At 61.6% G+C, this 57,347-nt stretch carries 53 protein-coding genes (2 of these 53 cut by a window edge); 23 read left to right on the forward strand and 30 right to left on the reverse strand.

The window, feature by feature from the left end:
- Positions 1-345, reverse strand: partial view of an MFS transporter gene (locus FHT79_RS17725; protein ID WP_183903819.1) — the 5' portion only. 972 nt of this gene lie to the left of the window's left edge; 345 of the gene's 1,317 nt are visible here — the first part of the coding sequence; the start codon lies at positions 343-345; its stop codon lies off the left edge, out of view.
- 241 nt (positions 346-586) lie between these two features.
- Between FHT79_RS17725 and FHT79_RS17730 the strand changes: the two genes are divergently transcribed.
- From FHT79_RS17730 to FHT79_RS17745, 4 genes are all read left to right on the forward strand, one after another.
- Positions 587-1,585 carry a LacI family DNA-binding transcriptional regulator gene (locus FHT79_RS17730; RefSeq protein WP_183903820.1) on the forward strand — a complete coding sequence of 333 codons (999 nt, stop codon included), beginning with the start codon at positions 587-589 and terminating at the stop codon, positions 1,583-1,585.
- A gap of 16 nt (positions 1,586-1,601) precedes the next feature.
- Complete coding sequence (locus FHT79_RS17735) at positions 1,602-2,276, forward strand: aldolase (protein ID WP_063473490.1); 675 nt, start codon at positions 1,602-1,604, stop codon at positions 2,274-2,276.
- A gap of 173 nt (positions 2,277-2,449) precedes the next feature.
- Positions 2,450-3,118 (forward strand): haloacid dehalogenase type II, encoded by a 669-nt coding sequence (locus tag FHT79_RS17740; RefSeq protein WP_183903821.1) that lies wholly within the window; start codon positions 2,450-2,452, stop codon positions 3,116-3,118.
- Between the two features lie 13 nt (positions 3,119-3,131).
- The gene (locus tag FHT79_RS17745; protein ID WP_183903822.1) at positions 3,132-4,406 is read left to right on the forward strand and encodes an FAD-binding oxidoreductase; all 1,275 of its coding nucleotides are present in this window, start codon (positions 3,132-3,134) and stop codon (positions 4,404-4,406) included.
- 88 nt (positions 4,407-4,494) lie between these two features.
- Here FHT79_RS17745 and FHT79_RS17750 read toward each other — a convergent pair whose 3' ends face one another.
- The 13 genes from FHT79_RS17750 to argE all read right to left on the reverse strand — a co-directional run bounded on the left by FHT79_RS17750 (position 4,495) and on the right by argE (position 19,263).
- Positions 4,495-4,800 carry a DUF982 domain-containing protein gene (locus FHT79_RS17750; protein ID WP_063473502.1) on the reverse strand — a complete coding sequence of 102 codons (306 nt, stop codon included), beginning with the start codon at positions 4,798-4,800 and terminating at the stop codon, positions 4,495-4,497.
- 83 nt (positions 4,801-4,883) lie between these two features.
- Positions 4,884-5,081, reverse strand: coding sequence for a hypothetical protein (locus FHT79_RS17755; RefSeq protein ID WP_063473493.1), 198 nt, complete (start codon positions 5,079-5,081; stop codon positions 4,884-4,886).
- Positions 5,078-6,037, reverse strand: coding sequence for a ThiF family adenylyltransferase (locus tag FHT79_RS17760; RefSeq protein WP_183903823.1), 960 nt, complete (start codon positions 6,035-6,037; stop codon positions 5,078-5,080). Before FHT79_RS17760 ends, FHT79_RS17755 begins: the two co-directional genes overlap by 4 nt.
- Positions 6,037-7,611 (reverse strand): HEXXH motif-containing putative peptide modification protein, encoded by a 1,575-nt coding sequence (locus FHT79_RS17765; RefSeq protein ID WP_183903824.1) that lies wholly within the window; start codon positions 7,609-7,611, stop codon positions 6,037-6,039. The genes FHT79_RS17760 and FHT79_RS17765 overlap by 1 nt, the downstream gene beginning before the upstream one ends.
- 104 nt (positions 7,612-7,715) lie before the next feature.
- A complete protein-coding gene (locus FHT79_RS17770; protein WP_028755629.1) occupies positions 7,716-9,410 on the reverse strand; it encodes a S8 family serine peptidase in 1,695 nt (564 codons plus the stop codon).
- A gap of 33 nt (positions 9,411-9,443) precedes the next feature.
- Positions 9,444-10,475, reverse strand: a complete 1,032-nt coding sequence (locus tag FHT79_RS17775; RefSeq protein ID WP_028755630.1) for a phosphatase PAP2 family protein — start codon at positions 10,473-10,475, stop codon at positions 9,444-9,446.
- Between the two features lie 41 nt (positions 10,476-10,516).
- Complete coding sequence (locus FHT79_RS17780; RefSeq protein WP_028755631.1) at positions 10,517-12,472, reverse strand: SARP family transcriptional regulator; 1,956 nt, start codon at positions 12,470-12,472, stop codon at positions 10,517-10,519.
- A 224-nt stretch (positions 12,473-12,696) separates the two neighbouring features.
- On the reverse strand, positions 12,697-14,154 hold the full coding sequence (locus FHT79_RS17785; RefSeq protein ID WP_183903825.1) for an NAD-dependent succinate-semialdehyde dehydrogenase: 1,458 nt from the start codon (positions 14,152-14,154) through the stop codon (positions 12,697-12,699).
- 15 nt (positions 14,155-14,169) lie between these two features.
- Positions 14,170-15,210 carry a tartrate dehydrogenase gene (locus FHT79_RS17790; protein ID WP_183903826.1) on the reverse strand — a complete coding sequence of 347 codons (1,041 nt, stop codon included), beginning with the start codon at positions 15,208-15,210 and terminating at the stop codon, positions 14,170-14,172.
- A gap of 9 nt (positions 15,211-15,219) precedes the next feature.
- Positions 15,220-16,683, reverse strand: coding sequence for an aldehyde dehydrogenase family protein (locus FHT79_RS17795; RefSeq protein WP_047619647.1), 1,464 nt, complete (start codon positions 16,681-16,683; stop codon positions 15,220-15,222).
- 130 nt (positions 16,684-16,813) lie between these two features.
- Positions 16,814-17,167, reverse strand: coding sequence for a cupin domain-containing protein (locus tag FHT79_RS17800; RefSeq protein WP_183903827.1), 354 nt, complete (start codon positions 17,165-17,167; stop codon positions 16,814-16,816).
- 25 nt (positions 17,168-17,192) lie between these two features.
- On the reverse strand, positions 17,193-18,116 hold the full coding sequence (locus FHT79_RS17805) for a glyoxylate/hydroxypyruvate reductase A (protein ID WP_183903828.1): 924 nt from the start codon (positions 18,114-18,116) through the stop codon (positions 17,193-17,195).
- Between the two features lie 25 nt (positions 18,117-18,141).
- Positions 18,142-19,263 carry an acetylornithine deacetylase gene (gene argE / locus FHT79_RS17810; RefSeq protein WP_047619650.1) on the reverse strand — a complete coding sequence of 374 codons (1,122 nt, stop codon included), beginning with the start codon at positions 19,261-19,263 and terminating at the stop codon, positions 18,142-18,144.
- 266 nt (positions 19,264-19,529) lie between these two features.
- On the opposite strand from argE, the gene FHT79_RS17815 reads away from it, so the two are divergent.
- Positions 19,530-20,450, forward strand: coding sequence for a GNAT family N-acetyltransferase (locus FHT79_RS17815; RefSeq protein WP_183903972.1), 921 nt, complete (start codon positions 19,530-19,532; stop codon positions 20,448-20,450).
- A 354-nt stretch (positions 20,451-20,804) separates the two neighbouring features.
- Here FHT79_RS17815 and FHT79_RS17820 read toward each other — a convergent pair whose 3' ends face one another.
- Both FHT79_RS17820 and FHT79_RS17825 read right to left on the reverse strand, forming a co-directional pair.
- Positions 20,805-21,005, reverse strand: a complete 201-nt coding sequence (locus FHT79_RS17820) for a hypothetical protein (RefSeq protein WP_183903829.1) — start codon at positions 21,003-21,005, stop codon at positions 20,805-20,807.
- Positions 21,006-21,377: 372 nt separating this feature from the next.
- Complete coding sequence (locus FHT79_RS17825) at positions 21,378-21,689, reverse strand: hypothetical protein (protein ID WP_028755640.1); 312 nt, start codon at positions 21,687-21,689, stop codon at positions 21,378-21,380.
- A 259-nt stretch (positions 21,690-21,948) separates the two neighbouring features.
- Here FHT79_RS17825 and FHT79_RS17830 point away from each other — a divergent pair, with 259 nt between their 5' ends.
- Complete coding sequence (locus FHT79_RS17830) at positions 21,949-22,854, forward strand: LysR substrate-binding domain-containing protein (protein ID WP_028757401.1); 906 nt, start codon at positions 21,949-21,951, stop codon at positions 22,852-22,854.
- 57 nt (positions 22,855-22,911) lie between these two features.
- Complete coding sequence (locus FHT79_RS17835) at positions 22,912-24,039, forward strand: HPP family protein (RefSeq protein WP_183903830.1); 1,128 nt, start codon at positions 22,912-22,914, stop codon at positions 24,037-24,039.
- A gap of 27 nt (positions 24,040-24,066) precedes the next feature.
- Here the strand turns inward: FHT79_RS17835 and FHT79_RS17840 are convergent, their stop codons facing one another.
- From FHT79_RS17840 to FHT79_RS17855, 4 genes are all read right to left on the reverse strand, one after another.
- Positions 24,067-25,347, reverse strand: a complete 1,281-nt coding sequence (locus FHT79_RS17840; protein WP_047619657.1) for a diguanylate cyclase — start codon at positions 25,345-25,347, stop codon at positions 24,067-24,069.
- Positions 25,348-25,505: 158 nt separating this feature from the next.
- Positions 25,506-26,180 carry a GntR family transcriptional regulator gene (locus tag FHT79_RS17845; RefSeq protein WP_348649677.1) on the reverse strand — a complete coding sequence of 225 codons (675 nt, stop codon included), beginning with the start codon at positions 26,178-26,180 and terminating at the stop codon, positions 25,506-25,508.
- Positions 26,181-26,232: 52 nt separating this feature from the next.
- A complete protein-coding gene (locus tag FHT79_RS17850; RefSeq protein WP_183903832.1) occupies positions 26,233-26,898 on the reverse strand; it encodes a GntR family transcriptional regulator in 666 nt (221 codons plus the stop codon).
- Between the two features lie 124 nt (positions 26,899-27,022).
- On the reverse strand, positions 27,023-28,912 hold the full coding sequence (locus tag FHT79_RS17855) for a sugar phosphate isomerase/epimerase and 4-hydroxyphenylpyruvate domain-containing protein (protein ID WP_183903833.1): 1,890 nt from the start codon (positions 28,910-28,912) through the stop codon (positions 27,023-27,025).
- Positions 28,913-29,127: 215 nt separating this feature from the next.
- On the opposite strand from FHT79_RS17855, the gene FHT79_RS17860 reads away from it, so the two are divergent.
- From FHT79_RS17860 to aroQ, 8 genes are all read left to right on the forward strand, one after another.
- Positions 29,128-29,958, forward strand: coding sequence for a transporter substrate-binding domain-containing protein (locus FHT79_RS17860; protein ID WP_028755647.1), 831 nt, complete (start codon positions 29,128-29,130; stop codon positions 29,956-29,958).
- Between the two features lie 107 nt (positions 29,959-30,065).
- Positions 30,066-30,509 (forward strand): type II 3-dehydroquinate dehydratase, encoded by a 444-nt coding sequence (locus FHT79_RS17865; protein ID WP_028755648.1) that lies wholly within the window; start codon positions 30,066-30,068, stop codon positions 30,507-30,509.
- 16 nt (positions 30,510-30,525) lie between these two features.
- Positions 30,526-31,194 carry an amino acid ABC transporter permease gene (locus FHT79_RS17870; protein WP_028757714.1) on the forward strand — a complete coding sequence of 223 codons (669 nt, stop codon included), beginning with the start codon at positions 30,526-30,528 and terminating at the stop codon, positions 31,192-31,194.
- Between the two features lie 9 nt (positions 31,195-31,203).
- Entirely contained in the window at positions 31,204-31,845 is a 642-nt protein-coding gene (locus FHT79_RS17875; protein WP_028755650.1) for an amino acid ABC transporter permease, read from the forward strand.
- Positions 31,846-31,937: 92 nt separating this feature from the next.
- Positions 31,938-32,669: an amino acid ABC transporter ATP-binding protein gene (locus FHT79_RS17880; RefSeq protein WP_049810853.1), complete on the forward strand. Its 732-nt coding sequence runs from the start codon at positions 31,938-31,940 to the stop codon at positions 32,667-32,669.
- Between the two features lie 159 nt (positions 32,670-32,828).
- Positions 32,829-33,656: a shikimate dehydrogenase gene (locus tag FHT79_RS17885; protein WP_097545034.1), complete on the forward strand. Its 828-nt coding sequence runs from the start codon at positions 32,829-32,831 to the stop codon at positions 33,654-33,656.
- A 32-nt stretch (positions 33,657-33,688) separates the two neighbouring features.
- Complete coding sequence (locus FHT79_RS17890) at positions 33,689-34,735, forward strand: Gfo/Idh/MocA family oxidoreductase (protein ID WP_210304789.1); 1,047 nt, start codon at positions 33,689-33,691, stop codon at positions 34,733-34,735.
- 55 nt (positions 34,736-34,790) lie between these two features.
- Positions 34,791-35,246, forward strand: a complete 456-nt coding sequence (gene aroQ / locus FHT79_RS17895; RefSeq protein WP_183903834.1) for a type II 3-dehydroquinate dehydratase — start codon at positions 34,791-34,793, stop codon at positions 35,244-35,246.
- Between the two features lie 154 nt (positions 35,247-35,400).
- On the opposite strand, the gene FHT79_RS17900 is transcribed toward aroQ, so the two are convergent.
- The 8 genes from FHT79_RS17900 to FHT79_RS17935 form a co-directional block, all read right to left on the reverse strand.
- Positions 35,401-36,330, reverse strand: a complete 930-nt coding sequence (locus tag FHT79_RS17900; RefSeq protein ID WP_028756414.1) for an electron transfer flavoprotein subunit alpha/FixB family protein — start codon at positions 36,328-36,330, stop codon at positions 35,401-35,403.
- A gap of 27 nt (positions 36,331-36,357) precedes the next feature.
- Positions 36,358-37,107, reverse strand: coding sequence for an electron transfer flavoprotein subunit beta/FixA family protein (locus FHT79_RS17905; RefSeq protein WP_183903835.1), 750 nt, complete (start codon positions 37,105-37,107; stop codon positions 36,358-36,360).
- Positions 37,108-37,116: 9 nt separating this feature from the next.
- A complete protein-coding gene (locus FHT79_RS17910; protein ID WP_183903836.1) occupies positions 37,117-38,547 on the reverse strand; it encodes an aldehyde dehydrogenase family protein in 1,431 nt (476 codons plus the stop codon).
- Between the two features lie 14 nt (positions 38,548-38,561).
- Positions 38,562-39,296: an ABC transporter ATP-binding protein gene (locus FHT79_RS17915; protein ID WP_183903837.1), complete on the reverse strand. Its 735-nt coding sequence runs from the start codon at positions 39,294-39,296 to the stop codon at positions 38,562-38,564.
- A complete protein-coding gene (locus FHT79_RS17920) occupies positions 39,293-40,111 on the reverse strand; it encodes an ABC transporter ATP-binding protein (RefSeq protein WP_183903838.1) in 819 nt (272 codons plus the stop codon). Before FHT79_RS17920 ends, FHT79_RS17915 begins: the two co-directional genes overlap by 4 nt.
- On the reverse strand, positions 40,108-41,418 hold the full coding sequence (gene livM, locus FHT79_RS17925) for a high-affinity branched-chain amino acid ABC transporter permease LivM (protein WP_127431054.1): 1,311 nt from the start codon (positions 41,416-41,418) through the stop codon (positions 40,108-40,110). The genes FHT79_RS17920 and livM overlap by 4 nt, the downstream gene beginning before the upstream one ends.
- A gap of 17 nt (positions 41,419-41,435) precedes the next feature.
- Complete coding sequence (locus FHT79_RS17930) at positions 41,436-42,353, reverse strand: branched-chain amino acid ABC transporter permease LivH (protein WP_127431055.1); 918 nt, start codon at positions 42,351-42,353, stop codon at positions 41,436-41,438.
- A gap of 77 nt (positions 42,354-42,430) precedes the next feature.
- A complete protein-coding gene (locus FHT79_RS17935; RefSeq protein ID WP_127431056.1) occupies positions 42,431-43,546 on the reverse strand; it encodes an ABC transporter substrate-binding protein in 1,116 nt (371 codons plus the stop codon).
- A gap of 307 nt (positions 43,547-43,853) precedes the next feature.
- On the opposite strand from FHT79_RS17935, the gene FHT79_RS17940 reads away from it, so the two are divergent.
- The 6 genes from FHT79_RS17940 to FHT79_RS17965 are packed head-to-tail and all read left to right on the forward strand — an operon-like array spanning position 43,854 to position 52,557.
- The gene (locus tag FHT79_RS17940; RefSeq protein WP_183903839.1) at positions 43,854-45,935 is read left to right on the forward strand and encodes a hydantoinase/oxoprolinase family protein; all 2,082 of its coding nucleotides are present in this window, start codon (positions 43,854-43,856) and stop codon (positions 45,933-45,935) included.
- Between the two features lie 10 nt (positions 45,936-45,945).
- A complete protein-coding gene (locus tag FHT79_RS17945; protein WP_183903840.1) occupies positions 45,946-47,613 on the forward strand; it encodes a hydantoinase B/oxoprolinase family protein in 1,668 nt (555 codons plus the stop codon).
- Positions 47,610-48,821 carry a pyridoxal phosphate-dependent aminotransferase gene (locus FHT79_RS17950; protein WP_183903841.1) on the forward strand — a complete coding sequence of 404 codons (1,212 nt, stop codon included), beginning with the start codon at positions 47,610-47,612 and terminating at the stop codon, positions 48,819-48,821. The genes FHT79_RS17945 and FHT79_RS17950 overlap by 4 nt, the downstream gene beginning before the upstream one ends.
- 12 nt (positions 48,822-48,833) lie before the next feature.
- The gene (locus tag FHT79_RS17955) at positions 48,834-49,646 is read left to right on the forward strand and encodes an NAD(P)-dependent oxidoreductase (RefSeq protein WP_047618800.1); all 813 of its coding nucleotides are present in this window, start codon (positions 48,834-48,836) and stop codon (positions 49,644-49,646) included.
- A 9-nt stretch (positions 49,647-49,655) separates the two neighbouring features.
- Positions 49,656-50,849 carry an FAD-binding oxidoreductase gene (locus FHT79_RS17960; protein WP_127431059.1) on the forward strand — a complete coding sequence of 398 codons (1,194 nt, stop codon included), beginning with the start codon at positions 49,656-49,658 and terminating at the stop codon, positions 50,847-50,849.
- Positions 50,850-50,871: 22 nt separating this feature from the next.
- Positions 50,872-52,557, forward strand: a complete 1,686-nt coding sequence (locus tag FHT79_RS17965) for a thiamine pyrophosphate-binding protein (protein WP_183903842.1) — start codon at positions 50,872-50,874, stop codon at positions 52,555-52,557.
- 68 nt (positions 52,558-52,625) lie between these two features.
- On the opposite strand, the gene FHT79_RS17970 is transcribed toward FHT79_RS17965, so the two are convergent.
- The gene (locus tag FHT79_RS17970; protein ID WP_029868376.1) at positions 52,626-53,357 is read right to left on the reverse strand and encodes a FadR/GntR family transcriptional regulator; all 732 of its coding nucleotides are present in this window, start codon (positions 53,355-53,357) and stop codon (positions 52,626-52,628) included.
- Between the two features lie 45 nt (positions 53,358-53,402).
- The gene (locus FHT79_RS17975) at positions 53,403-56,459 is read right to left on the reverse strand and encodes an FAD-binding and (Fe-S)-binding domain-containing protein (RefSeq protein ID WP_183903843.1); all 3,057 of its coding nucleotides are present in this window, start codon (positions 56,457-56,459) and stop codon (positions 53,403-53,405) included.
- Positions 56,460-56,557: 98 nt separating this feature from the next.
- Between FHT79_RS17975 and FHT79_RS17980 the strand changes: the two genes are divergently transcribed.
- Together FHT79_RS17980 and FHT79_RS17985 are read left to right on the forward strand one after the other, a co-directional pair.
- On the forward strand, positions 56,558-57,307 hold the full coding sequence (locus tag FHT79_RS17980) for an SDR family oxidoreductase (protein WP_029868427.1): 750 nt from the start codon (positions 56,558-56,560) through the stop codon (positions 57,305-57,307).
- Positions 57,300-57,347 carry the beginning of an SDR family oxidoreductase gene (locus tag FHT79_RS17985; RefSeq protein WP_029868428.1) on the forward strand. The gene runs 702 nt beyond the window's last position, so the window shows 48 of its 750 coding nt (coding positions 1-48); its start codon is at positions 57,300-57,302; the stop codon falls past the right edge of the window. Before FHT79_RS17980 ends, FHT79_RS17985 begins: the two co-directional genes overlap by 8 nt.

The raw sequence follows: 57,347 nt of genomic DNA on the forward strand, positions 1-57,347 counted from the left end.
CGAGGTGAACATGAAGGCGGCTGATATGATGCCCCAGGTGACCATGATGCGGGCGATCCACACCCGCGCGCCGACCTTGTTCATGATGATGTTGCTCGGCACTTCAAACAGAAAATAGCCGATGAAGAAAATGCCTGCACCGATGCCGTAGGCGGCTTCCGAAAGGCCGAGTTCACTCGACATTTGCAGCTTGGCGAAGCCGACATTGACGCGGTCGAGATAGGCGACCACGTAGCACAGCATCAAAAAGGGTACGATGCGCCAGAAGACCTTGCCATAGGCACGGTCTTCCGCGGCTTCAGCGGTATATTCGCCAGCGATTGGCGCCTGCGTCTGCAGCGTCATGATTTTCTCCTCCGATTGTTGCCGCGGTCCCTGTCGATCCTCCCGCGGCACGCCGAGCCATTTTTGGCAGCGCTGCCATTTTCATTAATCCATTTTGGCAGCGCTGCCAACAGCAAATTGGTAGCGCTGCCAAAAAAACCTTGCTTCTTGGCGGGAGCAGTGAAAAATGGGGACAACGCGGTGGTCGCGCCGGACGGTCAGGCCCGGGCAACCATCCTAAAAGCCGGGTTCAAACGTAACGATGGAATTCAAACATCAGGCGACGGTCACGCTTGCCGAAGTCGCGGAGGCGGCCGGTGTCGGCGAGAGCACGGTGTCGCGCGTGCTGCGCAACCATGGTTCGTTTTCCGGCAAGACGCGGGAGCGGGTGATGGCCGCCGTCGAGCGGCTGGGTTATGTGCCGAACCGGATCGCCGGAACGCTCGCCTCCACCGGGTCGCGTCTTGTCGCCTTCGTCATTCCGTCGCTCTCCAACATCGTCTTTCCCGATGTGCTGCGCGGCGCCAGCGCCGTTCTGGAGGAGAACCGGTACCAGGCGGTTTTCTCCGTGACCGATTATGATCCGGGCAAGGAGGAGGCGCTCGCCGCCGCGATGCTTGCCTGGCGGCCGGCGGCGGTCATGCTGGCGGGATACGAGCACACCGAGGGCACGGTGAAGATGCTGCGCGCCAGCGGCTGCCGGATCGTGGAACTGCTCGATCTGGATGGCGATGCTCTCGATATCGCCGTCGGCTTCTCGAACCGCGCGGCCGGGCGGGAGAGTGCGGCCTTCCTGCTGAAGCGGGGTTACCGCCGGATCGGCTATGTCGGTCACGACCTCAACCGCGATACCCGTGCCGGCAAGCGGTTTTCCAGCTTTTGCGAGACGCTCGATGCGCATGACGCACCGCTCGTCGCCCGTGAAATTCTTGCCGGCGCCTCGTCCGTGGAAAACGGCAGGCTGGGATTGGAGCGGCTGCTTGCCCGGACGACCGATCTCGATGCGGTTTATTTCTCCAACGACGACATGGCGCTGGGTGGTTATTTTCACTGTCTGGCTCAAGGGATCGAGATCCCCTCGACGCTCGCCATTTTCGGCTATAACGGCCTCGATATCGGCCGGGTAACACCGCAACCACTGTCGACCATCCGAACGCCGCGCGTGGCGACGGGACAGATAGCCGCCCAGATGGTCGTCGCCAACGCGCCGCCGCAGGCCGTCGATCTCGGCTTTGAACTGATCGAAGGGGCAACTGCGTAATATTGGAGGAACTGTCATGTCCGACGCGCGCCTGCGTGAGGAAATCTGCCGATACGGCCGCTCGCTGTTCGAGCGCGGGCTGACGCCCGGTTCGTCGGGCAACATATCGTTGCGGCTGGAGGACGGCGGCTGGCTGGTCACGCCGACCAATGCCTCGCTCGGCTTTCTCGACCCGGCACGGATCTCCAGGCTCGATGCCGAAGGCCGGCTCCTGTCCGGCGACAAGCCGACCAAGGAAATCCCGCTGCACACGGCCCTCTACGACACGCGCGGCAGCGCCCGCGCCATCGTCCATCTTCACTCCACCCATGCGGTGGCGCTGACCATGCTGCCGGAGATCGATCCGCGCGCCGCCCTGCCGCCGATGACGCCATATTATCTGATGCGCGCCGGCGAAACCGCGCTGGTGCCCTATTATCGTCCGGGCGATCCTGATGTGGCCGATGCCATCCGCGGGCTGGCGGGCAAGTATTCGTCGGTGCTTCTGGCCAATCACGGACCTGTTGTCGCCGGCGACAGCCTGGAAGCGGCGGTCTTCGCCACTGAGGAACTGGAGGAAACCGCAAAGCTCTATCTGCTGTTGCGCAACCTCAATCCCCGTTTCCTCAGCCCGGCTCAGGTGGCCGATCTCGTCAAAACCTTCGGCCTCGACCTTCCGTCGCATCACGATCATGATCACGACGGTGATTGAAAGCGTCACTTCGCCGGCCGTTGCCTGCGGGCGAATGCGCGCAACCTTCTGCCAAACCCCGCTTTCGATACGATAGATTCTGCTTCCGATGCTGCCAATTCAGGCGAGCTGCGGGGGAAGCGGTGCTTATGATTGTGACACGTCCCCAGTTCCGATCATTCAAGGATACGCAGATGACGACGTTTCGTCCGAAATACATCACCTTCGACTGCTACGGCACGCTGACCAACTTTCAGATGGCGGAAGCGGCCCGTGATCTCTACGGCGAAGAGCTCGACGAGCGGCGCATGGCGGAGTTCATCAAGAATTTCGCCGCCTATCGGCTCGACGAGATCCTGGGCGACTGGAAACCCTATGCCGAGGTGGTGCACAATTCACTCGAGCGGACATGCAAGCGCAATGGCGTGACCTTTCGCGATGAAGCGGCAAAGATGATCTATGAGCGGGTTCCGACCTGGAGGCCGCATCCGGACGTGCCGGCCGGGCTCGCCAAGGTCGCCAAGGAAATCCCTTTGGTGATCCTCTCCAACGCGATGAATTCGCAGATCATGTCGAACGTTGAAAAACTCGGCGCGCCCTTCCATGCGGTCTATACCGCCGAGCAGGCGCAGTCCTATAAGCCGCGCTTCAAGGGCTTTGAATATATGCTTGATATGCTCGGCTGCGGGCCGGAAGACGTGCTGCACTGCTCGTCCTCCTTCCGCTACGACCTGATGTCGGCCCACGATCTCGGCATCAAGAACAAGGTCTGGGTCAATCGCGGCCACGAGCCGGCCAATCCCTATTACGGCTATGTCGAAATTCCTGACATCTCGGGCCTGCCTGGCGTCGTCGGGCTCTGACGGAGGCACGCGGATGCAGTTCGAATCCTACTGGCACGACACGGCACCAGCCTTTGCCGGCGGCGCACAAGGCCCCGTCGAAGGACATTACGATGTCGCCGTCATCGGCGCCGGCTTTACCGGGCTTGCCGCGGCGCGCCAGCTTGCAAGGGCCGGCGTCAAGGTCGTGGTGCTGGAGGCCGCACGGGTCGGCTGGGGGGCATCGGGACGCAATGGTGGACACCTCAACAATGGGCTCGCCCACAGTTTCCTCTCCGCCAAGTCAGCACTCGGCGCGGAGCGAGCTGTCGCGCTTTACAGGGCACTCGACGATTCCATCGACACGATCGAGGCTGTTATCGCCGAGGAGGGGATCGACTGCAATTTCCGCCGCGCCGGCAAGCTGAAGCTTGCTTCCAAGCCGCAGCATTTCGATGCCATTGCCCGCAATTTCGAGGCTGTCCACAAAGAGGTCGATCAGGATACCGCACTTCTGACCGCCAATGAGCTGAAAAGCGAGGTCGGCTCGCCCTTCCATGGCGCCATGCTCTCGAAGAAGAGCGCGATGATGCATATGGGCCGCTATGTCGCCGGGCTCGCCACCGCCGCTGCCCGCCACGGCGCCACCATTTTCGAAAAGGCGGCGGTGACGGCACATCGGCAGGGCAACGGCCGCCACAGCCTTACGACTGCACGCGGCACCGTCACCGCCGACCACGTGCTGGTCGCGACAGGCGCCTATACGCCGTCGCTCTTCAGTTATTTCCGCCGCCGGATCGTTTCCGTCGGCAGCTTCCTGATTGCCACCCGTCCGCTGACCGACGCCGAAATTGCCGCGACGATGCCGGGCAACCGCACCTGCGTGACGTCGATGAACATCGGCAATTATTTCCGGTTGTCGCCGGACAATCGGCTGATCTTCGGCGGTCGCGCCCGCTTTTCCGCCACGTCGGATCAGCGATCGGACGCAAGGAGCGGCGATATTCTGCGCGCCAGCCTGGCTGAGATCTTTCCGCAGCTTGCCGGCGTCGAGATCGACTATTGCTGGGGCGGGCTCGTCGACATGACCAAGGACCGCTATCCGCGCGCCGGCTATGTCGACGGTGTCTGGTATGCCATGGGCTATTCCGGCCACGGCGCCCAACTCTCCACCCATCTCGGCATGATCATGGCCGACGCCATCCTCGGCAAGGCCGACCGTAACCCAATCAAGGGTCTCGACTGGCCTGCCGTTCCCGGTCACTTCGGCAAACCGTGGTTCCTGCCGCTGGTCGGGCTTTACTACAAGACGCTCGACCGCTTCCAGTAACGGGCCGGATCAGTCCGATTGCAGCCGCTGTTCCAACCGAAGCGGCGCGATGGGGCAGGATTGAGATAAGCACCTGCGCGGCGGTCAATTATCTGGCTTCGCTGACTGGATAGATCCTGAGAATCCCAAGGCGGTTATCAGTGGTGATCGCTGCAATACCGGCTTCATATGCGGCGCGGACGATTGCCTCATGCAATTTCTCGGGTTCGCTCTCTCCGGTAAGGACCTCCAAACAGATTCTCACCGCCGTGAGGAATTCCTCACCATCGTCGGTGGGCCATTCCTTCAGCAACAGTTGGGCAGCCTCGCGAGCGGTACGGATCACCCGGCGATCTTTCCCTTCGGCAAAAACAAGAATTATTGTTGGGAAGCTTCTCAACATATCGAATCTCATTGCGCCTGAACTCCGCGGGGCGGCCAGTGCCAATGCCGGGCCATGGTTTCGGACCGAGATCGACCACACATTCTCGTCAACCATCAGCTAGCCAGATTGGCTTTCAGCTCACGGGCTGCCGCCTCAAGGAGTCGCTTGAATTCTTCGGAGGTCACGCCATCGGCGCGCATCACCATGGCGATCAGTGGATCGCAAAGAGCTTCGGATATCGTCAGCTCATCGTTCTTTCCTGCGGTTGCGCCAACGGAGCAGCAATATCCCGACAAAGATAGTGTGTTCATGGACATACCTTGCATTCGGGGTGTTCGCAGCGAGAACGTAGCTCGGCCTGATTGCTTTTGAGGTCCAATATCCATCGGCGTCCCCGTGCGGCCGAGTGTCTCGAAAGGCATTCTTGGGCAACCCGCGACACGGCAAGGCCGGCGATAAATGCGTTCTCGGCAGCGGCCGGTGGAGCGAGAAAGCCGTCGTCGGTTGCGACCTGGGCGGCGCAATGGCAGACGGGACAGGCGTCCTCATGCACTGCGACCGAGGGACCTGCGATGCCATAGGCTTCGGAGCGGCCGACATGCAGATGGGGCGGCAGGCCGGCTTTCGATGCGTGGCAGGCCGTCAGGAACTCTTGGGCCGGATGAGAATCGTCGCCGGCAAGAACAACGAACGGATTGTGGGCGTAATCTGCGATCAATCGGAGCGCTGCGGCCCCTGCCGCAAATTCCGGCAAAGCGAAGACCTTGGCCGAGAAACACGCGGCCAGACAGGTCGCCAGCTTGTCCGTCTTCAACCGGCCGAGATCAGCTTCGCTCGCCCATGGGACATGGTTCAAGTTGTTCTCGTCGATACGATCCGCATCCACGAGAAAGAAATGGCGCGCGCCGTGGGCCGCAAGCTGGATGGCAATCTGCGAGCCCAAGCCGCCGCATCCGATAATCACGAAGTCGATTTCGCGAAAACCTGAGAAGTCGCGTTGACGATGGCGAAGAGGCGTGAGGAAGGCGTCGTCGTGATCCATTGCGGTGGAGACATATTCGTCCTCATCCGGCATATTGGAACCGTCCAAAGAGACGCCGAACGCAGGTCTTGTAACATTGGGGCTCCGTTCCTCGACAGGATCAGCACTATTGCCGATGAACAGAGCCCCTCTGCCGCCCCACCCCAGCCTATGGGTGAAGAAGTTCGGGAAATCGACGGGCGCGCTAGCGGCCGCCGGTAGTCGTTGAGACCGATAGTTGACCATCAGATCGCCTCCATCTCTCTGGGCGCGATCCCGCGGATCGTCGCGGCGTAGTGTCCGTAATCCTCGCCCATCGCGTGGTCGGGGGTCTTCGCAATCACGTGGAATTTGCCGTCATACCAGAGGCTGACATTGTCGCCGCTGTCATCGATCTCGCGCCGGCCCATCCGAGGATCGATCGGCTCCTTGCCGCGCAGCAGCATCTGTCCAATATCCCAGGCTTGCCGATCGAGAATGCGCTGGCGCTCGGCAAGATGCGCCTGGCGGTGCGCAATGGGCTCTTCGGCAAGCAACTGGCTCACGAGGAACAAGATCCGACTGCTCCAGAAAGGAATGGCGGCGATGTCTGGGAGGTCGAGGAGGACATCGCCGCCGAGACGTTCGATACCTTTCCGAGCGATATCGATGAGCGGGACTTGCCGTGCGGCATAGGCAATTATGAATGCCGTCTTCCCGGCGCAGCGCTCAGGATCCGTCTCGGTGGATAGGCATGCCATGCGCAAGGCGCATTCCCAGGGAATGGTGTAGGCCGTATGCAGGATGCTTTCGAACGTCTGTAGGTCCTTCTTGTATGGGGAAACATATTGGAACTCGCCAGGCAGGGATGCCGCCGCCGAGGTCGTATAAAACCCGAGCAGGATATTCCCCGCCTCATGAAGCAGTTGGGCCGCTGTCGCGGCATGATCGCCGGCGCGCAATCTCTCCCTGGAAAGGACGATGAGCGCGCTGCCCGGCAATTCGTTCGAACTCGAAAAGGAGCAGTGCGGTTCGCGCCGCACGCCAACGTAAAGCGTGTGCAGCCCGGCGATCAGACGTTGATGGCCGTACTCGTCCAAGTCCGCGATTAATGCGAAGGCCTTCTCCAGATGGTCGGCGATGCGATCCAATTCCGCATCGTCCGTGATCGCATAGCCGGGCCGGGGATAGTCCGGCATGCATTGGCGGAGGAGGGCTTGCATGATACGGCTTCGCGCTGGACTTTCGATGTGCACGAGGCCGATGCCGCAGGCGAGCCGGCACGCTGGCTGACGTTCGAGTTCAACATCCGATGCGATCAGATCCGGCTGCAGATAGCGGCCGACGACCTGCACATCGGGGCGGGCCGCCTGCCATTCCAGACTGCGCGCGATCCAGGCTGCAAGTACGGATGAACGGTAAGGGTCGGCGCCGACCGGTCCGGCAACTGCTGGCGGAAGCTCCGGCAGGCGAGTGTATCCGCCATCTGCAAGGTCGGGGAAATAACCTGACAATGCCTCTACTCCAGCCGAACAACCTGCGAGCTTCGAAGCCGCCGCAAGCGTGCGGCCATATTGGAGGCGTCGCTTCAAAAGGTTGCGTGTTGCCACACGCTGCAGGGAGACGGTACTTGCCATCAGGGGATTGCGCTTGAGCAGGCGGCGCGCCTCATCTGCCAACTCTTGTATGCGGGACGCGGACATCGGCAGCCTCCGTGAGTTTGTCTTCGGGCGCATCAAGGTTGCATCTCGGGCAAAAATGCCGGAGTTCGGGACGACTTCGTGCGACATCGGAACGTTGTGCGTCGTCGGTTGAGAGGCACTATTCCCCAAGGGCGTCATTCGCCCGCCAGTTCGGCGTTAAAAATCCGTAAAAACGACGTCAACAAAGAAAAAGCCTCCTCGATCGAGGAGGCTTAGAATTTTGGATAACGCATCCGTAGCGGTCAGATCGCCAGAGCCGCCTGTACCGCCGCCCGCGCATTCGGCAGGCCCGACCCGAAGAAATAGGCCGCGTCGAGAGCGTCCTCGCTTTCTGCATTCATGCAATCCGCCGTCAGTTTCCTCGTTCCGGGTGCGACAATGGCGTCCAGGCGCGACGCGGCTTTCAGAATGGACTTGACCTGAGGTCCCGAGAGGCGGTCACCGGGACTATGGCGGCTCTTGTAGGCCCGCTGAATCAGGGCGCATAGGCCCCCCACCTGCGCCGACGCGCCGGAGGTGCCCCCGAAGGTGGTGTAGTATCCGCCACCGATGCCCGGATTGGTTCCGAACGGCACGATCGCCGACCATGGATCGGAGCCGTGATCATAGCCGAAAATCCCCGACAGGTCCGTCGTCAGCAGCGAGAAGTGCGAATAGTAGTATTCCCGCGTTCGAAAGGCACTGTAGTCGTGCTGTGCGGCAAATGGCGAAAGCCGGTCGAGGCGTAACTGATGCCGGTTGAAGACCTCACCGTCGTCGGAGGGGGAGACAACCGTCAGTCCTTCGCCGTAATTGCTGTAGCCCGAACGGAAACCTTCGACGGTAACGGCCCCGACGGCGATGATGCCGTTGTCATCGGCGGCAAGACTTGCCGGATAGATCAGCTGGCTCTCGCCACTGTTTCCCGCGGCGCAGACGATCGGAATGTGCTTGCTGACGGCGAGGATGAGCTGTTTGAGGATATGCCACGGGCGATCGGGATTGGAGCCTATCTGCGCAGCCTTCGGCTCCAGTTCAGGCCCACCCTGGTCGGCGAAGGCAATGCGCGCGAAGAGATTGGCGGCATCCTGGTTTTTCCATATTTCCAGGTCGGCCTTCAGCTCGTTCTTTGGATCGACCACGCTGCGTTTCGGGTCAGGCAGACCGCGTGGCATGACGATCACGTCCACCTTCTGATGATAGGCATAGAGAAAGGCTGCGATGAACTGCCTGACATCGTCTTCGAAGGACGTCCTGATCGAGATGAGCCTTGAAAAGGGATCAACGCCGAAATAGGGGATGACGTTGCGATTGCCGCTCGTATGCAGCTCGTCACCATCACCGTAGAAGGCTCCTTCCGGCGGAAGGCTTGGCGTGCCTTCTTCTGCAACAACGGCGGGTTCGCCGACGATCAGCCCTGCGCAGCACGTACCATGCGATGCAAACAGCGATTCCGGATTGTAGAGCCGCCGGAGAACACCCTCCGACGCGGCATATTCCGCAACCAGGTCACTGAGATAGTCCCGGTCGTCATTCGAAAGGCCGATATTGCCGAGCGGAGTGATGTTGAGCCCCGCGAAGAAGGCATGCCGTTCCTCACGGTCAAAGGACGTGGTCGTATCGAGAATTTCGAGCACGCGCGCGCCGTAACGATGGGTCGTCAAATCGATTGACGCCTCCCGGTCAAGCCGGGTTGCCAGATTGGGATGATCCGGAGATACGCCGACATCGATCAGCGCGACCCGTGCGGGTCGCAGCGGGCCGACGGAAGCGATCGCATCCCAGACCGTGCCAGTGATGAGGGGATCGGGCAGCGCGCGTGCGGCGCTCGCATCGGGCGCTGGAGGCACCGGCGGAGCCGATCCGTATTCCGCGTCGACTACGCCAAGAGCAGTCAGGTGCCAGAGATAGTAGTAGTTGATCGGCGCGGGCTCAGGCATTTGTGTTTGATCCGTCATGGTTGTAATCCTGTTGAGCAGCAACTGGAGAATTCAGACCCATTCGTCGTGTACGGCCTGGAACAGTGGACCGAACGCGTCGTGGAGGTAGGGGGCGAAGCGTCGGGCGAGATCTCGTCCTGCCTGTGTGTCGCTCGGGTAGTGCAGGCCGGCCCATTCGCGATTTTCGGCAACGTTCTGGGCGATGCGGGCAAGCTCGTCGGTGGCCGGATGTTCCGGCAGGATCGTCGAGAACGCGAAGGCGATCGAAAAGCACTGGAACGAATGGTTGCTGGGATAGGACTCGTGGACCGGCACGGCCAGCAACGGTCGCAGCATGGGCTCAAACTGGTTTGGCCGCAGCCGGTTGAACTGGCTCTTGTAGATCAGTCCGACATATTCGCAGGCCGTCAGGATCGCCTGGAAAAGGCCCTCCGTCTGCTCGAAGCCGCCGAGATCCTCGATATGCAATGCGCGGGTGAATTCTCCCACGGAGATCGTCGACTCGATTTGGATGTCGGGCAGGCGCCGCACGCGTTCGCGGTCGCGGCGTTGCATGGAGAGGAGCACCGTCGTTTCGAGGCGGGTATAATCCGGGCCGGGCGGCGGAAGTATATCCAGCATTTCCCAGGTGAAGCGCCGCGCCGCGCTATAGGCGTTGCGTGACGGCTGCTGGTGTAGCCTGCGCAGCTCGAAGGAGGGGATAAGCTGCGACACGCCGAGGCTGGCGCCATCCATCGTCGACTTGTTTTTATTCTTATTTTTATTCTTGTTTTTGTTCTTGTTTTTGTTCAGCGACGCCTTGTTGAGCACCGACTTGTTCGCCACGCTCTTGTTGAGGACCGAGGCTGCGGCCATCGTCGCCATCATAGGCGCGGCCAGAGACGATGCATCTTCATCCGTGCCGGAAAGCGCAGGTTCGGAGGCTGCATCAGGTGCAGCTTCCGACGCACCGGTGAGAGGATCAGCACCTGCATTGTCCCTGGGTTCGCATGGAAGGACCGTATCCGGTTCAATCCTGAATTTATAATTGTTTAGAAATGAGACGATTCTTGATTGCGATTCGTGGGCGGTGTCCGCTTCCATTGCAGCCTCCTTGCGCGATGATGTGAAGAATTGTCCGGGGTTCAGCGCAGCTTGGCGCCGGCCTTGAGAAGGCCGTCGATCAAGATCTGGCCGCCGCCTGTGTCGAGCAGCGGATAGCCGCTGCCGCGGAAGGCGTTGATAGAGAAGCCGCCCTCGACCGCCTCAAGACGCTGCAGGTAATGCCGCGCGCCGACGAGATCGTTGGAATGGGCATGACTGGAGGCAAGATAGCGCAGCAGACTGTTGAAGTTCGGTCGTGTCCGCAGGGCTTCTTCGCCCGCAGCTATGGCTGCGCCATGATCGCCGGCAAGCGCTGCCGCAATGCATTTGGTCGTATCGAAGTAATATTTATGCGGGCTGTAGACGCCGAGCTCTTGTACCCAACGCGCCATGGCCACTGCCTTGTCGGGCTGGCCTGCATAGCAGTGCAGCATCGCGTAGAGGTCCCAACTGAGCGGCAGGGCCGGATTCAGGCGGATCGATTTTTCGAACAGGTTGGCTGCATAGTCGTATTCGCCGAACAGGAACGAATGGACGTGGCCGACGAGCGCAAGCGACACGGAATTCTGCGGATCGAGTTCCAGCGCCTTGCGTGCATAGGCCTGGGCTTCCTCGATCAGATGAGCATCCAATGCGTTGAAACGTTGGCCGACCTGGAAAGTCCGAATGAAGGACAGCCAGGCAAAAGTCGATGATCGCGGCTGATACTGGATCTGTTCTTCCAGGCGCCGTTCCGCATTATCGAGGTCGCCGCGCGAAAGCCGAAAGATGGCATTGACGGCGTCGATCAGGAGACCGTCTTGTGACAATCGGCTGTCGGTTGCCTGCATCTCCTGGAAATAGGCCAACTGATCGACGGCCTGGCTGATCAGCGCAGCGGCGATGCCGAATTCGCCCCGCTCGAACTGCGTGCGGTTGATTGCCTGACTGCCCAGCCAATGAATACGGTTGTTGATCAGGTGCTTCATCACCAGTTCGATCAGCACCATGTCACCATCAAACGTCAGGCGAAGCTGTAGGCATATGGGAAGGCTGATCTGCTGTTCGCTCTCTTCAATATTCGGCAAGGTGAAGGAGAGGTCGGTGACGCCAAATCCCAGCCCATCGATGATGGCTTTTGCAATGAGGTTCTGGAACCGTGTCGCAGCAATTTGTCCGCCCTCTCCGGCACCCACCACGATGGGGGACAGAAGCGCCATCATCCATTGCCACTCACCGCCAACCCGCCGCCCATTTGGGCCGCTGCTGGCGATATCCACGGGTTTGCCTGTTCTCGACGTATCCGGGGCGCCTGTTAACGGCAGCAGCGCGGAATGTTTGGCGACATCGCGGCTCGGCTGCTGTCGCGGCTCAAATACATCGTGGACTTGTCCTTCATCGAGACGGCGATACCAGTTTTGCCGTTCCAGCGCCAACCAGTCCTCGAATTCGGGATCGCGGATGTCGATACCTTCGAGCAATTCGTCGGTGACTTGATCCGGAGACCGCTCCGTCTGAACCACCAAGTCGGTATCGAGCACGAGTCGGTCCGTATCCAGCCAAACCGTATTCTTATCCGCAATCAAGAGATCACGTGCCGACCCCAGACTCTTGTGAATGTCCAAAAGCGCCTGGCGTAGACTGGCTGCTGCCTGGTCATCGGAGCGATCGCTCCATAACTTATCCCTAAGCCAGATTCTCGAGCGCGAGCCCCGGGCGGACAATGCAAGCATCGCCAGAAGAGCCTGTGCCTTTTTGGATTTCGGAGTAACCGAGCGCCCCCCGGCGTCCACAAGGGCAAAAGGCCCGAGCAGGAACATCCGAAACGGATCGTGCTCCTTGTTCATGCGATCCACCGGCCCCGCCCCCGTTGCCTCCGAAACGCTCGTTCGGCGGCCGGAAAACCTAGCATCCGGGGACCAGTCTGCCACAACTACGGCGTCTGGCAAGCAACCGGAAAGGGAAACCGGGATTGCGAAATGTAAATCTATGCTGTGACGATGATCGAATTGAAGCATAACCGGCTGAAATCCCTCTGCGTAACTTCGCAAATCGGCCGTAGCACCCTGCCGTCAAAGCAGCGTCAAAGAAATGTTGTCTAGGCACCGTAATTTGCAGCCATCCGCCAAAGGTTGCGGAGTGTTCAAAACGACTTGTCGGCGTTGCTCCAGCAGGAGGATCGACCGTCGCTCCGATCATCCAGCGCCGGGATCATGTCCCGGCGCCCTTTGCGTTCTGTCGGTCAGGCGAGGCCGCCGATGTGGAAGCTCTTCATTTCCAGATATTCATCGATGCCGCATTGGGCGCCTTCACGACCGAGGCCGGACTGCTTGACGCCGCCGAAGGGGGCAACCTCGGTGGAAATCGCCCCGGTGTTCAGGCCGAGCATCCCGAATTCCAGCGCTTCGGCGACACGCCAGGAGCGTTTCAGGCTCTCGGTGTAGAAATAGGCCGCAAGGCCGAAGGGCGTGGCGTTGGCGATGCCGATCGCCTCTTCCTCAGTGTCGAAACGGAAAAGCGGGGCAACGGGTCCGAAGGTCTCTTCGCTGGCAAGCTGCATGTCGGTGGTCGCACCGCCGAGCACCATCGGCACGGCATATTGATCGCCTTCAGGCACGAAACCTGCGGTGGCGAGGATCCTCGCTCCCTTGCCCACCGCATCGTCGACATGACGCTTGATCTTCTCGATCGCCGACTTGTTGATCATCGGGCCGATATCCGTGCCGGCCTCCGTGCCGGCCCCGACCTTCATGGCCGATACGCGTGCGGAAAGCTTGGCGGCAAAGGTCTCGTAGACACCGGACTGGACGAGAAGGCGGTTGGCGCAGACGCAAGTCTGCCCGCCATTGCGGAATTTCGATGCGATCGCGCCTTCCACGGCAAGATCGAGATCGGCGTCGTCGAAGACGATGAAGGGCGCATTGCCACCGAGTTCGAGGCTGAGCCGCTTGACGCTGTCGGCTGCGCCGCGCATCAGCAGCGAGCCGACGCGGGTCGAGCCGGTGAAAGAGATCTTGCGGACGGTCTCGTTCGCCATCAACTCGTCGCCGATCCGGGTGGGCAGGCCGGTGACGATATTGATCACGCCCTTCGGGATGCCGGCGCGCTCGGCCAGGACGCCGAGCGCCAGGGCCGAATAAGGGGTCAGGTCCGATGGCTTGATGACGACGGTGCAGCCTGCGGCGAGTGCAGGCCCGACCTTGCGAGTGATCATCGCATTCGGAAAATTCCACGGCGTGATGATCGCCGACACGCCCACCGGCTCCTTCAGAACGACGATCCGCCGGTCCGCCGTCGGCGAGGGAATGGTCGTTCCGCCGATGCGGCGCGCCTCCTCGGAAAACCATTTGATGAACGAGGCGCCGTAGCGGATTTCGCCGCGCGCCTCCGTCAGCGGCTTGCCCTGCTCACGGGTGAGGATCAGCGCCAGATCCTCGATATTGTCGAGCATCAGATCGTGCCAGGCTTCCAGCAATGCTGCGCGCTCGGCATTGGTCTTTGCCCGCCATGGACCGAAGGCCCTTTCCGCCGCGGCGATTGCCGCCCTGGTATCGGCTCCGTCCATGTCGGGCACCGTGCCCAGCACATGCTGCGTCGCCGGGTCGATCACTTCGATCGTATTCCCGGCTGCGGCCCCACGCCATTCTCCGTCGATCAGCCCTTGCTGGCGAAGCAGGCTGCTATCCCTTAATCCGTTCATTCTGTTCTCCATTGATCAGTCAAGTGCCGAAAGCACCGATGCGGTGATCGCGTCGGTCTTGTCCTTGCCGGGAATGGCGCCGATGCCGCGTGCGGTCGTCGCCTCGATTGATGCCATCACCTTTGCGGCGGCAGCCGTTTCTCCCAAATGCTCCAGCATCATCGCGCCCGACCAGATGGCGGCGATCGGATTGGCGATGCCGAGATGGGCGATATCGGGGGCGGAGCCGTGGACTGGTTCGAACATCGATGGCGCCGAGCGATCGGGATTGATATTGGCGGAGGCTGCAAAGCCGAGCCCGCCTTGGATGGCGGCGCCGAGATCGGTCAGGATATCGCCGAACAGGTTGGAGGCGACCACGACGTCGAGACTCTCGGGCGCCATGACCATGCGGGCGGCCATGGCGTCGATATGGTAGCTGGTCACGTCGACGTCGGGATATTCGGCAGAAAGCTGCTGGGTGATCTCGTCCCAGAAGACCATCGAATATTTCTGGGCGTTGGACTTGGTCACCGAGGCAAGCTTGCCGCTGCGCGCACGCGCTTGCTCAAAGCCGAAACGCAGGATGCGCTCGACCCCCTTGCGGGTGAAGATCGAGGTCTCCACAGCCACCTCGCTGTCGGTGCCCTGGTGGACGCGGCCGCCGGCGCCGGAATATTCGCCCTCGGTGTTTTCACGAATGCAGAGGATGTCGAAACCGTCGGACCGCAACGGTCCCTGCACGCCGGGCAGCAGCCGGTGCGGGCGGATATTGGCATATTGCACGAAAGCCTTGCGGATCGGCAGAAGCCCGTGCAGCGAGACGGAATCTGGCACCTTGTGGGGCCAGCCGACAGCGCCGAGCAGGATGGCATCGAAGGACCGGAGCGTTTCGATGCCGTCGGCGGGCATCATGCTGCCGTTCTCCAGATAGTAGTCGCAGGACCAGGGATAGCTGGTTGCATCGAGAGAAAATCCGTTCAGGCGAGCTGCCTTTTCGAGCACGGCCCAGGCTGCTGCCGTCACGTCACGGCCGATGCCGTCTCCGGGCAGAAGGGCGATCTTGTAGGTCTTCATCGCAGGTCCTCACAGGCTGATGAGCACACTCTTGCTCTTGCGGTTGGCGAGATAGGCGTCGCGGCCGAGATCCTTGCCGATACCGGACTGCTTGTAGCCGCCGGTCGGCAGGATATGGTCGCGCGAGCGGCCGTAGCGGTTGACCCAGACGGTGCCGGCCTGCAGGCGGCGCGTTACGCGGATGGCGCGCGACAGATCCCGGGTGAAGAGGCCGGCGGCGAGCCCGTAAGCCGGATGGTCGGCGAGGCTCAGCGCCTCCTCCTCGTCCTCGAAAGTCTGCATGGTCAGCACCGGTCCGAAGATTTCCTCAAGAACCGCCGGCGACGTTGCCGTCACGCCAGACATCAGCGTCGGCGCGTAGAAATAGCCTTCGCGGTCGAGGCGGCGGCCACCGGTGAGGCACTCGGCCCCGCCGTCGATCGCGGCGCGGATGATACCGTCCATGCGGGCGATCTGGCGTTCGGAGATGACGGGCGAATAATCGGTCGCTTCATCCCAGGTGGGGCCGGGGCGGATGGCCGCCAGCCTCTCGACAAGTGCGGCCGCGAGCGCGTCCGCCACCTTCGCCTCGACGATCAGGCGGGAACCGCAGACGCAGGCCTGACCGGCGTTGGAAAGAATGCTGCCGGCGATTGCGCCCGCAGCAAGCTCGAGATCGGCATCGGCAAAGACCAACTGCGGACTTTTGCCGCCAAGTTCGAGCGTCATCGGCTTGACGCCGGTGCGAGCGATATTGGTCATGATCGCCGAGCCGGCCGCAGTCGAGCCGGTAAAGCTGACCTTGGCGATGCCGGGATGTCCGGTGATCGCATTTCCGGTGGTCGGGCCGTCACCGAGCACGATGTTGACGAGACCGGCCGGCAGACCGGCCCGCACCGAAAGTTCGGCGAGATAGAGTGTCGAGAACGGCGTCATCTCCGATGGTTTCAACACCACCGCATTGCCCGCCGCCAGCGCCGGGCCGAGCTTCCAGCCCGCCATGGACAGGGGAAAATTCCAGGGCGTGATGGCGCCGACGACACCGTAGGGTTCGGTCATGATCATGCCGAAATTGGTATCGTCGGTCGGAACGAGGTCGCCGCCTTCCTTGTCGGCGAATTCGGCAAAGAAACGGATCTGCTCGGCAGTGACGGCGATGTCGCCGGCGACGAGATGACCGATGGGCCGTGTCGACGAGAGCGCTTCAAGCCTGGCGAGGGTCTCTGCCTCCGCCTCGATCAGATCCGCCCAGCGCTGCAACGCCACGGTGCGCTCGCGCGGCCGCACGCCGCCCCAGTTGCTCGTCCTCAACGCCTTCTTGGCGGTTTCGACAGCGTGGTCGACAACTGCTGCGTCAGCCAGCGGGCAGCCCGCATAGGCCTTGCCGTCGGAGGGACGATGCATGTCGATCACGGCTTCGGCCGGAATCAGCCGGCCGCCGATGAAATGCCCGACGGGCAGGGAAATCGTGTTCGGATCGAAGCTGAGTGTCATCGCATGTCCTCGGGGTGGGCTGAGGCAAGCCTAACCGGGGAAAGCGAGCAGCATTCATCGACCGGCGACGCCGCAGCGGCGAAAAATTGCGTTTTCGCCGCTGCGGCCAGTCAAATCTACGGCGTTGGCATTACGACACGGTCACGTAGATTTTGCGCACCGTCTCGATCGTCTTCCAGACGCCGACGAAGCCGGGCTTCATGACGAAGCTGTCGCCGGCTCTGTAGACCACCGGTTCGCCACCTTCCGGGGTGATCTCGATCAGGCCGGAAAGGATATGGCAGAACTCGAACGTCTCCCCCTTGATCGAGCGCGTCTCGCCGGGGGTGGTTTCCCACACGCCGCTATGAACCGTCTCGCCGCGGGCGACGTCCTGCGCCCAGGTCTTGAAGGCCGGGTTACCGGAGATCAGCCGTTCGGGCAGCGGGCCGGACTCGCGCGGCGTGGAGGTCGGGTTGGTGTCGATCGTCTTGAGAAGGGACATGATTTTGCTTTCCTGGGTTAAGAATTCAGTAGCCGCGGCTGCGATCGATCAGTCCGATCGGGTCGAGGCCCGCCTGATAGCGTTTGATGTTGCCGATCACGGCTGCTGCGGCGGTTTCAGCTTGGGTGACGCTCGCAATGTGCGGCGTCAGCAGGATCTTCGGGTGGCTCCAGAAGGCGTGGTCCGCGGGAAGCGGCTCCGGCTCGGTGACGTCGATAACGGCGCCGGAAAGATGCCCGGCGTCGAGTGCGGCGACGAGTGCCCGATGGTCGAGCTGAGCGCCGCGACCGGCATGGACGAGCGCCGCACCAGCCGGCATCCTGGCGAAGAGGCCGGCATTCAGGAAGCCGCGCGTCTCGTCCGTCAGCGGTAGCAGGCAGACAAGAATATCGGTGGTATCAAGCAGAGTATCGAGGCCGTCCCGACCGCTCAGGCATCGGATGCCGTCGATCTCGCGCGGGCTGCGGCTCCAGCCCGAAAGTGGAAAGCCGAAGGGTAGCAAGCGTTCGAGCACGGCGGTTCCGAGCATGCCGAGCCCGAGCACGCCGATGCGGCGGTTCGAGGCCTGCACCGGCGCGACCGCCTGCCAGGTCCGGCGCCGCTGCTGGTCGAGATAGGTCGGCAGGTCGCGATGGAGCGCAAGTACGGAAAGCGTCACATATTCCTGCATCATCCTGATTATGCCGTCCTCGACCATGCGCACCACCTTCACCCACGTAGGCACGGCATCGATGCGGAACTGGTCGATCCCGGCACCAATCGAAAAGAGGATTTCGAGATTGCGGTAGCGCGCGAGATCATCCGGCAGGGTCCAGGTGATGAGATAGCGCACGGCCTCGGCTTCGACCGACTTGGGATCCATGGAGAAGGCGATGTCCGGCAGTTCGCGCGCGAAGGCTTCGGCGAAGATGGCGCCGCGCTTCGCGTCCGAATTGAAGAGAAAGGTCATTGCGTCGGCTCCTTGATCTCGTGCTTCAGGCGCAGCGGCGACCGAGCGCCTCGACCATCGCCTGGCAGGCGAGCAGTTCACCAGCACGGATGAATTCATCCGGCTTGTGGGCGCGGCCGATGTCGCCCGGTCCGCAGATGATCGCATCGATGCCGGCGCGCTGGAAAAGCCCGGCCTCCGTGCCGTAGCTGACGGCGGCGAGCGGCTCGATGCCGGTCAGTTCGCCAAGCAGCGCCGCAAGCGGCGCGTCGGCGGCAAGCGACAACGCCGGATAGGCGCTGAGTTCGCGCCATTCTACTTGGAAACCACGCTGCGACAGCGTCTCGGCCGATGCTCGCAACGGCGCTAGCAGCGTTGCCGGATCGACGCCGGAAATGGCCCGCGCTTCGAACTCGGCCTCGCAAATGTCGGGAATGATATTGACCGCCTGGCCGCCCTTCAGCGTGCCGACCTGAAGGGAGGAGTAGGGCGGTTCGAAAACATCTTCGAACGGCCCGGAGGTCAGCCGGTCGGCTTCGGCGCTGGCGTAAACCAAAACGCTGGTGATGGCATGGATCGCATTCAGCCCCTGATCCGGGCGCGAGGAGTGGCCTGCCCGGCCTCTGACCGTCAGCCGGGCGGCGGCCTTGCCCTTATGGGCGCGGATTGCCCGCATGCCGCTCGGCTCGCCGATGATCGCTCCAAGCGGAGTTGCGCAGAGCTCCGGCAGGCGGGCGATCATATGCGGCGCGCCGCGGCAGCCGGCCTCCTCGTCATACGAAAAGGCAAGGTGGATGGGCCGGCGAAGCGGCATGGCCGCAAACGCCGGGACGGCGGCGAGCACGGCGGCCAGGAAGCCCTTCATGTCGGTGGCGCCGCGACCGTAGAAGCGGTCCGCTTCGGCCCGCAGGCGGAACGGATCGCTGGTCCAGCCGCCTTCGGCGGCGGGGACCACGTCCATATGGCCCGAGAGGATATAGCCCGGCGTTTCCTTCGGGCCGATCGTGGCGAAGAGGTTCGACCGGTCGCCCTCCGGACCGGGAAGCTCCGTGACAACAACGCCGTGGCTTTGCAGGTAGTGCCGGATCCATGCGACGATCTCGGTGTTCGGCGTGCCGACGACCGAGGGAAAGCCGACGAGCCTTTCGAGAATTTCAATTGCCTGCATGGGATTCTTCACAGCGCGGCGGGATTTTTGGGGTGCTTGTAACTGGGCTGACGGGAGGCGACATTCCGGGTCCTCACGGTGAACGGCGATTGGCGGCCGATCCGGGCCTGGTCAATGACTTTAAAGGCAGGCGCAGGCGTTATTTGCCGAATGCGCATCGGGATTTGGTCGATTGTTGTGTTTGCGCGCGCTTCCCCAGTGAATTGTATCGAACGATCTGTTCTAGTCTGGTCACAGAAGTTTCCGAGCGCAGGCTGGGCGAGACAATGCGGCAGGAGGGCCGGGTGAGTGAACTGACATCCGAATCCAGGATCGTCGACAGTTTCGAGATGCGCCTTGTCGGGATCGACAGCGTCGATCTCGACAAACTGCACGCGCTTTCGATGACCGTCGCCTGGCCGCATCGCGCCGAAGACTGGCAATTCATGCGTGAGTTCGGCGAGGGCGTCGTGGCGATCGATGAAATCGGCCGCATTCTCGGCTCCGCGATGTGGTTTCCCTATGATGCGCAATTTGCCACGGTCGGTATGGTCATCACCTCGCCGCGCCTGCAAACCAACGGTGCCGGGCAATGGCTGATGGGCCACGTGCTGGATCAGGTCGCCGGGCGCCACCTAGGGCTGAACGCGACGCGTGCCGCGCGACGTCTCTATCGTTCCCTGAATTTCATTCGGGAGGCATCTGTCTTTCAATGCCAGGGCGAAGCGATATCGCCGCCGGATGTGGAGCCGCCGCCCGGCGCCGTGATACGGGCAGTCGAGGCTGGAGATCTGGACGCGATTGCGCAATTGGATTGCGTGGCCTTCGGCACGGAACGCAAGCTGCTCCTGGCCCGGCTCATGGCTAATTCCAAGGGTATCGTGTTGAGCCGCGCCGGCAGGATCGAGGCCTTCTCGCTTTGCCGGCGGTTCGGGCGCGGCCATGTCATCGGTCCGGTCGTGGCGGGCAACGATGCGGACGCGATCGCCGTCATCCGTCCGCACGCAGGCGAGCATAGGGGGACGTTCCTGCGCCTCGACACACGCGAAAAGGGCGGAACGTTTTCCGATTTCCTCTCCCGCTGCGGTCTTTCGGTCTACGACATCGTCACGACCATGTCGTTCGGTGGCCCATGGCTCCCGCATCCGGAGCGTCAGGCAGCGCATGCGCCGAAAACCTATGCGCTCGTCAGCCAGGCGCTCGGGTGATTTAGAGCCTTTCCGGTTTAGATTGCAGCATTCTGTTGGCTCAAACGGAGTCCGATGGTCGACCGGCCGGCGCGCGTCGTCGCCCAGTTCTACGGCCAAGCCGGCCGGTCGATCAGCCGGCCCGTTTCAGCCAACCCTCCCGCAGATTTGCCTTGCAAATCTGCAAGACTTTAGAATCGCCGGACGCACTTATCGCTTCGCCACGGCGAGGCGGTGCGGCCGATGGGCCCGGCATCTTTCCGTCAGGGCAAAGGCGATCGGCTCGGGCGTACCTCGGGGTACTCCCGAGCCGATCGCCTTTGCCCTGACGAAAACCTGCTCCGGCAGAATGCTGCAATCTAACCCGGAAAGGCTCTAAGCGCCGGGACAGACGGGCATGTCGGTCAGAGCCTGCCGGCGTTCGAATTCCGGCCGGAACGAACGATATTGCCAGAGACCCTCTGGGCCTTGCCTCCGGTACACGGTTTCGAGCCAGAATATCGTATCGTCGATCGGCAAGACGGGATGCCACGCATACCATTCCGACCAAATTTTTCCTGCCGGATCGCTGTCCATGATCGCCGCTCGCCTCCTCACCGACGCAATTCGAACATCCTCACGGCACGGGAGCCGCTGGTCTCGATTTCCTGGAGTCGAGATCGACACCGATCGTGAGAGGTCTGATTTCTGCTTCCTGCGATCCCAGCGTGCCCCGGAAAATGTTCTATGATGGAGAATAACAGTGAGGAAATATTCTTCAATAGAGATCATTTTCCCGTATTGCGCGAAGTCTTCCTTATCGCCCGTCGGGAGATGTTTCAGGTTGCAGGATGTGGCTGCGTTGACGAATGATTTTCGTCGATGGATGCAAGCTCGATTGGGCGTCGACACCGGCGATGAGTCGCCGTGTTCCGTGACCCCTGATCTGTTTGGGTGATGGTTGGATGCTCAGCCGATCGAACGCAGCCCGAGATAGGCCGCCAGACTGACGGCGGAAAGGGCGATCGTCAGCTTGGGTCTCGCGTCGTCAAACATTGCGGCCAGTAAAAGGCCGAGCATCAGAATGACGGATTTTGCCCAAAGATCCTGGTCGGAGACGGTGAAAGCGATCGCTGCCAGAAAGACGGCACTTGCGACGACTGTCACAGGGGCGGACTTCTCGGCGAGATCGCCGCCGGCGAAATACGGCAGCAGAAAACGCCGCATGCTCAAGCCTGAAGCGACGCTCAGAAGAAGACAGGTCAAGACAAGGTGCAACATGAGGTCGTCGCCGATCGATCTGCAGATAGGTTTGCGGATGCAAACCGTGTGCCAAGCTCAAACCCTCAAAACGTCGTCCGACAGAGGCAATGTCGTAGGTTGCATGGCTATTTCCGCGGCGACCCGACCCTTTTTTCGGCAATCGCCTGCCTGCCGGCTTGCGTTTTTTTGTCCGGTGCCGAAACCGGCTTGAGCAATGTCGATGATTTTTATATAGAGAATTATCTCTAGCCTTAATTCCGAAAACGAGATCTTTTCATTGGACCTTTCGTCGATCGACATATTCCTCGCCGTCGCCAGCGACCGCAGCGTTACCAAGGCCGCCAAGGCTGTGGGGCGGGTGCCGTCGAACGTGACGACGCGCATCCAGCAATTGGAGGAGGACCTCGGCGTTTCCCTCTTCAGCCGCGATGGCAAGAAGATGACCCTGACGCGGGAGGGCGAGACGTTTCTTTCCTATGCCAACCGGCTCAAGGCGCTGGCGCTGGAAGCGCGCCAGGCTGTGCGGCCTCTCGCCCCATCGGGGACGTTGCGGGTCGGCACCATGGAGAGCACGGCGGCAAGCAGGCTGCCGGCGGCACTGACGCAATTCAACCAGATGTGGCCCGATGTATCGCTGCATCTGACGATGGGGGCGTCCCGCGATCTGACCCGCGATGTTCTCTCCGATGTGCTCGATTGCGCGCTGATTGCCCGCCTGCCGAAGGCGATGCGTGAGGAAGACTCGGGCTTCGATGCCGAACTCAAGGCCCTGGAAATGGAGCCGGTCTTTGTCGAGGACCTGTTGATCGTACTGCCGTCCGGCCATCCCGCCATCAAATCCGCCGCCGACCTGCGTGTCGGGGCGCTCGCCGCTTTGGAGCCCGGCTGCACCTATCGCCGGATCGCCGAAAACTGGGTGCGCAAATCGAGCGCCCTGCCGACCAGCGAGCTCGGCTCCTACCACGCGATTCTGGCAAGCGTTGCGACCGGCAATACGGCCGGCGTCATGCCGAGATCCGTTCTCGATCTGATGCACTGGCCGACGTCTGCCCAGACTTACCAGCTGGGACCTGTCGAGACGCTGCTCGTCTACCGCAGGAATGACCGCCCGAGCGCGTTCAATGCGTTCCACGAAGTGCTCAGCGCGACAAAGGGCAGAGATATCAGACTGGCAGCAAACTAACTCGCACCTGCTCTTCCTTCATCCGCCAGATAATCCTCGTTCGAAATTGGTCTTGTCATGCAGTTTCCCGTTTCCCCGAAGGTGGGACCGAGCCGCTTCCGCCGCTTCCGTCTGTTCTCACCGATCCTGGCCGGTGCGACCTTGCGGGAGCGATTGATCGCATGCCTCGGCGCTTTGCTGGCCATTGGTCTGACCGGCGTCATCAGCGGCTATCTGTTCGGGCAGGGGCCGCATCTGCCACTGATCGTCGCGCCGATGGGGGCGTCCGCGGTGCTTCTTTTCGCGGTGCCGGCAAGCCCGCTGGCGCAGCCATGGTCGATCATCGGCGGCAATACGATTTCAGCGCTGATGGGGATTGTGGCCGCCTATTTCATTCGCGATCCGATCATCGCGACCGGTGTCGGCGTTTCGCTTGCGATCGGCGCAATGTCCTTCACGCGCTGCCTTCACCCTCCGGGAGGAGCCGCGGCCCTGACCGCCGTGCTCGGTGGTCCTGTCGTTGCCGGCTGGGGCTTCCTCTTTCCCTTCGTGCCCGTCGCTTTGAACTCCTGCATTCTCGTCGGCCTTGGCCTGCTGTTCCACAAGCTTTCCAAGCGGAATTATCCGCACGTCGTTCTCAAGGCGGAGAACACCCATCAGACGATCGACCTGCCGTCGGCCGCGCGGGTAGGGTTCCGCGAGGAGGACGTCGATGCGGCTCTCGAAGCGCTCGACGAAACCTTCGATATCGACCGGGCAGACCTCGGCCGACTGCTGCAGCAGGTCGAGCTGCAGGCGGCCATCCGCTCGAACGGCAAGATCAGCTGTGCCGATATCATGTCGCGTGACGTGATCGCCATCGGGGAAACGTCGGAACCGGATGCCGCGCGTCACCTTCTCTTGAAGCATAATATCCGCACCCTGCCGGTGAAGGACCCGGAGGGCCGTCTCATCGGCACCGTCGGCCTGCGGGAATTGTCCGGAAGTACCGAGACGATCGCACACGCGATCTCGAGGCCGGCGGTGGCGAGACCTTCGGATGCCGCTCTTTCACTGTTGCCTGTGCTGACCGACGGGCGCACACATGCCGTCATCGTCGTTGATGACGATTACCGAATCCTCGGCCTGATATCGCAGACGGATCTCCTGAGCGCCGTGGCGCGATTGCTGCCGAACGACAGCGCGCCGGTTCCGGTTGTGGCCTGAGAAAGCCGTCGGCGTCATGCGCCGGCATTACGCGCCTGGCAAATCCGCTTTATGCCGCGCCACCCGATTGCGGCCCGCCTGTTTGGCGAGATAAAGCGCCGCATCGGCCTGGCGCTGGAGTTCCTCTACCGAAATTGCCTGACTGTTCGGCGCGTGAGTGGCCACTCCGATGCTGAGGGTGACGTAGGGAGCGACGCGGGATGCGGGGTTCGGAAGGGAGGCGGCTTCAACCCGCTTGCGAATATTGTCGGCGACGGCAACCGCCTCCTCACCATCCAGTCCAGGAAGCAGGACAAGAAATTCTTCGCCGCCATAACGGGCCACGTGATCGCGACCGTGCCTCACGCTGCTCTGAATAATGCCGGCGACCTTCACCAGACAGCGATCACCCTCGGCGTGCCCAAGGCTGTCATTCAGGTTCTTGAACTGATCGATGTCGCACATCAGCAAGGAAGCGCCTTCGGGACAGGGCTCGTCGATGCCCCAGAGGCGATTGAGCATCTCCATCATCCAGCGCCGGTTGGCGATGCCGGTCAGGGGATCGGTTCTCGCAAGCAACTCGAGGCGCGCATTTGCGTCGGCCAGTTCCGCCACGCGGCTTCGGTCCCGAAGTTCGAGAAGGAAGGCCTTCTGGGCCAGGATCGTCATCGTGCGTCGCGCCACGACGGTTGCAACGACACCACTTGCAAAAAACAGCGTCGCAGCCACGGCGCTTCCCAAGTCAAGCCCCGGATTATGAAGCTGGAAAAACAGATAGAGACCGAGCGCCGATGCTGCGATCATCACCGTCCAGGCCATCGGGACGGCGAAGATGATCATCGCGGTAATCGCCACGACCAGCATGATGTTCAAATGCCGCTCATAAAACGCGCCACCGGCGCTGACGCCCACCAGGGCGACCGAGAGCAGGATGAAGAACATGCCGGCGATCAGAGAGAGCCCCTGCAGCCAGGATGCGCGCGGTTTTCGCCAGACGAAGGCGGTGGCCAGGGCTGCAGGCGGAAGGATGCAGGCGGGCAAGAGCATCGACAGCACGATCGGCAGTGGAAGCAGGATGGCGTTGAGGCCCAAGGTCACGCCGTCCAGCAAAGCGACCCAGATCATCCAGGCGCGAATGATCTTGGCCGCCTGCGACCACGAACGTTTCCGAAAAAGTCCGTGAAGCTCGCCTTCCAGGCGGATGTCGCGTGTGCGGCCCGCCAGGAGGCGCTCGACCTCCGCCATGACAGCTGGACTTCGCACCTGAAGCGGCGTCCGCGTGGATGCGCTCGCCGGGTTCACCGAAACTGCGTTCTCCTGAACGTCCATCTGAGCGGATTTAGTGGAGCATCTCCCGCAGGCAAGAACAATGAAGCTTCAGACCGTGTTTCCGTGCGCCCCAAAGTTGTCGAAATGATCGGTTTGCATCGATGTGGCACACATCGCTCTTCGTCATCTCCAAGGCCGGTACCGGGTTGTAAGCGGCTTTAGAAAATCTTGCTGCTCTTCAGGACATGCTCCACGCCGCTTTGAACGTGCTGCCTGAGAACAGCCTTTGCACCTTCGCCATCCCTGCCCAGCGCGAGCTCGAACAGCAGCTTGTGATCGTCGACCACCGCCTTGCCGCGGAAGCTCTCGGCCAGCAGGTGATAGCGAAGGAAGCGGTCGAAGACCGAGGAAAGGCTCGCCATCAACGTCGCCGAATTGCAGGCAGAAACGATCGCCTGGTGAAATTCCCAGTCGTAGCGCACCCAATCGATCGTGCGCGAGGCATCACCAGAGAGCAGCCGGCGCTCCGCAGCCGCGAGCTTGTGATGCGCGGCGACGATCCGGCCTTCCCATTCCAGATCGCCGGCCGCAAATGCAAGGTCCATCGCATGGGTCTCCAGCACGATGCGCAGATCGGCGAGTTCCATCAATTCCTGGCGTGAGGCGGGACTGACCTCGAAGCCCCGTTGCCCTTCGGCGATTACCAGATTTTCTGTCGTGAGGCGGCTCAGGATCTCGCGCAGCGACGACACGCTGATCGAATAACGCTCCTTGGCCTGCTCGAGCTTTATCTTGGTGCCGGGCGGCAATATGCCGACGATGATATCCTGCCTCACCTGGCGAAAGACCACGTCACTGATGGTTTCGCCTGTTTCGCCCGATCGCGCGAGCACGGCTTCTCCTGATTTCACTTCCGTTCTCCGCGATTCATGGTTCGAGCCGTCACTACCGCAATGCGTTGCGGGCGAGTGCATGCGCCACGCCGTCCTCGATGTGGACGGTCAGGACCTGCTTCGCCATCTGCTGGTCCCGCCTCAAGGCAGCATCCAGAAGCTGCTGGTGTTCCTTAGCCGCGATTTCGCCGCGATAGGACAATGCGACCATCTGATAGCGCAGATATTTGTCGAACACGACGGAATGCATTTCCATCAGAAGCTTCGACCCGCAGGCGGAGATCAGCGCCTGATGGAATTCCCAATCATATCGCTTCCAGTCTTCCGCCTGGCCGGTATCGCCGGTGGCCATCACCCGCTCCATGCGCGACAGCTTGTAGTGAGCGGAAACCAAGCGGGCTTCCCATTCCACGTCGCCGAATTCGAAGGACTGTTCGAGCGCGTGGGTTTCCAGCAGCAGACGGAGCGCCGCAATCTCCCTGAGATCGGTGGCCGACACGGGCGAAACCTCGAAGCCGCGCTGCCCTTCGGCAACCACCAGGCCTTCGGACGAGAGCCGGTTCAGAATTTCCCGCAGGGTGCTGACGCTGGTTTCGTATGTTTCTTTGAGGCTTTCCAGTTTCAGCTTCTGCGCCGGCGCCAGGCGGCCGAATATGATATCCGCACGAATGCGCCGGTAGCTGCTTTCCGCCACGGTTTCATTGGTTGTATTCAGCAACTTCGATTCTTCTCTGACATTTTTTCGATCCTCCTATATAATTGGCTATCCTCGTCACATTCAATCGCGCGTGAGTGCCTGCGGAAACTAATTTTTCTCATAGGATCGCGGTAACGCGAGTTATTTACATTTTCGGCAATCCTTCCGGCCGCATCAGCTTCTTCAGGGCGGCAATACGGAAGATGGCGTTCGGTGCGCCGTAGCCGCGATAGTTCCGCCGCTCGACGATCTCGAAGAAGAAGCCTTCGCCATAGGTGCCGCTGTAGAGCTGGAAATATTCGCCGTGCTCATCGCGGTCGTAGAGAATGTTTTCCGCCTTCAGCCCCTCGGTCAGGTCGGGGTCCAGGCCGAAGCGGGCTTCGACATCGCGATAATAGTTCGGCGAGATGTGCAGCGGCCGGAAGCCGTTTTTGCGAAGTGCTTCGGCGGTGGCGAAGATATCATCGGTATCGAAAGCGAGATGCTGGATGCCCGATCCGAATGTTTCCGCGATGAAATGCCCGGCGAGTGTCCGGCGGTTTTCCGCGCCGTTCAGGGTGATGCGCAGCGAACCCGATGCGTTCTCGACCACCTGGCTGCGGACCACGCCGGCCGGATCGATAATATCGACCATCGGCGTTTTATGGGTTTCGAAGATCGAACTATAGAAAAGCAGCCAGGTCAGCATTTCGTCATAGGCCACGGTCTGGGCGACGTGGTCGATCCTGAGCAGATGCGCAGGCACAATTTCAGCCTCGTCTTCGACGGGCATGAAGTCGATTTCGGAGAAGCGGCCGAGATCGCTTTGGTCATCAAGCAGATAGATCAATCCACCGCCGACACCGCGTATCGCCGGGATTTCGACTTCACCGGCGGCGACCGGCTGGCTGAATGGCTCGGCGTCAAGCGCCACGGCCCGCGCGAAAGCCTGTTTCGCATCGTCCACGATCAGCGCCATCGCATAGGCCGAGGTGCCGTGGACGGCAAACGACGCGTTGGTGAAACCCTTTTCCTCGGTATTGACGATGAGGCGGATGTCGCCCTGCTGGAAAATGCTGACTTTCTTCGAACGATGCGCCGCCGTCTTGCGGAAGCCGAGCGTGCGCAGGATCCCGATGAGGTCGGCAGCATCTTCCTCGTCGGTGGAGAATTCCACGAAACCGACGCCCCTGACCGTCGCCCGGTCCGGCATGGAGGCAACACTGAGAGTTTCCGTGCCGGGAGCCCGGCGTACCTGGTCGCCGAGATAAATCAGCGAGCGATGGCCGTCTGCCGCGATCGAGCGCGCCTGCCCGCCGCGGAACTGGTCGTTGAAGATTTCCAGCGAGAAATAGCCGTCATAACCGGTCGCGGCGACGGCGGCGGTAAAGGCCGTGACCGGCAGGTCGCCTTCGCCCGGCATATTGCGGAAATGCCGGCTCCAGTAGAGCAGGTCCATGTCGATCAGCGGCGCATCGGCGAGTTGCACGATGAAGATCTTGTCCTTCGGGATGGAGCGGATCGAATTGATGTCGATCTTCCGTGACAGCGTGTGAAAGCTGTCGAGGATCAGGCCGACATTCGGATGGTCGGCCCGCCGGACGATCTCCCACGCGTCCCGGTGGTCGTTGACATGGCGGCCCCAGGCGAGCGCTTCGTAACCGATCCTCAGGCCGCGCTTCGCCGCCCGCTCTCCGAGGTCGTAAAAATCCGCCGCAGCGCGATCGACGCCGCCGAGGGAGACCGGCGAGACGTTGGAGCAGACCAGCACAAGATCGGTGCCGAGTTCCTGCATCACATCGAACTTGCGCTCCGCCCTGTCGAAGGTTCTCTGCCGGTGGGAGGCCGGCATGCCCTCGAAATCGCGGAAAGGTTGGAACAGGGTGATTTCCAGCCCGTGATCGCGCACCATCTTTCCCACATCGGCAGGACTGCCATCGAAGGCCAGGAAGTCGTTCTCGAAGATTTCGACACCGCCGAAACCGGCCTTGGCGATTGCCTCCAATTTTTCGGGCAGCTCGCCGCTGATTGAAACCGTCGCTATCGAAGTCTTCATCCCAGTCTTCCTCCTTTTTGGAAAGCCGTTTCCACACCTGCTGGTGCAGATTGATTTCATAATTTAAGCCTGGATTTCCATGTCGAAATCGATTTTATCATATATTATCGAAAAACTCTGTTGATTTAAAGATACTCCCATGGCAGTTTTGCATGGTCGTCAGCAAACGGAGTGCTGACAGGGTCCCCATGGGATCATGAGAGGAGGAGCACGAAATGTTCGAATTGAAAGTGAAGCGCCGTCACGCGTTGTTTGGAGCGGCAGCGCTTGTGGCCGCGTTTTCCATGGCGCAGCCCGCTGCCGCCGTCACGCCCGCCGAGATCAAGGCAAAGGGCAAGCTGGTCGTCGGTATCCAGGGCGACAACCCGCCGTGGGGCTTCGTCACCAGCGCCGGCAAGCAGGATGGCCTCGACGCCGACATCGCGACGCTGTTCGCCAAGGAGCTCGGCGTTGAAGTTGAATTCGTCCCGCTCGAAGTCAATAACCGCATTCCGGCGCTGACCACCGGCCGCGTCGACGTGCTCTTCGCGACCATGGCCATGTTGCCCGATCGCGCCAAGGCCGTGCAGTTCAGCAAGCCTTACGCTGCCAATGCGATTGTGTTGATCGGTCCGAAGGACAAGTCGATCAAGACCAATGAAGATATGGCTAATCTGACGATCGGCGTCGCCAAGGGCGCAGCCCAGGACACCCAGGTCACCAAGAACGCGCCGGCGACGGCAACCATCCGCCGTTACGACGGTGATGCGCCGAGCATCCAGGCTCTCGCATCCGGCCAGGTCGAGGCTCTGGGGGGCAATATTTTCTATATGGACCGCGTGGAGAAAGCCGTTCCCGGCAAGTTCGAGAACAAGCTCGAATTCCAGAAGCTCTACAACGGCGCCTGCACCCGTCTCGGCGAGAAAGAGCTCAACGCCGAGCTGAACACCTTCATCGACAAGATCAAGGCCAATGGCGAACTCAAGAAGGTCTACGACAAGTGGATGAAGGTCCCGGTTCCCGAATTCCCGGCGAGCCTGGAAGGCATTCCGTTCACCGTGAACTGATCCGCGGTTCTCGGCCGTACTGACCACTTGCAAGGCGGCATCCGCACGACGCGATGCCTGCGCCGGTGCTGTGCAATGCACGGTACCGGTGCACCTGGAGCTTGAAAATGAGCAACACGATCTTTGTCCTGAACGGGCCGAATCTCAACCTTCTCGGCGAGCGCGAACCTTCGGTCTACGGCACGACCACACTTGCCGACATCCGGGACCGGTGCCATGCCAAGGCCGGTGCGCTCGGTTTTGTCGTGGATTTTCGACAGACCAATTTCGAGGGCGAACTGGTCGAGTCCGTGCATCAGGCGCGCAAGGAAGCCTGTGGCATCATCATCAACCCCGCCGGATACACCTTCACGTCGGTCGCCCTGCTGGATGCGCTGAAGACATTCGATGGGCCGAAGATCGAGCTCCATATCTCGAACGTGCATGCCCGCGAAAGCATCTATCACAATTCGCTGATCTCCCGCACCGCGACCGGCATCATGATCGGCTTCGGCGCCCGAGGCTACGAGTTGGCCATCGAGGCGATGGCCGGAATGGCGAAGGCATCCTGATCTCCAGGGAAGAACCATGAACTACACATTGGATTTCACCCCCGTTATCGATGGCCTGCCCGATCTCCTGGCCGCCTGTCTCGGCACCTTCCTGCTTGCCATCTCAGGCATGATCCTGGCCATTATCATCGGCATCGGCGGCGTGGTGCTCCGCCAGTCCCGTTTCAAGCCGGTCCGCTGGCTGGTGATCGCTTTCATCGAGATCATCCGCAACACGCCGTTCCTGGTGCAGATCTTCTTCATCTATTTCGCCCTGCCGCTGGCAGGCGTGCGGCTGGATCCGACGCCGACGGCAATCATCGCGCTCGGCATCAATGGCGGTGCCTACGCGATCGAGATCATTCGCGGCGGCGTGCAATCGATCTCCAAGGGGCAGGTGGAGGCAGGGCTGGCGCTCGGCCTGCACAAGGCCCAGGTCTTCCGTCTGATCGTCCTGAAGCCGGCGCTTCGGGCAATCTTCCCGTCGCTGACCAGCCAGTTCGTGCTGCTGACGCTGTCCACCAGCATCGCGTCGGCGATCTCGGCCTATGAGCTGACCTCCGTCTCCCAGCGGATCGAGTCCGACAGTTTCCGCAGCTTCGAGGTCTATTTCACCGTGACGGCGTTCTACCTCGTCATTTCCTGGCTGATGATGCGTCTCTTCGCGTTCTTCTCGGCCCGCTACTTCAGCTATCCGGTCAAGTGAGGGCGCTTCATGGGTCGCGATGAATTTTTCTTCCTGCTCCTCGGCCTGAAATGGACGGTCGCCCTGTCCGCCGTCGGGTTCGTCTGTGGCGGCATCGCCGGGCTCGGCATAGCGCTGGCAAGGACGTCGGGCATCCGGTCGATCGAGCGGATCACCGCCGGCTACATCGCCGTCTTCCAGGGCACGCCCCTGCTGATGCAGCTCTTCGTCGTTTACTATGGCCTGGCTCTCATCGGCATCAGGCTCGACGCCTGGGCCGCTGTTTCCGTCGGGTTGACGCTGCATGCAAGCGCCTATCTCGGCGAGATCTGGCGCGGCTCGATCGAGGCGGTTCCGCGCGGCCAGACGGAGGCGGCCAAGGCGCTTGCCCTCAGCTATGTCTGGCGGATGAAGAATGTCATCCTGCCGCAGGCGCTGCGCATCTCGCTTCCGGCAACGATCGGCTTCCTCGTCCAGCTCATCAAGGGCACATCGCTTGCGTCGATCGTCGGTTTCACGGAGCTGACCCGTGCCGGCAACATCGTTTCCAACCAGATCTTCCAGCCGCTGACGGTCTTTGCCGTGGTCGGCGCCCTGTACTTCCTGATGTGCTGCCCCCTGACGATCTACGGCGCGCGTCTCGAGCGCAGGTTTGCGGCATCGGCGCGGTAGGCAACGCTCATGACGCGCAAGCCTCCCACAATTTCTGAAGACGGAGTTTAACGATGAGCGACCGCTCGACTACGGCGAATGCCGCTGAGATGATGATTACGATGGCGGGCGTCGAGAAGTGGTATGGCGCCTTCCAGGCGCTTCACAACATCGACATCTCGGTGCGTAAAGGCGAGAAGATCGTCCTGTGCGGACCATCCGGCAGCGGCAAGTCGACGCTGATCCGCTGCATCAATCACCTGGAGACATACGAGAAGGGTGAAATCCGCGTCGGCGGCATCCTTCTCGGGCATCAGTCGAAGACGATCGATGCGGTGCGCCGTGAGGTGGGCATGGTCTTCCAGCAGTTCAATCTCTTTCCGCACCTGACAGTGCTGCAGAACTGCATGCTGGCGCCGATGAAGGCGCTCAGGCTCGGCAAGGCGGAAGCCGAGGCGAGAGCCCGGCAGCTGCTTGAGCGTGTCAAGATTTCCGAGCAGGCGGAGAAATATCCCGCCCAGCTTTCCGGCGGCCAGCAGCAGCGTGTCGCAATCGCCCGGGCGCTTTGCATGCGACCCAAGGTGATGCTCTTCGATGAGCCAACATCGGCGCTCGATCCGGAAATGGTCAAGGAAGTGCTGGACACGATGATCGACCTCGCCAGGGAAGGCATGACGATGATCTGCGTCACCCATGAAATGGGTTTTGCCCGTCAGGTCGCCGACCGCGTCATCTTCATGGCGAGCGGGGCGATCGTCGAGGAGGCGTCGCCGGTCGAGTTCTTTTCCAACCCGAAACACGAGCGCACGCGGAAATTCCTGGGCGAAATCCTCGGCAGGCACTGACGTGTCGCGGATCTCAGCGCAATGCCTGCCGGCGCCGCGTCATGTCGCGCCGCCCTCACGAAAACAGCCTTTGCCCAGCCGGTTGGCCGGCCGGGCGTTCGAAGCCGCCCAAGGTGCTCCCATGCCGCAGCCAAAGCGAAATCCAGAAGGTTCAAGCCGATGATCAGCGGCACTACGAAGCTCATCGCGCATCTCGGCTATCCCACGCATTCGTTCAAGGCCCCGCTGATCTACAATCCCTATTTTGAAAAGAACGACATCGATGCGGTCGTGGTCCCGATGGGATGCCGGCCGGAAGACTATCCGGCGTTCCTGAAACTGGTCTTCCGGCTTTCCAACATCCACGGCGCGCTCGTGACCATGCCGCACAAGATTTCCACCATGGCCTTGCTCGGCGAAGTCTCGAAGAGCGCCCAGGTGGCCGGCGCCTGCAACGCGGTGCGGCTCGGCCCAAACGGCACGCTGATCGGCGATATGTTCGACGGCGAAGGCTTCGTGCGCGGCGTGCTGCGCCGCGGCCGCCAAGTCCGCGGCAGCCGGGCGATGATGATCGGCGCGGGCGGCGTCGGCTCGGCGATCGCCGCCTCGCTCGCGCAGGCAGAGATTGCCGAACTCGCGCTCTATGACGCCCATGTGCCGATGATGAACGGCCTGGCCGACCGGCTCCGTCTCCACTATCCCACTCTCAAGGTAACGACCGGTTCGGCCGATCCCGCCGGCTACGATATCGTCGTCAATGCGACGCCGCTCGGGATGAACGACAACGACCCCCTGCCGCTTGACGTGTCGCGCATCTCGCCCTCCGCATTCGTGGGGGAGGTGGTGCTGAAGCAGGAGATAACGCCCTTCCTGGCCGCGGTGCGGGCGCGCGGTTGTGAATTCCAGGTGGGGGTCGACATGCTGTTCGAGCAGATCCCCGCCTATCTCGAGTTTTTCGGCTTTCCGACGACCACCGCAGAAGAACTTCGGGCGATCGCCAAGGTGTGAGGCGGTCTGCCCTTAAGCAAGGAGCGAATTTCGTGTCCCAGAAAATTGTGCTGATGGGAGCAGGGCTGATCGGGCGGGAGCATGCCGCGCTGCTGCGCGCCAATCCCCGCGTCGAACTGGTCGGCGTCGCCGACGTTTCCGAGGCGGCGAAAGCCGTTTCCGACGAGTTCGGCGCGCGGTTTTTCACCGACATTGGCGAAATGCTCGATCGCATGAGACCGGACGGCGCCATCATCGCCCTGCCGAACGCCCTGCACGTGGAAGCGGCGCTCGCCTGCGTCGAGCGCAATATTCCCTGCCTTGTGGAAAAACCGATCGCCGACTCGCTCGATGCTGCGATGCGGCTCGTCGCGGCCGCCGAGAAGACTGATGTGCCGGTGTTGATCGGCCACCAGCGACGCCACAGTCCCGATATCGCCAAGGCTCGTCAGATCGTGGCCGACGGCATCCTCGGCCGGTTGGTCGCGGTCAACGCCATGTGGATGACGGACAAGCCCGCTGCCTATTTCGACGCGGCATGGCGCCGTGAGCCAGGCGGCGGGCCGCTGCTCATCAACCTCATCCACGACATCGATTGCCTGCGCTTCATCTGCGGCGATATCGACGAGGTCATGGCGTTTACCTCCAACGCCGTTCGATCGTTCGAGGTTGAGGATACGGCGAGCGTCAGCGTCCGCTTCGCAGGCGGCGCCCTCGGGACGCTTCTGATGAGCGACACGGCGGTGTCGCCGTTCAATTGGGATACAGCGGCCGGACAGGCGCTCTATTTCCCGCACCAGCCGGAAAATTCCTACCATCTCGCCGGCACGAAGGCCGCATTGTCGATCCCGTGCATGGATGTCTGGCGACACGAGACCGAAGCCGGCCACTGGCAGCATCCCCTGGTGCGCCAGCACATCACGCTCGACGGCAGCCGCGCTTACGAAAACCAGCTCAACCATTTCGTCGATGTCATCGAAAGCAAGGCCGAGCCGCTCATTTCCGCCCGGGATGGCGCGATGACACTTGCCACCGTGCTGGCAATCGCCCGGGCCGGCCGGGAGAACCGCACCATCGCCGTTTCGGAAATGCTGGCCTGAACCTGCTTCGAGCGCCCGGCGATGACACGGCTCCAAACATGACAAGGACTCGAGCATGAGCACTATCTACGTTCTCAACGGACCGAATCTGAACCTCCTCGGCAAGCGCCAGCCGCATATCTACGGGCATGAGACGCTTGCCGACGTGGAGAGGGATTGCCGCCGGGTGGCGGACGAACTCGGGCACCAGATCCGCTTTCACCAGAGCAATCGCGAATACGAGATTATCGACTGGATCCATGAGGCGCGTGAGGATGGCGCCGGCATCGTCATCAATCCCGCGGCTTTCACCCACACCTCGGTCGCCATCCTCGATGCGCTCAACGCGTTCGAGCAGCCGGTCATCGAGGTGCACATTTCGAACGTCCATAAACGCGAGAGCTTCCGGCACCATTCCTACGTGTCGCTGCGCGCCGACGGCGTTATCGCCGGTCTCGGCACGGAGGGGTACCAGCTGGCGATCCGCCGTATCGCCACGTTGATCAAAATGTCAGGCCCAAGTGCAGTTTAGCGCCTCCAAGTCGCCTGTTTTCAGTTGCGGCATAGGTTGTCGCCGACAGTGTTCGAATGCAGCCTGCGACCAGTCGGCGCTCCCCTGTCGTCGGAGGCGAATCATGCGGAGGTGAGCGCGACGTTGTGTTTGGCTTGCCGCGCCTCCACGCTGTTCAGAGCGCCTTTTGCAATTCCGGCAGGACGTCGAAGAGATCGGCGACCAGTCCGTAGTCGGCGACCTGGAAGATCGGCGCCTCCTCGTCCTTGTTGATGGCGACGATCACCTTACTATCCTTCATCCCGGCCAGATGCTGGATGGCGCCCGATATACCGCAGGCGATATAGAGCTGCGGCGCCACCACCTTGCCGGTCTGGCCGACCTGCCAGTCGTTCGGCGCATAACCGGCATCGACGGCCGCACGGCTTGCCCCGACGGCAGCCCCGAGCTTGTCGGCAAGCGGCAGGATGACCTCCCGGAACTTCTCGGCAGAGCCGAGCGCCCGGCCGCCGGAGATGATGATCTTCGCAGACGTCAGTTCCGGCCGGTCGGAGGCCGACAGCGCATCGGCGACGAAGCGCGACAGAGCGGGATCGGAAACCGCTGCAACCGTCTCGATCGGCGCGGAGCCGCCTTCGGCTGCGGAGGCGAAGGAGGCGGTGCGCACGGTGATGACCTTCTTGGCATCGGTTGCCTGCACCGTCTGGATGGCATTGCCGGCATAGATCGGCCGCTTGAAGGTATCGGCAGAGATCACCTCGATGATCTCGGAGACCTGGGCGACATCGAGCAGGGCAGCGACGCGCGGCAGCACATTCTTGCCGACCGACGTCGCAGCCGAGAGGATCGTGTCGTAGCTGCCGGCCAGCGAGACGATCAGCTCGGCCAGCGGTTCGGCCAGGTTGTTGGCCAGCGCATCGCTTTCGGCCAGCAGCACCTTGGAGACGCCGGCAAGCTTGGCAGCCGCATCGGCAGCAGCCTTTGCGCCCTTGCCGGCGACCAGCACATGCACGTCGCCGCCGATCTTGGACGCTGCCGTCAGCGCCTTGGCGGTCTGGTCGGAGAGGCTTGCATTGTCGTGGTCAGCCAGAAGAAGAATGGTCATGATTTGATTGCTCCTGTTCCCAGCTGATTACAGCACGCCGGCTTCGTTCTTGAGCTTGTCGACCAGCTCGGCGACCGACTTGACCTTGACCCCGGCCTTGCGGCCGGACGGTTCCTCGGTCTTCAACACCTTGAGGCGCGGTGTGGTGGAGACGCCGAAATCGGCAGGAGACTTCTTGTCGAGCGGCTTCTTCTTCGCCTTCATGATATTCGGCAGCGAGGCATAACGCGGTTCGTTCAGACGCAGGTCCGAGGTGACCACCGCCGGCAGCTTGATCTCGATCGTCTGCAGGCCGCCATCGACCTCGCGGGTGACGGTCGCCTTGCCATCGCCGATCTCGATCTTCGAGGCGAAGGTCGCTTGGGGCATGCCAAGCAGTGCCGCCAGCATCTGGCCGGTCTGGTTCGAATCGTCGTCGATCGCCTGCTTGCCGACGATAACAAGGCCGGGCTGTTCGGCATCGGCGACAGCCTTGAGGATCTTGGCAACCGCCAGCGGCTCGACCGCATCGTCGGTCTCGACCAGGATCGCCCGGTCGGCGCCCATGGCAAGGGCCGTCCTCAGCGTCTCCTCGGCCTTGGCAGGACCGATCGACACCACGACAACTTCCTCGGCCTTGCCGGCTTCCTTCAGCCGCAGCGCCTCTTCCACCGAGATCTCGTCGAACGGGTTCATCGACATTTTCACATTGGCAAGCTCGACACCCGTGCCATCCGGACGAACCCGGATCTTCACGTTGTAGTCGACAACCCGTTTGACGGGCACGAGAATTTTCATCGGTTTTCCCTATGCAAGCGTGTAGGCGGTTTTGACCGAGGTGTAGAATTCCGCGGCATATCGGCCCTGTTCGCGCGGGCCGAAGGACGAGCCCTTGCGGCCGCCGAACGGCACGTGGAAATCGACACCGGCCGTCGGCAGATTGACCATGACCATGCCGGCTTCGGCATTGCGCTTGAAATGCGTCGCATGTTTCAAGCTGGTGGTGGCGATCCCGGAGGAGAGGCCGAAGCTGGTATCATTGGCGACGGCGAGCGCCTCGTCGTAATCCTTCACCCGGATGACGGCGGCGACCGGGCCGAAGATTTCCTCCCGCGCGATCCGCATCTGGTTCGTCGCTTCGGTGAAAAGTGCGGGTTCGAGATAGAAGCCGGGTGTCGCCCGTTCCAGCCTGTTGCCGCCGAAGGCGAGCCTTGCGCCTTCCTGTTGGCCGATATCGATATAGTCGGTGTCCTGCCTCAACTGGCCTTCGTCGACGACTGGACCGATATGCGTGCCGCTCTTCAGAGCATCGTCGACGACAAGCCCCTCAAGACGTCTGGTAAGTGCCGCCACGAAGCGGTCGTGAATGCCTTCCGTCACGATCAGCCGTGAGGATGCCGTGCAACGCTGGCCGGTGGAGAAGAAGGACGAATTGGCGGCCGCCTCGACGGCGACCTCGAGATCGGCATCGTCAAGGACCACGAAGGGGTTCTTGCCGCCCATCTCCAGCTGGAACTTGCGATTATGCTCGATCGACGCGAGCGCGACACGCTTTCCTGTCGCTGCCGACCCGGTAAAGGTCAGGGCGTTGATATCGGGGCTGTCGAGCATCGTCTGGCCGACCACGCTGCCGCGTCCCATGACGAGATTGACGACACCGGCCGGCGCGCCCGCCCGATGAAGGATCTCGACGAGGGACCAGGCCGAGCCCGGCACGAGATCGGCGGGTTTCAGGACGACCGTATTGCCATAGGCAAGGGCAGGCGCGATCTTCCAGGCGGGGATGGCGATCGGAAAGTTCCAGGGCGTGATCACCCCGACGACGCCGACCGGTTCGCGGGTGATGTCGATGCCGACGCCGGGGCGAACCGAGGGCAGCGTTTCTCCCGACAGCCTGAGAACCTCGCCCGCAAAGAAATCGAAGATCTGGCCGGCGCGGGTAACCTCGCCGATCGCCTCGGGCAAGGTCTTGCCTTCCTCGCGGGCCAGCAGGCGTCCGAGCTCCTCCTTGCGCGCCAATATCTCGTCGCCGGTCTTCTTCAGAATGGCATGGCGAACCAGGATCGGCGATTGGGACCAGGCTGGCAGAGCCGACTTCGCGGCCGCGATGGCAGCCCTGACGTCATCGGCGCCGGCGCGGGCAAATTCGCCGACGACGTCATGGGTGTTGGACGGGTTTATGTTCGCCGAAGCGTCGCCGGCAACCCATTCCCCAGCGATCAGGTTCTTGTGCAGCATGGAAATCCCTGAGTTCAGTGCAGTCCGAGATAGGCCTTGCGGACGTCTTGGTTGTCGAGAAGGGCGGCGCTGTCGCCGGAGAGATGAATGCGACCGTTGACCATGACATAGGCCCGCTGGGAGAGCTTCAAGGCGTGATTGGCGTTTTGCTCGACGAGAAATATCGTTTTGCCCATTGCAGCAATTTCCCGCAAAACCTCGAAAACGCGCTTGACGATCAACGGCGCCAGGCCGAGCGAGGGTTCGTCGAACAGGATCAATTCGGGACGCGCCATCATGGCGCGGGCGATGGCGAGCATCTGCTGTTCGCCGCCGGACATGGTGCCGGCGGTCTGGTTTCGACGCTCCTTGAGACGCGGAAAGAGCTCGAACATGGTGTTCCGGTCTTCTTCGAAATGGGCCATGCCGATCGGCGTCGTGCCCATCATCATATTCTCCTCGACGGACATCTCCTGGTAGATCTGCCGGCCTTCCGGAACGAGTGCGATGCCACGCCGGGAAATCCTGCTGGTCAGCATATGGGAGATATCTTCGCCACGATGCAGGATCTTGCCCGATGAGGCGCGCGGCGCGCCGAAAATGGAGGAAAGCAGCGTGGTCTTGCCGGCGCCGTTTGCGCCGATCAGGCTGACGATCTCACCGGCTAAGATATGGACGTTTACCGCCTTCAGCGCTTCGACCGCGCCGTAATGGGCATGGACGCCGGCGAATTCGAGAAGCGGTACCTGCGTGTCGGACGACTGGCTCATGCTGATACCTCTTCTTCGCTGACACCGAGATAAGCGGCGACGACGGCCGGATCATTGGCGACGTGCTCAGGCGTGCCGTCGGAGATTACCTCACCATGATCGAGCACGACGATGTGGTTCGAAATGCGCATGACGAGACCCATATCGTGTTCGATGACGAGAACCGTCTGATCGTGATCGGCACAGAGCCGCTGGATGACTTCCGCCAGATCCAGCGTTTCGGAGGGGTTCAAGCCCGCGGCTGGTTCGTCGAGGCATATGAGGCTCGGGCCCGTGCACATGGCGCGAGCGATCTCGACGCGGCGCTGCCGGCCGTAAGGCAGTTCACCGGCCAGGCGGTTGGCGTCGTCGGCAAGCTTCATCTGCCCGAGCCAGTAATAGGCACGATCGATGGCCTCTCCCTCGGCCTTGCGGAACGCTCCAGTCCGGAAAACACCGCTGAGGATGTTGTTGCGGGTGGTGAGGTGCTGGGCGATCAGAAGGTTCTCGATAACTGACATTTCCTTGAACAGGCGGATGTTCTGGAACGTCCTGGCAATCCCGGCGCGTGTCACGAGGTGCGAGCCGCCGGTAATCGGTTTCGTCACCAACTGGCCGATATCGGTCGGGCCTTCGCGTCCGTTCAGCATGATGCTGCCTTCGCTGGCGCGATAGAAGCCGGTGATGCAGTTGAACATCGTCGTCTTGCCGGCGCCGTTGGGACCGATCAGGGCGGTCACCGCGCCGCGTTCGACCGAGAAGCTGACGTCCCGGTTGGCGACGATGCCGCCGAACCGCATCGTGACATTCTGCACGTCGAGAATAGGGCCGTTCATCGTCCCGCCTCCGCCTTGCCCTCAAAGGACAGTTCGTTGCCGATGCCTTCTTTCATCGAGCTCGGAAAGAAGGCCGGGCGCTTGATGCGGACCAGGCCACGCGGTTTCCAGATCATCATCACCACCATCAGAATGCCGAAGACGAGAACGCGGTATTCGGCGAATTCGCGCAGAAGTTCCGGAAGAATGGTGAGAACGAGCGCTGCCGAGATGACGCCGGCCGTCGATCCGAGGCCGCCAAGGACGACGATGGCCAGGATGAGGGCGGATTCGAAGAAGGTGAAGGATGTCGGATTCACGAAGCCCTGCTGTGCGGCAAAGAAGACGCCGGCCAGGCCACCTGTGGAGGCGCCGAGCATGAAGGCCGTGAGCTTTGTGAAGACGTGATTGACGCCGAGCGAACGACAGGCGATCTCATCTTCGCGCAGCGCTTCCCACATGCGGCCGAGAGGGATGACGCGCAGCCGCTCCACGGCGTAGATGACGAAGCAGACGACAAGAAACAGCACGAAATAGAGAAACCAGAACCGGTAGTCCGCGCTGTAGGGGATGCCCAGATATTCATGAATGGGAACGCCGCCCTGTTTGGCGGTACGAGTGAATTCGAGGCCGAGGAAGGTGGGTGCCGGAACCGGAGCGCCGTTCGGCCCGCCGGTGAAATCAAGCCAGTTGTTCAGCACAAGACGAATGATCTCGCCGAATCCGAGCGTGACGATGGCAAGGTAGTCGCCATGCATCTTGAGAACGGGAAAGGCGAGGACCATGCCGAAGAGGCCGGCCAGGAATGGGGCGAGCACCAGAGCGCCCCAGAACCCGATGCCGAGATATTGCGATCCGAGCGCCAGGAGATAGGCGCCGACGGCGTAGAAGGCGACGTAGCCAAGATCGAGCAGGCCAGCAAGCCCGACGACGATGTTGAGCCCCAGGCCGAGCAGGCAATAGATCAGGGCGAGGATCGCGATACCCAGGAGGTATTTGTCGGCAAAAAACGGTAGGCTCAGCCCTGCGAGAAACAGCACGGCAAGGAGCAGCGCCGGCGACCTTTCCTTGCCGGTCATGACGGTCACGCCGGCACCGTTGCCTGCGATGCGCCGGATGAGTTTTCGGCCGGGGCTGCTCATCTGGAACAGCGAGAGTGCTAGACGTCCTGCCGTGACGACGGCAGCCAGCAACACCGCGCGTATCAGTTCGTTGGTGAACGAAAATCCCTCGAGCACCAGTCCCGAGATCGGACCGAACAGGATGAGGGAGACCGTAAAGGTGAGGAGCGCTTGCCTGACGAGCGCGCGAAGGCGATTGGATTCCATGGTTTCTTGCTCCTCTCTCAGACTTTCTGGATTTCCGGCCGGCCAAGCAGGCCATACGGTCGGAAAAACAGGAGGGTGATGAGCAACGCAAAGGCGAAGACGTCCTTGTAGTCGGTGCTGACATAGCCTGCGAACAGAGCCTCGGTCAGGCCGAGGACGATACCGCCGAGCACGGCGCCGGGCAGTGAACCGATCCCGCCGAGCACTGCGGCCGTGAAGGCCTTGATGCCCATGACGAAGCCGATGAAAAAGTTGAAGGAGCCGTAATTGAAGGTGACGAGCGTGCCGCCGACGGCGGCCGTGGCCGCGCCCATGACGAACACGGCCGAAATGATCCGGTCGGTGTTCACCCCCAGTATCGCGGAGATCCGGATATTCTGCTGGGTGGCACGGCATTCGCGGCCGATCCTGGTGTAGTTGATCACATAGGTCAGTATGCCCATGGCGATCAGCGACGCGAACAGGATCACCGTCTGCATATAGGTGATCTGTGCGAAGTGGACATCGCCACCGATGCGAAACGCACCCTGGATGAGTGTCGGCACGCCCTGGTCGCGTGCGCCCTGAGCGATCTGGACATAGCTCTGCAGCATCAAGGAGATGCCGATGGCCGATATCAGCGGAGCAAGCTTGGTCGAGCCGCGAAGCGGCCGATAGGCGACGCGTTCGATCACCCAGCCATAGACGGCCGTGATCGCGCAGCTGATCACCAGCACGGATATCAAGGCGAAGGGAACCGACTGAACGCCGAAATAGCCAAGCACGGCGAGTGTGATGGCGGCGATATAGGCCGATACCATATAGACGTCGCCATGGGCGAAGTTGATCATCCGGATGACGCCGTAGACCATGGTGTATCCGACCGCGATCAGACCGTAGATCGTCCCCAGCGTGATGCCATTGAACAATTGTTGAACCAGGATGTAAAAGTCCATGGTGAACCCCTCTTATGGTTTTCGGGGATGGATAAGCCGGCCGAACCTTGCGGTCCGGCCAACTCGGGCAAAATGCCTTACTTCACCAAGACAGGGGTTCCCTTGTCGTCGAAGTTGTAGAAGACGAACTTGAAGTCCTTGATGTCGCCCTTGGCGTCCCAGGTGATTTTGCCGATGGCAGAATCGACCGTGTTGTTGCGGAGATAGTCGGCCTGGGCCTCCAGCTCGTCGCCGGCCTTCAGCGCAGCGACGATGGCCTGCGCATTGGCGTAGCCATAGAGCACGTAGTTGGCCGGCGTGATGTTGGCTTTCTTCAACGCATCCTGGACGCCCTGCGTGGAGGGATCGGCCAGCGGATCGGGCGTCGCCGAATAATAGACGTTCTTCAGATTCTCAGGCCCGCCGGCGGCTGCGACGAGTTCCGTCTGCGCGAAAGCATCGCCGCTGACGACGACTACGTCGACACCCTGTTCCTTCAGCTGGCGGATCAACGGGCCGCCTTCGGGAATGAGGCCGCCGAAATAAACGGCGTTGGCGCCGGAGCTCTTGATCTTGGTGACGAGCGCGTTGAAGTCACGTTCGCCACGGGTCAGGCCTTCGTACATCACCGGCTTGATTCCGCGTGCTTCGATCGTCTTCTTGACGGCGTCCACCAGGCCCTGGCCATAGGTGTCCTTGTCGTGGATGAGCGCGATCTTGTCCCGCTTCAGCGTATCCAGGATGAAGCTGCCGGCGACGACGGCCTGCTGGTCATCACGGCCGCAGCCACGGAACAGATTGTCGAAACCGCGATCGGTGACGGTCGGATTGGTCGAGGACGGCGTCATTTCGAGGATGCCGGCATCATTGTAGATTTCCGAAGCCGGGATCGTGTTGGACGAGCAGAAATGCCCGATCACGGCCTGAACCTTGTCCTGGTCGACGAAACGATTGGCGACGGCCACGGCCTGCTTCGGTTCGCAGGCGTCGTCACCCTTCACCAGTTCAATCTTCTTGCCATTGATGCCGCCCGACGCATTGACGTCGCTGACATAGGCGGACACGCCGCTGAACACCTGCTCGCCGAAGGTCGCATTGGCGCCGGTAAAGGGGCCGGCGACGCCGATCTTGACCGTGTCGGCGGCCAAAGCGCTGGAAAACAGCAAGGCGGAGGCCACAGCGGTGGCGCTCAGAAGTTTCGAGATGGATTTCATGTGCTTTTCCCTCTGGTTGAAGCTCTCTGGTTTTTAGTGGTTCTCGACGCGGTTCAGTCCGCGTTCATGCTTCGCATCAAAGGCGAAGCTATTATTTTTGTTAGGTAATTTCTCTGCTCCGCAGTTGCGGAGAAGAGCGGATTTCGAGATTTTCGATCCTTTTCTTAATTGACACTTATATGATAAGTGACATATACGAAGATCGTCAAGCGGAAATGTTGCAGTGTCGTTTGCAACAGTGAAGAATGGCACGACGCATGGCTGCGCGAGCGCGGCCTCCAACGTTAAGAAAGCGGGGAACAAGACGGTGAGCAGCACGCCACGAAACTGCCGGGTGGGCGTCGATATCGGCGGCACCTTTACGGATATCGCTCTCGACCTCGATGGGACGCTTCACTCGACGAAGATCCTGACGGATTATACGGCACCGGAGCGGGCGATCCTCAAGGGCGTGAAGGCCGTCGCCGACATGGCGGGTATCGCTCTTTCAGAGATCGGCATCCTGATTCATGGCACGACGCTCGCCACCAATGCGCTCATCGAGCGGCGCGGCGCCAAAACCGCCTTCGTGACGACGGAAGGTTTTCGTGACGTGCTCGAGATGCGCACTGAGAACCGTTTCGAGCAGTATGATCTCAATATCTCCCTGCCGCCGGCGCTCATTGCCCGCGCCGACCGATTCGTCATCCGGGAGCGTATCGATGCGCAGGGCAAGGTTCTGCTCGCTCTGGATGAGGCTTCGGTCGCAGCCGTCGTCGAGAAGGTTGCCGCAGGCGGCTATGAAAGCGTCGCGGTCGGCTTCATTCATGCCTATGCGAATGGCGCGCACGAAGTCGCCGTCCGCGATGCGATCCTGAAGCGCCTTCCCGGCATTTCCGTTTCGATCTCGTCGGAAGTTTCGCCGCAGATGCGCGAGTTCGAGCGCTTCAACACGGTTTGCGCCAATGCCTATGTCAAGCCGGCGATCAAATCCTATCTCGACCGTCTCGTCGTGTCGCTGAAAGAGATCGGAGTCGGCTGCCCGGTCTTCATGATCCATTCCGGCGGCGGGATCGTCTCGGTCGAGAGCGCCTCCGAGTTTCCGGTGCGTCTGGTCGAATCCGGTCCGGCGGGCGGCGCGATCTTCGCGGCCGACATTGCCCGTCAATATGGTCTCGATACGGTTCTTTCCTTCGATATGGGCGGCACGACCGCCAAGATCTGCCTGATCGAAAACCAGGTGCCGAAGACGGCCAAGACGTTCGAAGTCGCGCGCACCTATCGATTCCGCAAGGGATCCGGCATGCCGATTTCCATCCCCGTCGTCGAGATGGTCGAAATCGGCGCGGGCGGCGGTTCGATCGCTTCGGTCGACGCAATGCGCCAGATCCGCGTCGGGCCGCACTCGGCGGCCTCGGAGCCCGGCCCGGCCTGTTATCAGCGCGGCGGCAAGAACCCCACCGTCACCGATGCGGACCTGATCCTCGGCAAGCTCGATCCCGCCAATTTCGCGGGCGGCGCCATCCCGCTTTCCGTCGAGGCGAGCCGCCGGGCAATGAGCGACGATATCGGCTCGGTCATCGGCCTCGATCCCGAAGCATCAGCTTACGGCACGTGCGAAATGGTCGACGAAAACATGGCCAATGCCGGCCGCGTCCACACCGTCGAGAACGGCAAGAACATTTCCGATTTCACCATGATCACCTTCGGCGGCGCCGGACCGCTGCATGCCGCGCGCCTCTGTGAAAAAATGGGCATCTCGACCTTCCTCGTTCCGCCGGGCGCCGGCGTTGGTTCGGCGATCGGATTCCTCAAGGCGCCGTTCGGCTATGAGTCCGTCCGCAGCGCCGTCTTCAACCTGTCGAATTTCGAATATTCCGAGGCCAACCGGCTCCTCCAAGCCATGAAGGCTGAGGCGTTGGGCTTCGTCGAAGGCGGGCTCGACGCGGGCTCCCCGGTGATCGAACGCACGCTGTTCATGCGTTATGCCGGGCAGGGCTGGGATATCCCGGTCCCGCTTGCCGATGACAATTTCGACGCCGCGAGTGCTGAGACGATCGCCGCCTCGTTCGAAAAGGAATATGAGCGTTTCTTCGGCCGCGCCATCGAAGGTCTCGATATCGAGATCGTCAGCTGGTCGGTCAAGGCGAGCTCGCCGCTGCCGCCGGTGGAGCGCGTATCCTCCATCGCCGAAGGCAATGTCGTGCAGCCGGGCAAGACCCGCCGCCTGTTCGAGGCTGCGCAGGGCGCCTATCTCGAAGCGGGCATTCACGAGCGTACCGGCCTGACGCCCGGCGACGTGGTAAAGGGCCCCGCCGTCATCGTCGAGCGCGAGACCTCGACGGTTCTCACCGCCTCTTTCAAGGCCGTCGTTCAGCGCGATGGCTGCCTTCTCGTAACCCGGATCTGAGGATAGTCACATGAACCAATCCATGATCGATATCCATATGCAGGTCATGTGGAACCGGCTGATCTCCGTCGTCGAGGAGCAGGCGCAGACGCTGATCCGCACGGCCTTCTCCACCTCCGTACGCGAGGCGGGCGATCTGTCGGCCGGCGTCTTCGACCTGGAAGGCCGCATGCTGGCGCAGGCGGTTACCGGCACGCCCGGCCACGTCAACGCCATGGCGGAATCCGTCGCGCATTTCATTGCCGATATCGGGCCGGACAATATCTTCGAAGGCGACGTCTACATCACCAACGATCCATGGAAGGGAACGGGCCATCTGCACGACATCACCGTCGTCACGCCCTCCTTCCATCACGGCAAGTTGGTCGGTTATTTTGCCTCGACCGCGCATGTCGTCGATGTCGGCGGTCGCGGTTTCGGCCCGGATGCCCGTGAAGTCTATGAAGAGGGCATCTTCATCCCGATCATGAAATTCTTCGAGCGCGGCGAGCTGAACCGGACGCTGATCCATATCGTGCGCAACAATGTCCGCGAAAACGATAAGGTCGTCGGCGACTTCTATGCGCTCGCCGCCTGCAATGAAACGGGCCATCGCCGGCTCGTCGACATGCTGACGGAATTCAATCTTCCTGATTTGTCGACGATCGGCGGCTTCATCCTCAAGCACAGCCGCGAGGCAACGCTGGAGCGGCTGAAGAATCTTCCGCACGGCTCCTGGGATTATAGCCTGGATCTCGACGGCTATGATGAGCCGGTGCATCTCGCCGCAAGACTTACCATCGGTCCCGAGGGAGTCGTGGTCGATTTCGATGGCACCTCCGGCATGAGCAAGTTCGGCATCAATGTGCCGCTCGTCTACGCCAAGGCCTATGCCTGCTACGGCATCAAATGCGTCGTGGCGCCGGAAATTCCCAACAATGCGGCCTCGCTAGCACCCTTCGACGTCGTGGCGCCGGAAGGCTGCATCCTCAATGCCAAGCGGCCGGCGCCGGTCGCCGTCCGCCACGTTCTCGGCCATTTCGTGCCGGACCTCGTGCTCGGCGCGCTGCATCAGGCGCTTCCGGGCCAGGTTCCTGCGGAGGGTGCCAGCGCACTCTGGAACCTGCATATGAGCGTGCGCTCCGTCTCCGATCAGATCGGCGGCAAGGGCGCGGAAATCCTGATGTTCAATTCCGGCGGCTCCGGCGCGCGTGCCGCTCTGGATGGCTTGAACGCCACCGCCTTTCCGAGCGGCGTGCACACGATGCCGATCGAGGCGACGGAAAATGTCGGCCCCGTCATCATCTGGCGCAAGGAGTTGCGCGAGGGGTCAGGGGGTGCCGGCGCGCAACGCGGCGGTCTCGGCCAGATGATCGAGATCGAAGCGGCCGAAGGTTTCAGCTTCCGCTTCTCCGCCATGTTCGACAGGCTCGGCCACCCCGCACGCGGCCGCGAAGGCGGACGGAGCGGCACGGCCGGCGCCGTTGCGCTCGACGACGGTACGGTTCTCAAGGGCAAGGGGCTTCAATTCGTGCCGGAAGGCCGGCGCCTCGTTCTGTCGCTTCCGGGCGGCGGCGGTTACGGCGATCCGGCAAATCGCCCGACTGACGCGATCGAACACGACCTGAGGCATGGATACATCACCGAAGAACAGGCTGAAGCCTACGGCAGGGGCCGGACCCAGGGAGGCAAGGCATGAATATGATTGCATTCGAAAGCAAGCGCGTCGCGACGATCAAATCCTCGCCGTCCATGGCGGTGTCGATCGCCGCCAAGGCGATGCGGGCCAAGGGAGAGCATGTCGTCGACCTCTCGCTCGGCGAGCCCGATTTCGATACGCCCGATCATATCGTCCAGGCGGCGATCGAGGCGATGCGCAAGGGGCTTACCCGCTATACCGCGCCGGACGGACTGGTGGAACTGCGCGAAGCGATCGTCGCCAAGTTCAAACGCGAGAACGGCCTCGACTACGCCATGGATGAGATTTCCATCGGCAACGGCGCCAAGCAGATACTCTTCAATGCGTTCCTGGCAACGCTGGAGCCCGGCGACGAGGTGGTCGTGCCGGCGCCTTACTGGGTCTCCTATACCGACATCGTCATCCTGCATGGCGGCATTCCCAAAACCGTGCCTTGCGGTGTCGAGGATGCCTTCAAGATCACAGCCGAGCGGCTGGAAGCAGCCATCACGCCGAAGACGCGGTGGTTCTTGTTCAACTCTCCCTCCAATCCGACAGGGGCGATCTATACGGCGGACGAACTGAAGGCGCTTGGCGCGGTGCTGGCGCGCCACCCCCATGTGGCGATCATGTCGGATGAGATCTACGAGCATATCGTCTGCGGCGAGGTGCCTTTCACGTCCTTCGTCGTCGCTTGCCCGGAGCTGAAGGACCGCACGCTCATCATCAACGGCGTATCCAAGGCCTATGCCATGACGGGATGGCGCCTCGGTTATGCGGCCGGCCCGCGGGAACTGACCAGGGCCCTCAACAAGCTTCAGTCCCAGAGCACGACCTGCCCGTCCTCCATCACCCAGTTTGCCGCCGCCGCAGCGCTCAACGGTCCCCAGGACTTCGTGACGACAGCGGTTGCCGAATACAAGGCGCGCGGCGAACTCGTCGCAAGGGGCTTCAGCGCGATACCCGGTCTTGAGGTGCGGGCACCGGAAGGGGCCTTCTACCTCTTTCCGAAATGCGCCCACTATATCGGCAAGACGGCGCCCGACGGCGCCGGGATTTCCAACGACACCGAATTGGCCTCCTATCTCCTCAGGGAAGGCAAGGTCGCAACCGTTCCGGGTGCCGCTTTCGGTGTCGAACCCTATATTCGCCTTTCCTTCGCGACATCGCGCGACAATCTTGCCATTGCCATCGAGCGCACCGCCGATGCACTGGCTAAACTTCGCTAAAGGGAAAATTCGATGACCGATTATCAGCGCACGCTTCTGACCGGCGCGGCCGGCGCTCTGGGAACCCAGTTGCGCGAATCCGGAACAAGGCTCGGCAAGATCGTCAGGCTGTCCGCACGCAAGCCCTGCGACAACCTCGCGCCGCACGAGGAAGATTTCCCGGCGGACCTTTCCGACTTCGACGCCGTTTCCAAAGCCGTGGAGGGTTGCGACGCCATCATTCATATGGGCGGTCAGGGGCTGGAAGCTCCCTGGAACACCATCCTCAACGCCAACATCGTCGGCAGCTACAACATCTATGAGGCGGCGCGCCAGCATGGCGTCAAGCGCATCGTCTATGCCAGCTCCGTTCACGCCATCGGCTTTTACGAGCGCACCGAGACGATCGACGGCAACGTACCGACCCGCCCCGACAGTCTCTACGGCGTGTCGAAGACCTTCGTCGAAAACCTCGGCCGTTACTATTTCGACAAGTTCGGGATCGAGACCGTGAGCCTGCGCATCGGCTCGTCTTTCCCGGAGCCGACGGACCGGCGCCATCTCATCACCTGGCTTTCCTATCGCGATTGCCGCCAGCTCGTCGAAAAGAGCCTGTCGGCCGAACGCGTCGGCTTCATGGTCGCCTATGGCATGTCCGACAACAGCCAGGCCTTCTGGGACAACCGCACGGCGGCATCGCTTGGATACAAGCCGGAAGACAGCGCCGACGATTACGCGGACAAGGTCTTTGCGAAGACGAAACAAGGCGATCCCAACGATCCGGCGGTGCGCTTCCAGGGCGGCAGCTTTGCGGCTGCCGGCCATTATGAAGACGAGAAGAAGTGAGACGCACCGATGCAAGCTTCCAAGTCGTCCTATGACGTGGTGATCGTCGGCGGTGCAGTGGTTGGCAGTTCGACGGCATATTTTCTGGCGACCAACCCCGATTTCAACGGATCGGTCCTGGTGATCGAGAAGGACTGGACCTATCAGCGGTCGGCCACCGCGCTCTCTTCCAGCTCCATCCGTCACCAGTTCTCGAATGCGATCAACGTCAAAGTCTCGCAGTTCGGGACGGAGTTCATCCGCAACTTCAAGGAAAACGTCGCCGTCGACGACGATACGCCGGAGATCGGTTTCCATGAGGCCGGGTATTTGTTCCTCGCCGAGGACGAACGCGGCGATCAGGTTCTCCGGCGCAACCACGAGACCCAGATCTCCTGCGGGGCTGATGTCACGCTGCTCGATCCTGACGGCCTCGGCCGGCGGTTTCCCTGGTTGAACCTGGAAGGACTGACGCTCGGCAGCACCGGCGAACGGGGCGAAGGCTGGTTCGACAGCGTCGGCCTGCTCCAGGGCTTCCGCAAGAAAGCGCGCTCTTTGGGCGTCGAATATATCGAAGACGAAGTCGTTGCCGTCAACAGAGAGGGAGACCGCATCGTTTCCGTGTCGACGAAGAGCGGCCAGACGATCGCTTGCGGCACGATGGTCAACACATCGGGCACCAACGGTAAAAAGGTCGCCCGCATGGCCGGGCTCGACGTTCCCGTCGAGCCACGCCGACGCTCGCTGTTCGTCGTCGATTGCCGCACACCGCTCGAAGGAAAGGTCGGCCTGACGATCGACCCCACCGGCGTTTTCTTCCGGCCCGAGGGCAAATTCTATCTGATGGGTACCTATCCCAAGCACGATCCGGAGGTCGATCCCAACGATTTCGACGTCATGCACGACGAATTCGATGAGGAAATCTGGCCGATCATGGCGAACCGGGTTCCGGCCTTCGAGGCGATCAAGGTCGTCAATTCCTGGGCCGGCCACTACGATTATTGCACCCTCGATCACAATGTCGTCCTCGGACCGCATACTGAGGTCAGCAATTTCCTCTTCGCAAACGGCTTTTCGGGGCACGGTCTCCAGCAGTCGCCGGCGATGGGACGGGGTCTCTCGGAACTGATTGCCTATGGTGGCTTCAAGACGCTCGATCTTTCGCCATTTGGCTATGAACGAGTGACGGCACACCGGCCCTTCCTCGAAGACGCCGTCATTTAACGTACAAGGAGAGGGGCTCCCGATGAGAAATGAAACATTGAAGCGCAGTGGCGGCCAGGTGCTCGTCGATGCCTTGCGCATCCACGGTGTCGAGCGCGTGTTCGGCGTGCCGGGCGAAAGTTATCTTGCCGCCCTCGACGCCTTTCACGACATGGAAGACGCTATTGAATTCATCGTCTGCCGGCAGGAAGGTGGCGCTGCCTATATGGCGGAAGCCTACGGCAAGATGACCGGCAAACCCGGCATTTGCTTCGTCACCCGCGGGCCGGGCGCGACCAATGCTTCCGTCGGTGTGCATACGGCTTTCCAGGATTCGACACCGATGATCCTGTTCATCGGCCAGGTGGCGCGTGATCAGATGGAGCGCGAAGCATTCCAGGAGATCGATTATCGCCGCATGTTCGGCCAGATGGCGAAGTGGGTCGTCGAGATCGAGGATGCCGCCCGCATTCCCGAGCTCATCAGCCAGGCGTTCCACCGGGCCGTCAACGGCCGGCCCGGGCCGGTGGTCGTCGCTCTTCCGGAAGACATGCTGACCGATATGGTCGATGTCGCCGACACCCCGACTTACAAGAAGGTCGAGGCCTTTGCCGGCGAACCGCAATTCGAAGAATTGCTCGGCCTTCTCTCCGAGGCGAAGCGCCCAATGGTCGTCGTTGGCGGCGGCGGCTGGACGCAGCAGGCTGTTGTCGACCTGAAGGCGTTCTCGGAAGCCTTCAGCCTGCCGATCGCCGCGTCCTTTCGCTGCCAGGATCTGTTCGACAATAGGCATGAGAATTATGCCGGCGATCTTGGCCTTGCCGCAGGGCCGAAGCTGATCCGCCATGTGAAGGATTGCGACCTGCTGATCTCCATTGGCGCCCGTCTCGGAGAGATGACGACGGGCGCCTATACGCTGATCGACATTCCAGTGCCGAAGCAGTTGCTCGTTCATATCCATCCGGGCGCGGAAGAATTGGGGCGCGTTTATCACGCGCGATTGCCGATCAATGCCAGCGTTGCGGGTTTCCTGTCGCAGGCGGCAAAGTTGAATCCATCATCTGCGCCGGTGTGGAAGGATTGGACCAGAACGGCTCATGCCGACTACCTCGAAAACCTCGCGCATCCCGAGGTCCCGGGTCCCGTGCAGATGGGCGACATCATGGAATGGTTGCGCGGCCATCTCAAGCCCGACGCCATCCTGACCACCGGCGCCGGCAACTATTCCGCCTGGGCGCATCGCTTCTATCAGTACCGCACCTTCCGCACCCAGCTCGGACCGACGAACGGTTCCATGGGCTACGGCGTACCGGCGGCGATCGCCGCCAAGATCACCGATCCCGCGCGCACGGTCGTTGCCTTTGCCGGCGACGGATGTTTCCTGATGAACGGCCAGGAGCTTGCAACCGCCATGCAGTATGACGCTCGGGTGATCTTTCTCGTCATCAACAACGGCATGTATGGCACGATCCGCATGCATCAGGAGCGCAGCTATCCCGGCCGTGTCTCCGGCACCGGCCTGACGAACCCGGATTTTGCCGCGCTGGCGCGGTCCTATGGCCTCCACGGCGAGACCGTGGAAAAGACCGAGGACTTCGCCGGCGCCTTCGAACGCTGCGAGGCGTCAGGCAAGCCGGGCCTCATCGAAATCCGGATCGATCCGGAAGCGCTGACACCGAAAATGACACTGACGCAAATTCGCGAACAGGCGATCGCCCAGGGAAAGTGATTACGGCTAAGTGATTGCGGGGAAGTGATCGCAGGAAAACGCACCGCCTGAAAAGCAGGCGGTGCGCATCAATCCTCTGTTTCGCTGCTCGCCGGCTCATTGAGCATCGTGCGGTAGCGATGGAGGCTTTCCTCCAGATGGACGATCAGCGCAGCCTTGGCAGCCTTGGCATCACCTTGGGTGATCGCGGCCAGAATAGCGGCGTGTTCCTTATTGATCTTCTTCAGGTAGGTGCTGTAGCCGCGCGCCGATTGGCGATGTTTGAGCACGAGTTCGAAATTGATGCTCTCTATCACCGCTTCCAGAAAACTCGGGAAGTGGGGATTGCGGGTGGCGCGGGCGATCGCAAGATGGAATTCGAAGTCGGCGCGCGCCTCGACCTCGGCATCGTCCGTCACCAGGTTTTCAAGGTTGTCATAGGCGCGGGCGATCTCGGCCAGCGCCTCCGGCGTCCGCCTCGACGCTGCAAGGGCAACGGATTGGATCTCGACGCCGAGCCGTAATTCCAGGATCTGCATCGCCGAGCGAATGTCCTCGATGCGGCTGATCTCGAAATTGAGGGTCTTTGCGTCCTTCTCGCTGACATAGACCCCCGCACCCTGCCGCGCTGTCACCCGTCCGCCCACCTTGAGGGAGGTGAGCGCCTCGCGAATGACAGTTCGGGAAACCCCGAACTCTTCGCATAGCTGGGCACTTGACGGAATTTTCTCGCCCGGGGCATAAAGACCGGAATCGATCCGTTCCATCAGCTTTGCAACGACGATTTCCGCGAGATTGCCTCGTTGCGTGATGATTGACACTGGTTCGCTCCGGTTTTCACGATCAAATTTAGCACATATCACATATCATGCCACGTCTGATTGTGGGATGCCGGGGTTTTCAGACATTATCTTATCGATGACCTGAAAGGGGTGCGGGATGCGTTTGTTGTCGATTTCCTTCACCTGGGAGCGGCACGAATATCCGGTGGCCATGAGACTGTCGGTATCGCCTGATGCATCGACCTCCGGCTTCCAGCTCATCGCATAAAGGCGCTCGGAGATCGGCCGGTTGCGCGCCTCGTGGCCAAAGGTGCCGGCCATTCCGCAACACCCCGTTTGTGCCGCCTGAAGGTCGATGCCGAGGCTTGCGAACACTTGTTTCCATTGTGCGACGGAAGAGGGCGCATTGGTGCGTTCGGTGCAATGGGCCATCAGTCGGAAGTTTTTACCCTTGGCGGCGGAGGGTGACGCGGCAAGCCGGTCAAGATTGGCGACCAGCCATTCCTGCGGAAGAAGAATGGCAGCCTTCAGCATGCCCTTGTATTCGCTGCGAAAGGCGAGCGTCATCGACGGATCGAGCCCGACGAGCGCCACACCCGCTTCATCCAGCCGCTGAAGATAATGCGCGGTCCGCCCGGCCGCAGCCTCGAAACGTCCGAGATAGCCATGAACGTGCAGCGCTTTGCCATTAACGTGGGACGCGGCGAGGAAGGGCGAGAGCCCCATTTTCCGCGCAAGCCTGATTGCGGCGAGGGCGACCTCAGGATCGAAATAGGCGGTAAACGCATCGGCGACGAAGATAACGCTCTGCTCCCTCTGGCGCGGCGACAAGGCCTCGATCCGCGACGGGGTCGCAAGCGGTACCCCAAGGCGGGCGGCCTCTTTCGCCAGAGAGATCCGCGGCAGGCGGGGCAGGGACGTCAGTCCGGCGACGCGCATCATCATCCTGCCGGCGCGCGTGCTGACGATAAGGTTATAGGCAGGTCGTATCCGCTGAACCAGGGGCAGGGTGGTCTCGATGGCGGCGACGAGCGGATCCTTCAGCGGACGGAGGTAACGTCCGTAATAAAGTTCGAGGAATTTGGAGCGGAAGGCCGGGACGCTGACTTTCACCGGACATTGCCCCGCGCAGGCTTTGCACGCCAGACAGGTGTCCATCGCAGCGCGGACCTCATGGGAAAAGTCGTCACGATTTTGGGGGTTCAGCGAGTTGAAGGCGCGCCGCGCCAGGTTCGCCAGCGGACCGCTCCGCCGCAAGCGTTTTGCCTCCTCGCGAGCATCGATGCCCTTCTCGGCAAGCAGCTTCAGCCATTCCCGCATCAAAGCCGCGCGGCCCTTGGGCGAAAAGCGCCGATCGCGTGTCGCCTTGTAGGAGGGGCACATGGGGCTGGTTTCATCGAAGTCGAAACAGGCGCCGTTGCCGTTGCAATAGGCGGCGTTGTCGAAGGCGGAGCGGATCTCGTTGCCGATGATGCGGTCGGTCTCTCCCCGCAGCGGCACATCGTCGATCTTCAGCAGCGCCTGGCCGGCAGGGGCTGCAATCTTGCCTGGATTGAGGCGGGTTTCCGGATCGAAAGCCCGTTTGATCTCCTGCAGGCTGGGATAGAGATCGCCGAAAAATTCCGGCACATATTCGGAACGCACGCCTTTGCCGTGCTCTCCCCAGAGCACGCCGCCATATTTGCGCGTCAGCGCCACGACGGCGTCGCTGACCTCCCGGACCAGCTTGATATGGTCGTCGCGGGTAAGGTCGAGTGCCGGCCGCACATGCAGGACGCCGGCATCGACATGGCCGAACATGCCGTAGGAAAGGCCCGCGCCATCGAGAAGCGCGCGGAATTCGCGGATATAGGGCGCGAGATTCTCCGGCGGTACGGCGGTATCCTCGACGAAGGCAACCGGCCTGACCGGGCCATCGACACTGCCAAGCAGGCCGACCGCCCGTTTGCGCATCGACCAGATCGCCTCGACCTCGGCATGATCCCGCGCGATCGTATAACCCAGGTGACGCGCATTTGCGCCTGTGGCAAGCGCGGCGGTCACCTCGGCGAGTTTGCGTTCGAGTTCGGCTTCATCGTCGGCCAGCACTTCGGCGATATTGATGCCGTTGGTCGCTCCGCCCGCGTCGTCCGGAAAAAAGCGGGCAATGCCGGTCCAGACGATGTCGCCTCTGGCGAGGCCCAGGACTTTCTCATCGACCGTTTCCACCGAGGCGACGTTCAGCGCCACGAGGCTGCGGGCATCCTCCAGGGCGGTGTTGAAGTCGCCGTAGCGGATGTTGATCAGGGCCGCATGGGCGGGGATCGGCAGAAGGTTGAGTTCGGCTTCGGCGATCATCGCCAGCGTTCCCTCCGAGCCGCAGAGGATGGCATTGAGATCGAAGCGCCCGTCGCTGCGGAAGATGTGAGCGAGGTCGTAGCCGGTCATGTAGCGGTTGAGTTTCGGAAAGATCTCGGCGATCCGGTCGCCCTTTTCCCGCGCGATCCGCTCGACTGTCCTGTGGATCTCGCCGACACGGTCCTGGCGCGCGACGATCTCCGTGAACGCCTCCGGATCGAGCGGGCGCGACCACCAGTCGGAGCCGTCGGCAAGCACGATGCGCAATCCCAGTACATGGTTGCTGGTCTTGCCGTAGAGGCATGACCCCTGGCCGCAGGCATCGGTGGAAACCATGCCGCCGATGGTGGCGCGATTGGAGGTGGAGAGTTCGGGCGCAAAAAACAGGCCGTAGGGCTTCAAAGCCTGGTTCAGCTGATCCTTGACCACGCCCGCTTGGACGCGGGCAATTCTCCTGACCGGGTCGATTTCGAGAATGGAATTCATGTGTCGCGAGCAGTCGACGACGATGCCCGATGTGAGAGATTGGCCGTTCGTGCCGGTTCCGCCGCCGCGCGGCGCGACGGTGATCCCGCGAAACGCCGGCTCCGACAAGACGGCCGCCGTGATCTGCAGGTCTTCGACGCCTCGGGGGAAAAGGATGCCGGTCGGCTCGATCTGATAGATGGAGTTGTCGGTCGAAAAAACCGTCCGGCTCGCCGCGCCGGTTTCGATGTCGCCATCGAACCCCGCCTCGATGAGCCGCTGGAAGAATCCTGCAGGAGGAAGGGGGATTGAACCATGCGGCCGGAGGCGCGGAATCATGTCGAAACCTTCAGAATGCACTTGAGCTTTGTCGAAGTTGGCATATAAGTGATAACATACAATGTCAGCGGCGCAACGCAAAACACTGAGGTGGAACTTTGAAGAACCAGACCGCAATCATCGTCGGCGGCGCTTCCGGGCTCGGCTTGACGACGGCCAAGCTGATGATCTCGCATGGGGCGACCAGGATCGGGCTCATCGATCGCAATGAGCAGCTGCTTGCCTCTTCGGCCGAGGCGCTTCGTGCTCTCGGCGCCGAGGTTGCGACGGCCGCTGCCGACATTTCCCGGGCGGAAACGGCTCATCGTGGGTTCAACGAGATCGCCGGCAAGCTCGGCCGGATCCATGTGCTCGTCAACAGCGCCGCCATCTATCCGAGACGTCCTATCCTCGAGATCACCGACGAAGAATGGGACCTCGAAAATGCGATCAACGTGAAGGGTACCTATCATATGATGGTGGCTGCCGTTCTTCATATGCGCCAGCACGTGAACGCGCCCGAGGTTACGGGGCGGATCGTCAACGTGACCTCGGTCGATGCTTTCAAGGCTCATCCCCAGAATGCGCATTATGCCGCAACCAAGGCGGCTGTCGTCAGCCTGACGAAATCCTTTGCCCAGGAATGCGCCAAGGACCAGATCCTTGTCAATTCCGTCGCGCCCGCCGGTTTCGCAACGGATCGCGCCAAGGAACTCGGATTCCTACCGGAGCTGGCCAAAGCCAGCGCCCTTGGCCGCGCGGCCGAGCCGGTCGAAATGGCGGAATGGATCGTCATGATGGCATCGAGCCGCAACACCTATGCCACTGGCGAAAACGTCGTCGTCAGCGGAGGCTACATCTATGTCTGAGCCGCTGCCCTATCGGGTCGCCCTGGTCACCGGCGCGACG

It is taken from the genome of Rhizobium sp. BK212 (assembly GCF_014197475.1).
In the GTDB taxonomy this organism is placed as follows: Bacteria; Pseudomonadota; Alphaproteobacteria; order Rhizobiales; family Rhizobiaceae; genus Rhizobium; species Rhizobium anhuiense.

Bases quoted from the DNA above. Each gene is read 5' to 3' on its own strand.
- FHT79_RS17930 (WP_127431055.1), bottom strand. From the start codon at position 42,353: ATGGACTTTTACATCCTGGTTCAACAATTGTTCAATGGCATCACGCTG.
- argE (WP_047619650.1), bottom strand. From the start codon at position 19,263: ATGCAGGCAATTGAAATTCTCGAAAGGCTCGTCGGCTTTCCCTCGGTC.
- FHT79_RS17870 (WP_028757714.1), top strand. From the start codon at position 30,526: ATGAACTACACATTGGATTTCACCCCCGTTATCGATGGCCTGCCCGAT.
- FHT79_RS17840 (WP_047619657.1), bottom strand. From the start codon at position 25,347: ATGGACGTTCAGGAGAACGCAGTTTCGGTGAACCCGGCGAGCGCATCC.
- livM (WP_127431054.1), bottom strand. From the start codon at position 41,418: ATGGAATCCAATCGCCTTCGCGCGCTCGTCAGGCAAGCGCTCCTCACC.
- FHT79_RS17735 (WP_063473490.1), top strand. From the start codon at position 1,602: ATGTCCGACGCGCGCCTGCGTGAGGAAATCTGCCGATACGGCCGCTCG.
- FHT79_RS17885 (WP_097545034.1), top strand. From the start codon at position 32,829: ATGATCAGCGGCACTACGAAGCTCATCGCGCATCTCGGCTATCCCACG.
- FHT79_RS17790 (WP_183903826.1), bottom strand. From the start codon at position 15,210: ATGAAGACCTACAAGATCGCCCTTCTGCCCGGAGACGGCATCGGCCGT.
- FHT79_RS17920 (WP_183903838.1), bottom strand. From the start codon at position 40,111: ATGAACGGCCCTATTCTCGACGTGCAGAATGTCACGATGCGGTTCGGC.
- FHT79_RS17785 (WP_183903825.1), bottom strand. From the start codon at position 14,154: ATGAACGGATTAAGGGATAGCAGCCTGCTTCGCCAGCAAGGGCTGATC.
- FHT79_RS17900 (WP_028756414.1), bottom strand. From the start codon at position 36,330: ATGACCATTCTTCTTCTGGCTGACCACGACAATGCAAGCCTCTCCGAC.
- FHT79_RS17795 (WP_047619647.1), bottom strand. From the start codon at position 16,683: ATGACACTCAGCTTCGATCCGAACACGATTTCCCTGCCCGTCGGGCAT.
- FHT79_RS17730 (WP_183903820.1), top strand. From the start codon at position 587: ATGGAATTCAAACATCAGGCGACGGTCACGCTTGCCGAAGTCGCGGAG.
- FHT79_RS17855 (WP_183903833.1), bottom strand. From the start codon at position 28,912: ATGAAGACTTCGATAGCGACGGTTTCAATCAGCGGCGAGCTGCCCGAA.
- FHT79_RS17955 (WP_047618800.1), top strand. From the start codon at position 48,834: ATGACCGATTATCAGCGCACGCTTCTGACCGGCGCGGCCGGCGCTCTG.
- FHT79_RS17915 (WP_183903837.1), bottom strand. From the start codon at position 39,296: ATGAGCCAGTCGTCCGACACGCAGGTACCGCTTCTCGAATTCGCCGGC.
- FHT79_RS17740 (WP_183903821.1), top strand. From the start codon at position 2,450: ATGACGACGTTTCGTCCGAAATACATCACCTTCGACTGCTACGGCACG.
- FHT79_RS17835 (WP_183903830.1), top strand. From the start codon at position 22,912: ATGCAGTTTCCCGTTTCCCCGAAGGTGGGACCGAGCCGCTTCCGCCGC.
- FHT79_RS17975 (WP_183903843.1), bottom strand. From the start codon at position 56,459: ATGATTCCGCGCCTCCGGCCGCATGGTTCAATCCCCCTTCCTCCTGCA.
- FHT79_RS17860 (WP_028755647.1), top strand. From the start codon at position 29,128: ATGTTCGAATTGAAAGTGAAGCGCCGTCACGCGTTGTTTGGAGCGGCA.
- FHT79_RS17805 (WP_183903828.1), bottom strand. From the start codon at position 18,116: ATGACCTTTCTCTTCAATTCGGACGCGAAGCGCGGCGCCATCTTCGCC.
- FHT79_RS17820 (WP_183903829.1), bottom strand. From the start codon at position 21,005: ATGGACAGCGATCCGGCAGGAAAAATTTGGTCGGAATGGTATGCGTGG.
- FHT79_RS17770 (WP_028755629.1), bottom strand. From the start codon at position 9,410: ATGACGGATCAAACACAAATGCCTGAGCCCGCGCCGATCAACTACTAC.
- FHT79_RS17880 (WP_049810853.1), top strand. From the start codon at position 31,938: ATGATTACGATGGCGGGCGTCGAGAAGTGGTATGGCGCCTTCCAGGCG.
- FHT79_RS17760 (WP_183903823.1), bottom strand. From the start codon at position 6,037: ATGGTCAACTATCGGTCTCAACGACTACCGGCGGCCGCTAGCGCGCCC.
- FHT79_RS17935 (WP_127431056.1), bottom strand. From the start codon at position 43,546: ATGAAATCCATCTCGAAACTTCTGAGCGCCACCGCTGTGGCCTCCGCC.
- FHT79_RS17775 (WP_028755630.1), bottom strand. From the start codon at position 10,475: ATGGAAGCGGACACCGCCCACGAATCGCAATCAAGAATCGTCTCATTT.
- FHT79_RS17745 (WP_183903822.1), top strand. From the start codon at position 3,132: ATGCAGTTCGAATCCTACTGGCACGACACGGCACCAGCCTTTGCCGGC.
- FHT79_RS17815 (WP_183903972.1), top strand. From the start codon at position 19,530: ATGCGGCAGGAGGGCCGGGTGAGTGAACTGACATCCGAATCCAGGATC.
- FHT79_RS17905 (WP_183903835.1), bottom strand. From the start codon at position 37,107: ATGAAAATTCTCGTGCCCGTCAAACGGGTTGTCGACTACAACGTGAAG.
- FHT79_RS17765 (WP_183903824.1), bottom strand. From the start codon at position 7,611: ATGACGCCCTTGGGGAATAGTGCCTCTCAACCGACGACGCACAACGTT.
- FHT79_RS17875 (WP_028755650.1), top strand. From the start codon at position 31,204: ATGGGTCGCGATGAATTTTTCTTCCTGCTCCTCGGCCTGAAATGGACG.
- FHT79_RS17945 (WP_183903840.1), top strand. From the start codon at position 45,946: ATGAACCAATCCATGATCGATATCCATATGCAGGTCATGTGGAACCGG.
- FHT79_RS17960 (WP_127431059.1), top strand. From the start codon at position 49,656: ATGCAAGCTTCCAAGTCGTCCTATGACGTGGTGATCGTCGGCGGTGCA.
- FHT79_RS17800 (WP_183903827.1), bottom strand. From the start codon at position 17,167: ATGTCCCTTCTCAAGACGATCGACACCAACCCGACCTCCACGCCGCGC.
- FHT79_RS17965 (WP_183903842.1), top strand. From the start codon at position 50,872: ATGAGAAATGAAACATTGAAGCGCAGTGGCGGCCAGGTGCTCGTCGAT.
- FHT79_RS17825 (WP_028755640.1), bottom strand. From the start codon at position 21,689: ATGTTGCACCTTGTCTTGACCTGTCTTCTTCTGAGCGTCGCTTCAGGC.
- FHT79_RS17950 (WP_183903841.1), top strand. From the start codon at position 47,610: ATGAATATGATTGCATTCGAAAGCAAGCGCGTCGCGACGATCAAATCC.
- FHT79_RS17755 (WP_063473493.1), bottom strand. From the start codon at position 5,081: ATGAACACACTATCTTTGTCGGGATATTGCTGCTCCGTTGGCGCAACC.
- FHT79_RS17910 (WP_183903836.1), bottom strand. From the start codon at position 38,547: ATGCTGCACAAGAACCTGATCGCTGGGGAATGGGTTGCCGGCGACGCT.
- FHT79_RS17780 (WP_028755631.1), bottom strand. From the start codon at position 12,472: ATGCTTCAATTCGATCATCGTCACAGCATAGATTTACATTTCGCAATC.
- aroQ (WP_183903834.1), top strand. From the start codon at position 34,791: ATGAGCACTATCTACGTTCTCAACGGACCGAATCTGAACCTCCTCGGC.
- FHT79_RS17865 (WP_028755648.1), top strand. From the start codon at position 30,066: ATGAGCAACACGATCTTTGTCCTGAACGGGCCGAATCTCAACCTTCTC.
- FHT79_RS17750 (WP_063473502.1), bottom strand. From the start codon at position 4,800: ATGAGATTCGATATGTTGAGAAGCTTCCCAACAATAATTCTTGTTTTT.